Genomic DNA, 43,823 nt, shown 5'->3' with positions numbered 1-43,823 from the left:
CCCCCCCCCCCCCCCCCCCCCCCCCCCCCCCCCCCCCCCCCCCCCCCCCCCCCCCCCCCCCCCCCCCCCCCCCTTTTACACCCACACGCCGGCACACGCGATGTCAAGTTGTGACTGGCTTTTCAGACGTGTGCTCTACCGACCGCCCCCCGGGCGGCCGGCGCGCCGGCCGGCACGGCGCGCGTGACATCCGCCACGTCGCCGGCCGGCGCCGCCGCCATGCCCTCGGCCGCGAGCCCGGCGGACAAACCGGCCCGCACGCCCGCGGCACCCGCTGCCCGAACCTCGGGACGGGCGGCCGCCGCCGCCGCCGCCCGCGCCGCAGGGGGATCCGCCGCCCCCACCGCCTCCGCGGCGACGGTTCCCGAGCCCGCCGCGGTCCCCGAGCCGGCCGCGGTGGCCGAGCCGGCAGCCGCGGCCAGCACCCCTGCCACCACCGGTGGGCGCCGTCAGGCCGCCGCCACCACGGCGGCGAAGGGCAAGGCATCCGCGACCGAGGAGAACGAGAAAGTTACGGACAGCGACGCCGACACTGCCGCAGAGAAGTCGAACGCACCCGCTGCGTCACGAGGCCGCCAGAACACCGGCACCCGCGGGGGGGAACGTCCCGCAGGCGGTCGACGTGGACGCAAGTCAGTGCCAGCATGGGACGACATCGTCTTCGGCGCCCGACGGACCTAGAGCGGCCGGCGGGACCAGGACGAGTACAGTACGCGGCCCGAACAACGCCGCGGACGCCACGCCGCTCTGGATGCAATGACGCCACGAGAGCCGGCTGTGAGTAAACCGTCACATGGTCAGGTGGAACGTCTGACCGCCTAACACAGTTGGAGTAGATGTGACAGGGACTACCACGAAGCCGACGCTGACCAACCTCGATCGTTGCGACCGGTGCGGTGCCCAGGCATACGTGCGGGTGGTGCTGCCGGGCGGCGGAGATCTTCTGTTCTGCCGTCACCACGCCAAGTCGCACGACTCCAAGCTGCGCGAGATGGCGGTCGAGTACCACGACGAGACCGACAAGCTCAGCGTGTCCTGAACCTCGCGTTTCGATAGTCGGAGGGGCATGTCACCGAGGTGTGGCATGCCCCTTCCGCTCGCTGCCGGCGGACCTGCGCCGACCGACCCGCGCGCCGCGGCCCGCACCATCCACTGACGGGCCATCCCGGATCAGTGTGCTCGGCGCCAGTCCGGCGCCGTTGACCTCCATGGGCCTCACCAGGCCATACGGTGGGATCCGTGGCCACCGCGGGGAACGACGTGTCCACTCCCGTGGCACGCGGGCCGGCGCGAGGCCGGTCGGCTCGACTACTACGACGAGTCGTGGTCGGCGCGGTGCCGGGCCTGCGGTCGCGACTGCGGCGCCGCAGGGTGACGGCCAAGGCCAGGGTGCGCCACAGCGCCGTGTTCCGCCGCCTCGACCGTGAGCAGCGCCGGGTGCCTCGCGCGCCGCTGCGGCTGGTTCGCCGGACCGTCGCCAACGCCTGGCGGCATCGGGTCCTGGGCCTCGCCGCCGAGGCCGGGTTCTGGCAGCTGCTGTCGCTGCCGCCGCTGCTGTTGTCGCTGCTCGGCGCGCTCGGCTATGTCGCCGAGTCGATCGGGCACAACGCGCTCGGCACCATCCGCAACAGCATTCTGCGCGGTGCCGGCGACCTGCTCACCGAATCGGTGGTGGACGACGCGGTCCGGCCTACCGTCGACGAGATCCTCTCCCGGGGGCGCCCGGACGTCATCTCCATCGGTTTCGTGCTGTCCCTGTGGACCGGCTCGACGGCGATGGCGACGTTCGTCAACACCATCACGATCGCGTACGGCCAGCGTGATCTCCGCTCGGCGGTGCGCAGCCGGCTCCTCGCCCTCGGTCTGTTCCTGGCGCAGCTGACCAGCGGAGTGATCATTCTGCCGGCACTCGTCCTGGGCCCCGGCGTCATCTCGCGGATCCTCGACGCGGACCGGCACCCGTCCGTGGACCGGCTCCTGACCTCGTTGTTCTGGCCAGTGGTCGGCGCGGTCGCGCTGACGATGCTGACGTCGCTATACCACCTGTCGCTGCCGGTGCGCCGACCGTGGTGGCGGGCGTTGCCCGGGGCGACGCTCGCGCTGGTGTGCTGGCTGGTCGGCAGCTACGTCCTGCGCCTCTACCTGGAGTTCGTGTTCAGTCACGAGCTGGTCTACGGCTCGCTGGGCTCCCCCGTGGCGGCGCTGCTGTTCTTCTACATAACGGCGCTCGCGGTGCTGCTCGGCGCCGAGCTCAACGCCGCTCTCGACGAACGGTCCCGATCCGTCATGGTCGAGGACGCGCCCGAGCCACCAGGGCCACCGGAGCCACCAGGGCCACCGGAGCCGGCGGGATCCGACGGCCGGCCTCCCCGCGGGCACGAGCCCTGAGCGGAACTCCCCGGACCGCGAACGGCCCGCGCGGACCCGGTCAGTAGGTGCAGGAGCCGCTCGTCGACGGGGCCGGCGCGGCCGTGGTCGCCGCAGGCGCGGCGACTGGCCGGGTCCATGCCACGGGGATGCCGACACCGCCGGTGCCGCCCGGCCCGGCGGGTGTCGCGGGAACCGCCGCAAGCGCCCCCGCGGCGCCCGTCGTCTGGCTCACCCGACCGCCGAAGGGTTTCAGGAAGGCACCGAGCTGGGCGGGATCAAGGACCAGGACGCTCTGCCCGGCCCGAGTGCCCCCGGTGGCGGGAACGGTCGCGAAGGTGACCCCGCCCGAGCCGATCGCCTGCATGCGCACCGCGAGCAGCCGCAGGTCGGCGAGGGAGGTCTGGTCGTCCAGGGTGAGTGCGGAGGTGGCGGCGTCGACCACGTTGATCAGCTTGGCGGGGTTGAGCAGGGTGTCGGTCGCGGAGATGCGCCGGAACACGACGCCGAGGAACTGCTGCTGACGGCGGATCCGGTCGATGTCACTCTCCGGAAGTCCGTACCGCTGGCGCACGAACGCCAGCGCCTGCGCGCCGTTCAGCCGGTTCTCGCCCACCTGGCCGGAGAATCCGGAGAAGTGGTCATGCAGGTTGTCGAAGCCGCGGGCCCTGAGCTCGGGCGGCAGCTCCCTGATGCAGACCGTGACGCCGCCCAGCGCGTCCGTCATGCCCTGGAAGCCGACGAAGTCGATCTGCACGTAGTGGTCGACCCTGATCCCGGTCAGTCCCTCGATCGTGGACACGAGCAGGGACGGCCCGCCATAGGAGTAGGCCGCGTTCAGCTTCGACCGCTGCGCGGCGTGCTGGGTGCCGCGGGAGTCCGTGTAGGCCGGGATGCGCACCCACAGGTCCCGGGGAAACGAGATCAGGGTCGTCGAGCCGCTGGCGTCGAGGTGGGCGAGGATCGTCGTGTCCGAGCGCTGGCCCTCGGCCGCGCCGAACGCACCGTTCGTGCCGGCCCGGGAGTCCGAGCCGACGAGCAGGATGTTCTGGGTGCCGCCGCCGGCCTTCGCCGGCCGGTCCACGCCCGCGGAGAAGGTCAGTGGCACGTGCCGGACCCGCCCGTCGTAGTGGCGCAGCACCGCCCAGCCGGTCGTCGCGAGGATCAGCACGACGGCGGCCAGCACGGCGGCGACGGCGGTGAGGCCCCGGCGGACGCCGCCCCGGCGCGGCGCGGCGGGCTCGTCGGCCTCGGGCAGGTCGAGCCGGGTCGGCGGGATGCCCGCCCCGCCGCGGCGCCCCGCCCCCTCCCCCCGCGCGCGGGGATCGGCATAGGGGTCGCCCGCGTACCGGCCGTCGCCATGCCGGCCGTCGCCATTGCGGTCGTCGCCATTGCGGTCGTTGCCATTGCGGTCGTCGGGGGGAGGTGCGTACCGGTCGTCCGCCGGCGGACCGTAGGGGGTGGGCCGGCCCCGCGGGGCGTCCGCGGCGGCTGGGCCGCGGGCCCGGCGGGCTCCCGGGTCGCGGCGCTGCCACTGGCCGGCCGGCCACTGGTCGCCCGCGGACCCGCGGCGTGGATCTCGCCGGGCGCCACCACCGGGCTCTCCACGGTCCGCCCCGGGCGGGCCGTACCGCTCCGGCCGATCCGGAGGCCAGGTCATGGCAGCCTCCCCTCCCTCCACCGGGACGGGATCATCCGTTCCGGTGGCGCCGTCCTGTCGCGGGCACACCGTCCATGGCGAGCCGTCCCGCCGGCGCCGAGGGCCGGGTCACGGCCACACCGCGGCCCGGGACCGGCCCCGCTCGCCGCGGCGCCGGGCCTGGTCCTCGCCGCCACCGCGATCGTTCCCGCCGAGCAGTTCCGGCCAGCGGAGCCGTTCCGGTCAACGGACGAACGGAACAGTCCTGGACAGCCTCTCATCCCAGGCCACTTCGACACGCCGTAGATGCGTCCGGTCTGTGTCGGATGGCCGACGATGCCGGGCACGCGCGGCCGGGCGCCGGCGCCGTCGACGCGAAGCCCGACGGATGGTGACGTTCACGACATCACCGTTCGCACCCAGGGTCCCCGGTTCGGGTATCCCTCGCCGAGGTTCTGGCCGCGGACGATCCGGCGAGCCGGGCCGCCGGGGGCGTCCGCCGCGCGGAAAACCGTACTGCCGACAGTGCAGGAGTCAGCGCCCGGACCGAACCGACGGCGAGACGCGTCCTGAGGACCCCCGTCCACCACCTCACCTCGGCACGCCCGTCAACAGGCCACGACACGAGGTCACGAAACCGGCGTTATCACACTGTCGATACCACCGATCGCGCGTCGTCGTTAACGGATTCGCCGGGATGCGGCCCGAGCCGGACACGAGGCATCGTCGTGGCGCCCGCCGCGCGGAATATTCGCCGGCACGATCGCCGAGATGTCCGCCGATCGTGCCGGCGGACACCAGCCCGGGGACGCACTACCCGTCGAAGCCCGGCCGCCCTACCGTTAACGGTATGAGTGCCCACCCCGACCAAAGCACACCTGAGCCGGCCGCCCCGGGGGCGCCCGAGGGAGCCTCGGCGCAGCGTGACCAGAACGCCGCCGCAGTCGGCGAGGCGGACCTTGTCCGCACCCGCACCGATGTACCCGCCGGCGTCCGTGATTCCGGTGGCACCGAGGTTGATTCGTCTCCCGGGGACGGTGGTACCTCGGCCGGGGACGGGCCCGAACCCGCGGCGACTTCCGCCCGCGAACCCGGCCAGGCCAACCACGATGAGGAACCGCATGCCGCGTTTCGGCGATTTATGGCCACCGGCTGGGCGCCGATTGACGACGCTCTGCCATCCCGCGATGACTGTGCCCCCTACGCGGCGAAACGCCGGGCCTTGTTGGGATCGCGGTTCCCGACGGACGCCCTGGTAGTGCCGAGCGGGGCTCTGCGGGTCCGGGCAAACGACACGGATTATCCGTTCCGTCCGGGAAGTGACTTCTTCTGGTTGACAGGTTGTCATGAACCCGACGCCGTGCTGGTTCTGCTACCGAACGCGGCCGGGGAGCACCCGGCGACCCTCTATGTCCCCGGCCGCTCGGACCGATCCAGCTCGGCGTTCTACGCCGATCGGCGATACGGGGAACTGTGGGTGGGTCCCCGTCCCGGCGTCCCTGAGACGCAGGCCGCCCTGGAGATCGAGTGCCGGCCCCTGACCGAGCTTCCCGAGATGCTGGCCCGGCTGGCACCGGGAAACACCAGGGTGCTGCGCGGAATCGACCCGCTGGTGGACCGATCGGTGCTGCGGTGGACGGCCGGCCGGTCCGGCGACGACCGGGATCAGCAGCTTGCCCAGACGCTTTCCGAGCTGCGCCTGGTCAAGGATGACTTCGAGATCGCCCGCCTGGACGAGGCGGCCGCGGCCACGGCCCGCGGCTTCACCGAGTGCGTGGCAGAAATCGGCCACGCGATCGGGCTGCCCAACGGTGAACGCTGGTTGGAGGGCACCTTCTGGCGGCGGGCCAGGGTGGACGGCAACGACGTCGGATACGGCTCCATCGTCGCCTGCGGACACCACGCCACGACCCTGCACTGGGTGCGCGACGACGGCCCGGTGCGCCCCGGTGAGCTGGCCCTGCTCGACATGGGCGTGGAGGGAAGGTCGCTGTATACGGCGGACGTCACTCGCACGCTACCGATCACCGGCCGGTTCACGGACCTGCAGCGACAGGTCTACGACGTCGTACTGCGGGCGCAGCAGGCGGGCATCGAGGCGGTGCGCCCGGGGGCGTCGTTCCTGGACCCGCACCGTGCCGCGATGCGGGTCATCGCCACCGCGCTCGATGACTGGGGCCTGCTCGCGAACGGCGCGCAGGCCTCGTTGTCCGAGGATCCCCACGCCCCGGGCGCCGGGCTGCACCGGCGATACACCCTGCATTCCACGTCGCACATGCTCGGCCTGGACGTTCACGACTGTGCGCAGGCCCGCGACACGGCCTACCGGGACGCGGCGCTCGAGCCCGGGATGGTGCTGACCGTGGAACCGGGTTTGTACTTCCAGCCCGACGACCTCACCGTTCCCCCGGAGCTGCGGGGCATCGGCGTCCGGATAGAAGACGACATCCTGGTCACCAGGGACGGATGGCGGAACATGTCCGCCGCGCTTCCCCGAAGCCCGGAAGACGTCGAAAACTGGATGGGCAGACATCCGTCGAACTGACGGAACGCACAGAGTCGGCGACAGCCCGCTTCGGCGTGGGTGTCAATCGTTCCTGCCACACCGGCCTGGCCGGTGTGGCAGGAACCCAACCTGGCAAAACCTGATCAGCAGGTCCTCGGGCCGGTGGGCGCGCGACCCGCGGCCGAATACCGCGGGTGCGCCAGGTACTACGGGGTCCACTGCTTCGAGCCTCGACCCGGAAAAATCGTCAAGGCCAGGATCAGTGGGCCTTGTCGTACGCCTCGACGATGTTGGAGGCGATACGGCCACGGTCACTCACCGTGTATCCGTTGCTGCGCGCCCACTCACGAATGTCGGCGGTGCGGTCGGTTCCGCCGGTACGCCGCGAAGCGGCACGCACGCCACGCCGGCCGCCGGCCGCGCGGCCGCCGGAACGCCGGGCCGCGGTCACGAACGGCGCCAGCGACTCACGCAACTTCGTGGCGTTCTTCTCCGACAGGTCGATCTCATACTGCGCACCGTCGAGTCCGAAGCGGACAGTCTCGTCGGCCTCTTCTCCACTGAGATCGTCAATCAACGAGACGATGGTCTTCTGGGCCATGCCACTCTCCTTCAGGTCAGCGGACCGCAGAACTCACGCGTCTAGTATTACCACGAGAACACCGGGAACTGTCACGCCTGGGTTCGACAGACTCGCGGACTAGGGCCGCCGAACACCAAGACAGCGGTCTAGGCGCGCCGGTCACCTGACGGAGTGCGGAACCCAAAGACGGCGTCCAAGCCCGGCATGATAGGAGGCGATCATGTTCTGCGAATCACACCTTCCCCGCCGAAACGCCGACCGCAAGCGGACAGTTGGGCCGCCGTCGGCCGGCCGGCGGCCATGCCCGCTGACCTTGGGACACCGATCGTGTTCGTCTACCGACTCCACGGGCCATTGCCCGGCAATCGGCCGCCATCAGCCGACCGGTGCTTTGGGACGCGGTCGCCGCGAGCGGAACCGACCGGTACGAATGCCAAAGGGGATCGTGGCGGCGGATGAGTACGCCTGATTCCGGCGCCGGCCCTAAGCCTCGGCGCACGGACGAGTACCCACGGACGTGGGTGGTGGACGGTGCCAACGTGATTGGCGCCAAGGCGGACGGCTGGTGGCGTGACCGGCCGGCCGCCGCCCGGCGCCTGGTGACCGCAATAGCGGCATGGCTCGCCGGCTCCGCCGGGGGCACCCGGCCACCGGAGCCAGCCGAACGGCCGGCCCATGTCGTCGTCGTTCTGGAGGGAGCGGCGCGGGCCGGAGTCCCCGAGGGGATCGTCGAGGCACCCCCGGCACCGATCACGGCCGGAGAACCGGAAACCGCCGCCGGGAATCGCGGCGGTGCGGCCATCCCCACGCTCACCGTCTCCCATGCCACCGGGCACGGTGACGACGCCATCGTCGCGGCCGCCGGGGCGGCCGGGCCCCGCCCGCTCGTCATCACCTCGGACCGGGACCTCGTGCGCCGGGTGCGTGCGGTGGGCGCCGACACGCGCGGGGCGCGCTGGCTGTGGGACCACGTCGGGCGCTGAGCCACGCCGCGTGTCCCCGAGCGGCAGCCGGCGGCGCCCGCGGGCCAGCGAGGTCCCATCGGGTCTCCCTGCCCCTCTGGCGGCCCGCCGAACGAAGGCCAGGGAAAAACATCTCGGCATCGGCTCTCCGCCCGCTCCATGGCCCCCTGGGCCGCTTGGCGGGCCTAACCCGGGCGCGGCAACCAGGGACACCGAACCCGGGTGGTGCCGTGGACGGATGAGGACGCGCCGCTTTCGGCGACGTGGGGGCCTTCGTCAGGCTCCGCTCACCCGCGCGGTCGGACCGTCAGAATCAGGGGAACGGCGCCACGCCCCAGGACCGGCCGGCCGGCGCGCATCCGGCACCGTCCCGACCGCGGCCTGGCGACCACTGCTCCCGCCCGGACCAGCGAGCGCCGCGACGCCGCCGGGCAGGGCGTCAGACGGCGACGGACACCGGCCGCCGCGGGGGCGGGCCGGCGGCCAGGCGGGCGGCGTACCGGCCCTGGGCGACGCTGACCTCAAGGGGAATGCCGAAACAGTCCGACAGCCGGGGCGCGGTGAGCACCTCCGCGACCGGCCCGGCCGCCCGCACCTGACCGCCGCGCACCAGCAGGGCGTGGGTGACGCCGACCGGAATCTCCTCGACGTGATGGCTGACGAGAACGGTGACAGGCGCCGCCGGATCGGCCGCGAACCGGGTCAGCCGGCGCAGCAGCGCCTCCCTGGCGCCGAGGTCGAGGCCGGAGGCGGGCTCGTCGAGCAGGAGCAGCTCGGGGTCGGTCATCAGCGACCGCGCGATGAGCACCCGCTTGCGCTCGCCCTCCGACAGGGTGCCGAAGCGCCGGTCGCTCAGTTCGCGGCAGCCGAACTGCGTGAGCAGGGTGGCGGCGCGGGCGAGGTCGACCTCGTCGTACGGCTCGTCGCCGCGGCCGATCACCGACCAGCCCGCGGTGACCACCGCGTCGAGCACCCGCTCGTCCGGCGGCGGCGTCTCCACCAGCGCGGGACTGACGACGCCGACGCGGTAGCGCAGATCGAGGATGTTCACCGTGCCGAGCCGCTGGCCGAACAGATCGACCGCGCCGGAGGTGGGGAACAGCCGCCCCGAGGCGACCTGCAGGAGGGTCGTCTTGCCGGCGCCGTTCGGGCCGAGCACGACCCACCGCTGACCGGGCGACACCTCCCAGGTCACGTCCTGGATCAGGAACGATCCGTCCCGCACGACATTGACGCTGTCGAGGCGCAGCACCGCGTCCGGCATGCCGCCACGTTACGCGACCCGCACCCCGTTGGCGGCGTCAGGTCGCCGCCAACCGGGCCACATCGGCGCCACCGGGGCCCGACCGGGGGATGCCGGCCGGACCCTGGCGCGCGGCCCGGGTGCGCCCGGCCTCATTCCCCGGCGGGCGCGGGCGGCGCGGTGAGCTCGACCTCCGCCCAGACGACCTTTCCGTCGACGACAGGCCGGATGCCGTGCCGCGCGGCGAGCTGGGACACCAGGTCCAGGCCGCGGCCCGCCTCGTCGTCCGCGGCGGCGTGCCGGCGCCGGGGCAGCCGGCCGCCACCGTCGGCGACCTCGACGACGGCCCGTGTCCCGAGGCGACGCAACCGCACCGACAGCGGCGGCCGGCCATGCCGCACGGCGTTGCTGGTCAGCTCCGACAGCACGAGGACGATCGTGTCGACGATCTCCGCGGGCAGTCCGGCGTTCTCCAGCGCCAGCCGGCCCTGCGCCCGCACGGCCCGCAGGCTGGCCGCTCCCTCGACGGCGACGTCGAGCAGGACGGGGCCGGCCATCGACTCGTCGGGCAGACGGGCGAACAGCAGCGCGACGGCGTCGTCGTCGGCCGCCGGGTCGCCGCCCCGCCCCAGGCCCGCGCAGGCCGCGGTGACCAGCGCGTCGAGGCTGCCGCCCCGCCCGTCGCCGCCCCGCCCGTCGCCCGCACGGGCGAGGGCCGCCGCGAGGTCGGAGACGCCGGCGTCGGAGTCCCGGCCGCCGGCACGGACCAGGCCGTCGGTGAACAGCGCGATGAGATAGCCCGGTCCCAGCCGGACCGTGTACTCGGTGGCGGCGCCGGGGGCCGCCACATCCGCGCCGGCCGCCCCCAGCGGCGCGCCGACCGCCATGTACAGCCGCGACACCAGCCCGTCGGGGGCGACGACCACGGGCGGCGGATGTCCGGCGCTGGCGAGCGTCAGCACCCCGGTGTCGAGTTCGGCGATCGCGTAGATGCAGGTCGCGCCCTGCTCGCCGGGCAGGTCGGCGACGACGCTGTCGAGCAGCGCCAGCACGTCGCCCGGCGGGAGGTCGAGGCGGGCACAGGCCCGGGCCGCCGCCCGCAGCTGCGCCATCGCGGCCGTCGCGGCCACTCCCCCGCCACCGGCCTCCCCGATCACCAGGGCGACCCGGCCGGCACCGAGGTCGATGAGGTCGGACCACTCGCCCCCCGCCGCCCCGGCGCCGCCCGCCGGCAGGTAGCGGGCCGCGACCTGCAGGCCGGCGGGCACGGCGGCCCGCGCGCCGCGCAGCGTCTCGTGCAGTCCGGCGGCCTCGCCGCGGACGGATCGGTCCTGGTCGAGCCGGGCCAGGGCGGTGCCGGCGCGCGCCGCGAGCTCGGTGAGGAAGGCGACGTCGTCGGCACCGAACGGGGCCCGGTCCCCGGTCAGGGTCAGGCTGACGACGGCGGCGACGCCGCCCGGGCCCGGCACGGGCAGCACGGCGGTCGTGTGCGCGTCGACCTGGCGCAGCCACCGGGCCACGTCGGCCGGTGGGTCCCAGCCGCCCGCGGCGTGGATCAGTATCCGGCCGACGCCGTCGACCGCCACCTGTCGGAACGGGTTGGCCGGCGCGGCGAGTGCCGCGGCCCAGGCGGCCGCCGGCGGCGCGCTCACCCCCGCTTCCCGCACCGCGCCCGCCCGCGGCGCGTCGGCCACGGCGAAGGGCACGAGGTGCGGCGCGAACCGCCCGTCACCGCTCCCGGCCGGCTCGGCCGCCGGCTGTGCGGGCGGCTCGGTGCCGGCAACCGCGTCAGGTCGCGCGCCCCCGTCGGAGCCGGTGGAGCCGTCGGAGCCGGCGCCCACCTCGGACCCGGCGCCCGCGTCGGCCTGGGCACGGACGCCCGCGCCGCCGCCGGGGCCTCCCCCGCCATCCGTGTTCGCAATGTCACCGTCGGCGATAACACTGGTCTCGGGGCTGACTGCGGCGCCCATCGCGGACAGGGCGGCCGGCGCCGGCACCGCGCCGGGGACGATCGCCGGCGCCCCGGGCGCGCCGGACGGTTCGACGACGAGGTGCAGCGCGCACACATCCGCGACCTCATCGGCGAGCAGACTCACGAAGGCTCGCAGTGCCTGGTGGGGATCGCCGGCGGCCGTGACGGTCGCGGTGGCCCGGGTGAGCAGGTCCAGCCGGGCGTCGGCCCGCTCGCGGGCCACCCGCTGCGCGCGCGCCGCGTTCAGCGCGTCCTCGCCCTCGGCGAGGTCGGCGAGCAGGCGCTCGTGGTCGGTGGCGCGCCCGATCGCGCGGGCGGCCGCCGCGGCGAGGCCGGCCAGGTGGGCGCGCTCCGCGGCGTCGAAGGCACGCGACGCCGGGAAGCCGAAGGTCACCACTCCGAACGGGGAGCCGTCCGCGCCGACGAGGGGCAGCAGCGCCCACGCCTGCTCGCCGGCCGCCGCGACCGTGTCCGCGAGGCCGGTGATCGGCCAGCGGGTGAGCAGCTCCTCCCGGTCGGCCAGAAACAGCGCCCGCCCGCCCCGGACAACCTCGGCGACCGGGTGCACGGCGCCGAGGGCGACGTCCGGCCAGGACGCCGGCCGGCCCGCGCCCGTGCTCGCGCCTTGCGGCACGCGCACGAACCGCAGCTCGTCGCGGTCCGGGTCGACCAGCGCGACGCCCCGCGACAGCGCCCGGGCCGCCTGACCGCCGGTCCCGAGCAGCGCGACGACGACCTCGTCGACCGTGCCCGCGGCGGCCAGCGCGGCCGAGAAGCGACCGCTGGACTCCACCCGGCCGTCCGCCGCCTGGGCCTGGGCCCTGGCCTCCTCGGCGCGCCGCCCGGCGGCGGCCGCCTGCTCGACGACGGCGTCGACCCGCCGCGTGGCCTGCTCGAGCTGCTCGGCGGACTCCTCGGCCTGCCGCCGCGCCGCCTCGACCTGACGCTCGGCCGCCTCCGCGCGATCGTCCGTCTCCTGCGCCCGCGCGTCCGCGGCCTCGGCCCGGTCGACGGCCGCCTGGGCGCGCAGGTCGGCGACCTCCGCCCGCCGCTCGGCGGCCCGGATCCGCCCTTCGGCCGCCTCGACGTCCTCCGTCGCCGATCCGGCGCGCCGCTCGGCGTCCTCGATTCGCGCCTCGGCGGCGCCCGCCCGCGCCTCGGCCGCCTCGATCAACCGCTCCGCGGTACCCGCCCGTTGCTCCGCCGCCCCGATCAACTGCTCGGCGGTACCGGCTCGCTGCTCGGCTGCCTCGACCTGCTGCCCGAGCGCCTCGACCAACTGCTCGGCGGTACCGGCTCGCTGCTCGGCTGCCTCGACCTGCTGCCCGAGGGCCTCGACCAGCCGCTGCGCCGCCTGGGCCCGCTGCTCGACCGCCTCGGCCTGCTGCCCGACCGCCTCGGCCTGCTGCTCCGCCGCCCGCACCCGCTGCTCCGCCGCGTCGCGGCGTTCCTCGGCCGTCCGCGCCCGCGCCTCGGCAGCGTCCGCACGCTGCTCGGCCGTCTCGGCGCGCTGGCCGGAGGCCTGGACCTGCTGCTCCGTCGCGAGCGCCCGCGCCTCGGCGGCGTCCGCGCGGCCGGTCGCCTCGGCCCGGGCGGCGTCGGCGCCGCGCTGTGCGGTGAGATCGCGGACGACGCCCAGCCACTCCGGCGGCCGTCCGTCGCCGGCGCGCGGCGCGTCCCCGCCGGCACCTGCCCCGGTCGCGGCGGGCACGGGCAGCACCCGCGCGGCGACGATCCGCGGGCCGGTCCCGCCGCCGGCCGTGGGCTCAGCGAGCCGAAACTCGGCCTCGAACACCTCGCCGCGTTCCAGCGCCCCGTGCCAGGCCCGGGCGACCCGATCCCGGTCGTCGGGATGTACGCCCGCCAACCAGCCGCTGCCGGTCAGGTCCGCCGGGCGCTGGCCGGTCACCGCCCGCCAGCCAGGCAGGTCGACGTCGAGCCCGCCGTCGGCGCCGGCGTGGAAGACGTCGGTGCCGCCGGCGTCCACGAGCGCGCGGTAGCGGGCCTCGACCCGCACCCGCTCCCGCTCGGCGGCCTGCATCCCGGTGACGTCCAGTGCGACGAAGGCGACGCCCACCGGGCCGAGCTGCGGCTCGCTCACCGGGAACCAGCTGGCCAGCCAGGTGCGCGCGGGCGCGCCGACGGCGCCGGCGACCCCCACCTCCAGGTCGACGACCGGCTCGCCGGTGAGCAGGACCCGGCCGAGCAGGTTGTCGAGCTCCTGGCCGGTGTCACCGAGCACCTCGCTCACCGTCCGGCCGAGATGGTCGCGGGCGGGGCGGCGGTCCAGCCGGGCCAGCGTCTCGTTGACCCGGAGGAACCGGCCGGCGCGGTCGAGCAGCGCGAGGCCGACCGGCGCGCGGGCGAACAGCGCGTCGAGCATCGCGTACGCCGCGGCCGCCGGATCGACCCCGGTGGCGCCGCTCGCCGCCGCGCTGCCCCGGCCCACGCCGGGCTGGCCAGGGCCGGTCGGGCGCTCCGCCGACGCGCGCCGCGGGCCGGTGCCGTCGATGACGTCGCGCACCCCCTCCGCGGGTCCCAGCGGCTCACTACGCGGCACCATCGGCCAGCCGGCGGGCAGCACCGGCACGTCCCGCCCGGCGCCCCGCTCCGACTCCGGGCCCGTCGCGGCTGCCGCCGTGATGGCGGCGGACGCCACCTCGGCGTCGGAGACCGCGCCCGGCGCCGTCGGCAGCCCCACGGGGCCGGACATCGGCACCAGCGCCGCCCTGCCGGGTGCCCCCGCACCGGGCACACCCATGGCCCGGACGGGCCCCACGTGATCCAACTGGGGCCCCCCGAAATCGCTGGACGCAGGCCGGGCGGGGGGCTGCTCGGAGTACGGCGACGTCATGGGAGACGATTGTGGCCGGTGTGACCATGTTGTGCCGAACCGCCCCGCGCCGCCGCCATGTCGGTGCCTGGCAGGACGGGAGCCCAGAACCGCCGCGGACCGGCGTCCGCGCGGGGCGTGGACCGGCCGGCCATCACCTCCGCGGACAGGACGGTGACACGCCCGGTCGAGACCACCACCGGGTCAAGAGTGAGATGAACCACCTCGGGGAGGTCGTCGGCCAGCCGGCCGAGGCGCAACAACAGGTCCTCGAGCGCCGCCACGTCGACCGGGCTCGACCCGTGATAGCCCAGCAGCAGCGGCGCCGCCCGCACCGAGCGCACCAGCCGGGCCGCGTCGACGTCGGTGAGCGGCAGGATGTGGTGGACCCGGTCCCCCAGCAGCTCGGTCGCCGGGCCGGACAGGCCGAAAGACACCAGCGGGCCGTACTGCGGATGCTCCTCCGAGCCGACGACCACGGACACGCCGACCGGCGCCATCCGCTGCACGGCGATCGGCAGATCCGGCCCGAGCTGCTCGCGCAGCGACGTCCAGGCGGCGCGCACCGCCGCCGCGTCGGGCAGGTCGAGCCGCTGGCCTCGCAGGTCCGGCCGGTGCCGGTAGGGCCGGGCCCGGGCCTTGAGCGCGACCGGATAGCCGAGCCCGTCGGCCACCTCGACGGCGCGGCTCGCCGAGGTCACGACCGGGGCCGGCTGCACGGTGATGCCGTAGCAGTCCAGCAGCGCCGCGGCCTGCTCGTCGGGCAGCCGCCCGGACTGGCCGGTGACGAGGGCGCGGGCGTCGCCGCCGCGGACGATGAACGGCGGCACGGTGCCGGACGGCTGGGCTCGCCACTGCGCGTAGCCGACCGCCCGGCGCAGCGCGGACACCGCCGCCTCCGGCGACGGGTAGGCCGGGACGCCGGTCAGCTCGGGCGGCAACGCGACGCCCTGCAGGGCGAGCAGCAGCGGCACCGTGATCCGCTGGGCCGCCTCGGCGACGGCGGCCGACACCGGCAGGGGCGTGGCGGTCGGCAGCCGGACCAACGTGACGATCACCGCGTCCGCCCGGCGCGCCGCCGCCAGCACGGCGGCGGTGAACGCCGCGGGATCGCCGCCGCCGGGCAGCAGCACCTCCTCGGCGACGAGCCCGGCGGCGTCCGCGGCGTGCGCGGTGAGCCGGACCAGCGCCCGCGAGTCGCCGACGACCGCGACCCGGCCACCTGTCGGCGGCGGCTGGGAGGTGAGCAGCAGCGCCACGTCGAACGCCTGGGAGATGCGGTCCACCCCGATCACCCCGGCCTGGCGCAACAGCGCGTCGTCGAGGGCCGAGCGTCCGGAGTAGACCGTCACGACCGGCTTGCGGCGGCCGAGCTGGCGGGCGAGCCGGGCGAACTTGCGCGGATTGCCGAACGTCTCCAGATGCATGATCACCGCGTCGGTGTCGGCGTCCTGCTCCCAGTACTGGAGCAGGTCGTTGCCGCTCACGTCGGCGCGGTCCCCGGCGGAGACGAACACCGACAGCCCCACCCCGCGCGCGGCGGCGGCCTCCAGAATCGCGCCGCCGAACGGTCCGGACTGCGAGTAGCAGCCGATCCGCCCGGCCGGCGGCATCCACGGCACCATGGAGGCGTTGAGCCCCACCGCCGGGTTCTGCAGGCCCATGCTCGCCGGGCCGACGACCCGCATGCCGTCGGCCCGGGCCTCGGCGGCCAGGGCGTCGTCGGCGGCGTCGTCGCGCTGGTCGGTGAGCACGACCAGACCCCAAACCCCGGCCCGCCCGCACGCGGCGACGACGGCCGGCACCCGCGCCGGCGGCACGCACACCACGGCGAGGTCCACCGGCCGGGGCACCTCCTCGATGCCGGCGTACGCGCGGATGGAGGCCACCGCGGTGCCCGCCGCGGCCGCCCCCGGGTTGACCGGGTACACCGGGCCGTCGAAGCCACCGGCGAGCAGGTGGCGCAGCACCGCGTTGCCGACCGAGTCGGCGCGGCGGCCGGCGCCGATGACGGCGATCGCCCGCGGGTGCAGCAGCCGGCCGATCGAGGCGGCCTCGGCGCGGTGCTCGCGGGCTCGCATCACCTCGACCGAGCGCTCCGTGGGCGTGATCGCGAACGACAGCCGCACGGCGCCGGAGTCCCAGGCCCGCGACACGGTGTAGCCGGCCTCGAGGAAGACCCGGATCATCTGGCGGTTCTCACCGAGGACGTCCGCGTCGAAGCGTCGGATCCCGCGGTCCCAGGCGGCGGCGGCCAGATGCTCGAGCAGGATCGAGCCGAGCCCGCGACCCTGCTGGGCGTCCTCCACCAGGAAGGCGACCTCGGCCTGGGTCGGCAGCGCCGTATCCTCCACCGCTGTGCTGCCCTCCCAGTGCGCCACCGCGACCAGGTCGTCGCCGATCATCGCGACGAGGGCACCGCGCCGCTGCTGATCGACGACCGTCATCCGGTGGATGTCCTCGTCGGTCAGGGCACCGCGGGCGGTGAAGAAGCGGAAGTAGATCGACTGGGCGGACAGCCGGCTCCAGAACACCCGCAGCAGCGGGCCGTCCGTGGGCAGAATGGGCCGGACGTGGGCGGTGCCGCCGTCCGCGAGGATGACATCGGCCTCCCACTCGGCCGGATACCTGCTGGCCGGACGCGTGGGCGCGGACCGGTCCCGGCTCGGATCGCGCTCGGCGTTCACCGCGGCGCGCTCACCGGTCCACTGTCGGGTCCAGGCCGTGCAGCGGGAGCACTGCCCGCCGGGTCTCGGCGACCGCCCGGTCCAGGGGGTTGTCGGGGTCGCCCTCGCCGGCGTCCCAGGGGCGGTAGCGCACGCTGACACCGTCGCCGAGGGTGCGTGGCATGCCGACGGTACCGCCGATGGAGACCTCGCCGGTCGCCGCCCGCACCCGCTGCGGGGCCGCGGCCCGCCACTGCGGCGGCAGCTCGGTGCCGGGTTCCAGGGTGTGGTGGGCGGCGACGGCCAGCAGCTGGGTCCACGCCCGCGGGACCACGGCGTCCAGCGCGTAGCCACCGCCGCCGCAGGCCAGCCAGCGGCCGTCGCACAGCTCGTGGGACAGCGCGTGCAGCGCCTCGTAGGACGCCCGCTGCCCGTCGACCGACATCCGCAGGTCGGCCAGCGGATCCAGGAGGTGGGTGTCGCAGCCGTGCTGGGTCACGAGGACCTGCGGGCGGAAGGCGCGCAGCAGGACCGGGACGACGCCCGAGTAGGCCCGCAACCAGCCGGCGTCATCGGTGCCGGGAGGTAACGCGACGTTGACGGAGGTGCCGCGCGCGTTCGGTGATCCGCACTCGTCGGCGTAACCCGTGCCGGGGAACAGGGAGCGGCCGCACTGGTGCAGCGAGATCGTCAGCACCCGCGGGTCATCGTAGAACGCGGCCTGCACGCCGTCACCGTGGTGGACGTCGATGTCGACGTAGGCGACGCGGGTCGCGCCGGCCGACAGCAGCCAGGCGATCGCGATCGCCGGGTCGTTGTAGATGCAGAAGCCGCTGGCCATCCCCGCCATCGCGTGGTGCAGGCCGCCGGCGAGCGACACCGCGTGCCGGGGCGGCCCCGACCAGACCGCCCGGGCCGCCTCGATCGTCCCGCCAGTGATCAGTGCCGCGGCCTCGTGCATCCGGGTGAAGATCGGATTGTCGCTGGTACCGAGGCCGAACAGGGCGGCCATCCGGGCCCGGGCGGGATCGGGCGCGGCTCGCACCGCGCTGAGGTAGATCGGGTCGTGGACGAGCTCGATCAGCTCGTCCGCGGCCAGGCTGGGCGTCGCCATCCGCAGCCCGGGCGCGTCGAGGACGCCCAGCTGGCTGGCGAGGTCCATGGTCAGGCCAAGCCGGACCGGATGCATCGGATGCTGCGGGCCGAAGTCGTAGTGCGCCATCGCCGGGTCCCAGGCCAGCACGGTGGGTTCGGCGGCGGGCTCGTCGGGTGCGGGCGGCGCGGGTTCGGCCACCGCGGCCGGGCCGACGCGGGCAGCCCGCTCGGGCCCACTCGTTCTGGCCGGATCCCGCGGGCCGGCGGGACGGCCGGCATGGCTGCCCCGCGTGGCGTCGCCCACCCGCCGCGTCCCGACGGGGCGCTGCGTCTCATCCGGCACTGTCACCTCACCCGGCACTGTCACCTCTTGACGGTAGCCCGAAGTGATACCCACGGGCAGCCCCAGCAATGAACACCGCCGATCACCGCACCCCCGAGGTTGACCATCATCCCGCCCGAAATGCCCTAGGGTCAGTCTCCGTGGCAGCAGACGGAACCGCACAGCGGCCTCTCGGGCCGGGCGTCGTGGGCGGCGCCCCGACGACCGGCGCACCCCGGACGCGCCCCGGCACGCCGCTGTGGCAGCCCTCCGCCGGGCGCGTCCAGCGGGCCGCGGTGACGGCATACCGCGGCTGGCTCGCCGCCGAGCGAGGCGTGTACCTCGACGACGACGCCGCGCTGTGGCAGTGGTCGGTCACCGAGATCGAGGCCTTCTGGGAGTCGATCTGGGAGTTCTGCGCGGTCGAGGGCGAACGCGGCGGCGGCCCGGCCCTCACCGAGCGTGTGATGCCGGGCGCCTCCTGGTTCCCCGGCGCGCGGGTCAACTACGCCGAGAACGCGTTGACCCGCCGCGGCCCCGCGCCCGCCGTGATCGGCGTGCGGGAGGACGGCGCCACCGTCGTCGTGTCCTGGGACGAGCTGCGCCGGCAGGTGGGCCGCGCCGCCGCCGGGCTGCGCGCCCTCGGCGTCACCGAGGGCGACCACGTCTGCGCGGTGCTGCCGAACACCGTGTACGCCGTCGTGGCGATGCTCGCCACCGCGAGCATCGGGGCGGTCTGGTCGTCCTGCTCCCCCGAACTCGGCGCGCACGCCCTGTCGTCACGTTTCGCGCAGATCGCGCCGAAGGTCCTCATCGGCGTCGACGGCTACACCTACGGCGGCCGCGGGTACGACACCCTGGCCGCGCTCGCCGGGCTCGCCGCGGACCTGCCCGAGCTCGCGGCGACGGTGATCGTGCCGTACCTGTCGCCGGACGCCTTCGCCCGCGCCCGGGAGGCCGGCCTGCCGGGTCTGCTCACCTGGGACGAGCTGATGGCCACCGAGGACACCGGGGCGGCGTTCACCCGGGTCGCCTTCGACGCGCCGCTGTGGATCCTGTACTCATCCGGCACCACCGGCCCGCCCAAGCCGATCGTCCACGGGCACGGCGGCGTTCTGCTGGAGCATCTCAAGGCGCTGGCACTGCACCTCGACCTCGGCCCCGACGACCGGTTCTGCTGGTACACCACCACCGGCTGGATGATGTGGAACTACCTCGTCTCCGGCCTGCTCGTCGGCGCCACGGTGGTGCTCTACGACGGCGCCCCCGGTTACCCGACGCTCGGCACCCAGTTCGGGCTCGCCGAGGCGCTGGAGGTGACCTGCCTCGGCACCTCCGCCGCCTACCTGACCTCCTGCCGAGACGCGGGGCTCGTTCCCCGGGAGGAGGCCGACCTGTCCCTGGTCCGCACGCTCGGGTCCACCGGGTCGCCGCTGCCCGCCGCCACCTGCGCGTGGGTGTACGAGGCCGTCGGCTCCGACGTGTTCCTCTCGTCGATCAGCGGCGGCACGGACGTGTGCACGGCGCTCGTCGCGGGGCTGCCGACCGGGCCGGTGCGGGCCGGTGAGATCGGCTCCCGGGCGCTGGGGTGCGCCGTCGCCGCCTTCGACGCCGAGGGCAAGGAGGTCGTCGACGAGGTCGGTGAGCTCGTCGTCACGGAACCGATGCCGTCAATGCCGCTGTCCTTCTGGGGTGATCCGGACGGCAGCCGGCTGCGGGAGAGCTACTTCTCGACCTACCCCCGCATCTGGCGCCACGGCGACTGGATCCGGATCACCGAGGACGGGGCCGTCGTCGTCGAGGGTCGCTCCGACGCGACGCTCAACCGCCTCGGTGTGCGGATCGGCACGGGGGAGCTCTACAGCGTCGTCGAGCAGCTGCCCGAGGTGCGCGACAGCGTCGCGGTGGACGTCTCGGACGCCGCCGGCGGCGGGGGGCTGCTGCTGTTCGTCGCGCTCACCGAACCGGGTCTGACGGAGGAGCTGGTGGCGCGGATCCGCGAGACGCTTCGTACGGAACTCAGCCCACGGCACATCCCGGACAAGATCATCGAAATCGCCGAGGTGCCGCGGACCCTCACCGGCAAGAAGCTGGAGGTGCCGATCAAGCGGCTGCTCACCGGCGCCGCGCTCGACGACGTGGTGAGCCTGGACGCGGTGGCGAACCCGGCGGCACTGGTGGCGTTCGCGGCCGCGGCGGAACGGATCCGCACGCCGGACGTAGACGACGAAGCCGGATCTTCGCTGTCGACCAGCGAAGATCCGGCTCTTTGATCACGCGGCGGCGCCGTCACCGGCGCGCCGCGCTCCCACCTGGGTGCCACCCGAGACCGCACACGTGCCCGCCTCGTCGGCGGGGTCGAGACCGCCGGGGGTCAGTCGAGGAACTCCCGAAGGCGTCCGGCGACCGCGGGCTTGCGCAGCTCGCGCAGCGTGTCGCGCTCGATCTGGCGGATCCGCTCCCGGGTCAGCCCGAGCCGGTTACCCACCTCGGCGAGGGTGTGCTGCTTGCCGTCGGCGAGGCCGAACCGCAGCCGCATCACCTCCCGCTCCCGCGGGTTGAGCCCACCGAGAACGTTCTCGATCTCGTCCTGCATGGCGCCGTAGGAGGCGGCGTCCGCCGGCGAGGTCGCGTCCGAGTCCTCGATGAAGTCACCGAGCACGGAGTCACCGTCGTCACCGACGGAGGTCTCCAGGCTGACCGTGTCCTGCGCGTAACGGCGCAGCTCGACGACCTGCTCGATCGGCATGTCCAGCTCGAGCGCGAGCTCCTCGTCGGTCGGCTCACGACCGAGCGTGGAGACGAGCTGGCGCTGCAGCCGGGTGATCTTGTTGATCTGCTCGACCACGTGCACCGGGATGCGGATGGTCCGCGCCTGGTCGGCGAGCGCCCGGCCGATGGCCTGACGGATCCACCAGGTCGCGTAGGTCGAGAACTTGTATCCCTTCGCGTAGTCGAACTTCTCCACCGCGCGAATGAGACCGAGGTTGCCCTCCTGGACCAGGTCCAGCAGGGTCATCCCGCGGCCGCTGTACTTCTTCGCGACGGAGACGACCAGGCGCAGGTTCGCCGACACCAGCTGCTGCTTGGCGGCGTGACCGTCCTTGACGAGCAGACCGAGGTCCCGCCGGAGGTCGGCGGGCAGGTCGGGGACGGCCTCCAGCTTGTGCTCGGCGAACAGGCCGGCCTCGACCCGCTTGGAGAGCTCGACTTCCTGGGCGGCGTTGAGCAGCGGCACCTTGCCGATCTCGCGCAGGTACATGCGCACGAGGTCGGCGGTGCCGGCGTGCTCGGCGGTGGAGCGACTGACGGCGGTGGCGTCGTCGGTCCTCTCGCCTTCCTCCTCCTCGAGGAGTTCGACGCCGGCGGCGTTGAGCCGCGCGATGAGCGCGGGCAGCAACTCGAGGCCGATGTCGGCGGCCTCGAGCGCGTCCCGAAGCTCGGCGCGGCTGATCTCGCCGTCCTTGCGGCCACGGGCGATGACCTCGGCGACGGCGCTCACATCGAGCTCGTCGCCGTCGTCAGGGACCGCGGCCAGCGAGCGGCTGGAGGTACGGGCAGTGGAAGCGGGCCGGCGAGAGCGGCGCGTGCTACGCGGGCGGTTCTCGTCGGCGCGCTCGGCAAGTTCCAGGGCAGGCAGCGTCATCAGTGGCAAATCCGATGGTCGGTGCGGGTGGGACGTCTGTTTCCGTGCACATGGGAGGCAACGAACGAAGTCGCGGAACCATTCCCCGTGCAGGCGCACCCGGACATCAGCGATCGCCGGGCCTACCGGCAGTGTAGACCCAAGCCCTCGAGCCGCTGAACTCGCTGTCGCGAAGACTACCTGTCAGATCCCGTCGTGTGGCGCGTTCAGCGAACTATCTTGACCTTCTCGCGTGGCGAGACGGCGTCCGACGACCACGGCCATCAGCTGTGAGTGTCAGATCGCCTACCAAGCGTAAGAGTCTGTCGTCGACTGCCATCCGCGCCACATTGTCGGACCACTACCGCCATCGGGCCGGGGCCCGCCGCATGCCCGCCGAGAGGTGCCGGGCAGCCCCCGAACGGCGATACCTGAACGGCCACCACCCGCCCCGACGCGACCGTACGTGTCCGATCAGTGGCCGACGGCTGCCCACCCGCGGGCCAGCCGCAGCGGCGGGGTGACTCCGGGACACACGCACCGTTAGGAAGGCCACACCCGGCACGGCCTTCCCGCGCGCGAGCGAGGACGCCGCTACTCTCACACGATGCCCGTCCCCAGCCTCCCCGCAGAGCTGGCGGCGCTTCGCGAGACCGCGGTCTCGGTGCTGCGCGGCAACGACCTCGGCGACATCACCCGCCCCTCGCCGACGCTGTACCCCCATCAGTGGCTGTGGGACTCCTGCTTCATCGCCATCGGGCTGCGCCACCTCGACCCGCAGCGGGCCGCGGCCGAGATCCTCTCGCTGCTGCGCGGGCAGTGGCCCAGCGGCATGATCCCGCATGTGATCTTCGCGGAGACCACGGACTTCTATCACGCCGGGCCGCAGCGCTGGCGGTGCGATCGGGTGACGACGACGGCCGGTGGCGCGCAGAGCACGGGCGTCACGCAGCCGCCGATGATCGCCGAGGCGGCGGTGCGGGTCGGCGAGATGATGACGGACTCGGCGCGCGCCGCGTTCTACCGCCAGCTGTATCCCGGCCTGCTGCGCTTCCACCAGTGGCTCTACACCGAGCGCGACCCGGACGACGACGGCCTCGTCTCCCTGGTCCACTCCTGGGAGTCGGGCATGGACAACACCCCGACCTGGATGGAGATCACCCGCCCGGCCGCGCCGCTGGCGGTGCGGGCGCTGCGGCGGATCAACGGCGACGACGCGCTCGACGCGCTGCGCCGCGACTCCAAGGAGGTGCCGCCGGACGAGCGGCTCACCTCCGGCGACCTGTTCACGCTCTACCGGATCGTGCGCGAGCTGCGCGGGGCGCACTACGACTTCCGCGAGATCCGGCGCACCATCGTCCCGCTCGTGCAGGACGTCGCGTTCAACGCGATCCTCATCCGCGCGAACGAGCACCTGACCGCCATCGCCGCCGAGATCGGCGAGGTCATCCCGGCCGGGCTGCGCCGGTCGATGCGCCGCTCCCGGGAGGCGATCGGCCAGCTCGTCGTCGACGGCGTCTACTACAGCCGCGACTTCCGCACCCGCACCCTGCTGCGCCACGAGACGATCGCCGGCCTGCTGCCGCTCTACGCGGGCGTCGTGCCCGAGGACCGGGTCGACGGCATGGTCAAGACGCTCACCTCGCCGCGCTACTGCGCCCGCTTCGGCGTCGCGAGCGTCCCGCTGGACGACCCGGCCTTCCTGCCCCGCTGCTACTGGCAGGGCCCGGTCTGGGTGAACATGAACTGGCTGATCGCCGACGGCCTGGAGCGCTACGGCCGCCTCGACGCCGCCGACGACCTGCGCCGCAACACCGTCGACGTGATCGCCGCCTCCGGCGCGATGTACGAGTACTACTCCCCGCTCGACGGCTCCGGCGCGGGCAGCAACCGCTTCTCCTGGACGGCCGCCCTCCTGCTCGACCTGCTCGCCACCGCCCGCTGACCCCCGCTCAGAGGCGATCAGCTGGGAGCAGGGCGAACGCGTCGAATCTCCGGCTCAGCGGAGTGATGGCCCGGAAGTGACGCTCGTCGGTCGTCAGGATCTCGTTCGTGTCGTAGCGGTCCGCCAGTACGGCGTTGAACGCGTCGGTGATTCCGATCTTCAGATCACGGTGCCGCGCGACCAGGCTCCGCGCGGAGCGGACATCGTCGGCGTCGACCTCGGCGATCTCGTAGGCACCGCCGGTCAGGTCATCGATCGCCGCCAACTCCTGGGCGACTCCGACCTTGGCCAACACCATGTAGTCGATCTCGGCAATGACGAAGGGAGAGATCACCGGCGGCTCCATGACCGCACGCAGGATGCTCTGAATCGCGCCGCACAACGGGTGTCGGGCGGCCGTCCCGGCAAGGTAGCCCGACGTGTCGACGATCAGGCGTCCCACAGCCCGTCCTCCAGCCCCGCGGCTCCGAACCCGGCGGACAGATGATCGTCCACATCATCGGCGAACGACGGGTCCACATCGAACCGTGGGGGATTCGGCCGGGGGCGCTCGGGCTCCTCCGCCAACAGCCTGTTGATCGCATCCCGGATGAGATCCGCCTCGCTGCGATGCTGCCTGTGGGCGGCGGCCGACAGCCGCCGCTTGGCGTCCAGCGACAGGTACACGGTCGTCCGCGTCATCGCCATGCCATATATGGTAGTCCTCACCCCACGCGACGCGGCTCTTGATGTCGAGACGCTTGACTTCGATATGATAGTCACCACACGTGAAGGCTATATCGACATCGGCGGGATGGGCGTGGCGTACACCGGTAAGATCACAAGCGCGGAGTCGCTGGGGCGCATCCTGGCGCAGGCGCGAATGCTGTCAGGGATGAGCCAGCGTGAGCTCGCGCGCCAGCTGGGCACGACGCAGAAGTACATCTGGGAGCTGGAGGCCGGCAAGCCATCGATCCTGATGGACCGACTCTTCGCCGCCATGCGCGCGACCGGCATGGAACTGAGCGCCACCGTCACCCCCCCGGACGAACGCGGTCAGGACTGACAGCCGCGGTTCGCGGCCCCACCGGGACGCCACCCGCTTCGCCACCACCTGTCCCGACTCACGACTGGCGAAGGCCGACCTTTGCCTGCCGGAGTACACCCCCAGCCCTCGAGAGGCGACCGTCCACCTCTCGAGGGCCTTGCGTTTAAGGAAATGACGCGCAGTGCTAGCTGCAGCCGCTGGTGGAGCCGCACTGCTCGCAGACGTAGCAGCTGCCGGCCGGGCGCATCGTCACGCCGCAGGTGAAGCAGAGCGGGGCGTCCACCACGGTCTGCGCGACGAGCGTCTCGCCGGGGGGCGCCAGGCGTAGCTCGCGGGCGACCTGCGCCGGGCCGAGACCAACCGCCACGCCGTTGCTCCGCGGCGCGGGTGCCGCCGGTGACGCGGACCGCTCGCCGCCCGCCGCCGGTGCTTCCTCGGCTGGCGCCGACACCGGGGCCGCCGGCACGTCCACCGCGGCGGTGGTGTCGGCGGGCGAGGCGTACTGGCTGGCGACGGCACGGGTGCGCTCGGCCGCGGAGGAGATGCCGAGCTCGGCGCGGTGGTCGGCGTCGAGGTAGTCGAGGGCGAGCCGGCGGAACAGGTAGTCCATGATCGACTGTGCGATCCGGACGTCCGGGTCGTCGGTCATGCCGGCGGGCTCGAAGCGCATGTTGATGAACTTGCTGACATACGCCTCCAGCGGCACCCCGTACTGCAGGCCGATGGAGATGGCGATGGCGAAGGCATCCATGACGCCGGCCAGGGTCGAGCCCTGCTTCGACATCTTGATGAAGACCTCGCCGAGACCATCGTCCGGGTAGGAGCCGGCGGTCAGGTAGCCCTCGGCGCCACCGACGGTGAACGACACCGTCTGCGACGGGCGGGTCTTCGGCAGTCGCCGGCGGACCGGACGGTACTCCACCTCCACCTCCGCCAGCGCCGCCACGGCGACCGGGGCGACCGGGGCGGACGGGGCGGACGGGGCGGACGCCGACGCGGCCGCGGCCGCCCGCGCGTCCGCGGCCTGCTTCGCGCCCCTGACGTCGGTCAGCGGCTGGCCGACCTTGCAGTTGTCCCGGTAGATGGCCAGCGCCTTCAGGCCGAGCTGCCAGCCCGCCAGGTAGATCTCCTCGACGTCCTCGACGGTCGCCGTGGCCGGCATGTTCACCGTCTTCGAGATCGCGCCGGACAGGAACGGCTGCACCGCGGCCATCATCCGCACGTGGCCCATCGGCGAGATCGCCCGCTCGCCGATCGCGCAGTCGAACACCTCGTAGTGCTCCGGGCGCAGGCCGGGAGCGTCGATGACGTGGCCGTGCTCGGCGATGTACTCGACGATCGCCTCCATCGTCTCCTCCGGGTAGCCGAGCGCGCGCAGCGCCGCCGGGACCGTCTGGTTCACGATCTTCATGCTGGCGCCGCCGACCAGCTTCTTCATCTTCACCAGGGCGAGGTCCGGCTCGATGCCGGTGGTGTCGCAGTCCATCGCGAGGCCGATGGTGCCGGTGGGGGCGAGCAGGCTGACCTGGGCGTTGCGCCAGCCGTGCTTCTCGCCGACGGCCTGCGCCTTCGACCATTCCTTCGAGGCGGCGGCCAGGACGCGGGCGTCCTCGGCGTCCACGGTGCGCACCTCGTCGTTCGCGGCGGCGTGCTTGCGCACGACCCGGCGGTGGGCGTCGGCGTTGCGCGCGAAGCCCTCGTAGGCGCCGACGATGCCGGCGAGTTCGGCGGAACGGCGGTAGGCGGTGCCGCTCATCAGCGAAGTGATCGCCGCGGCGAGTGCCCGGCCGCCATCCGAGTCGTAGGCGCGGGCGCTGGCCATGAGCAGGGCGCCGAGGTTGGCGTAGCCGATGCCGAGCTGCCGGTAGGCGCGGGTGATCCGGGTGATCTCCGGGGTCGGGAAGTCCGCGAAGCAGATCGAGATGTCCATCGCGGTGATGATCAGTTCGACGGCGGCGACGAATGCGTCGGCGTCGAACGTCCGGTCCGGGCGCAGGAACTTCAGCAGGTTCAGCGACGCCAGGTTGCAGCTGGAGTTGTCCAGGTGCACGTACTCGCTGCACGGATTGGAGGCGCTGATCCGCCCGCTCTCCGGGCAGGTGTGCCAGTCGTTGATCGTGCCGTCGTACTGGATGCCGGGGTCGGCGCAGGCCCAGGCGGCCTCGGCGATCGTGCGGAACAGGCCCTTGGCGTCGATCGTCTCGATCGCCCGGCCGTCGAGGCGGGCGCGCAGGTCGAAGCCGGTGCCGTCGACGACGGCGGTCATGAACTCGTCGGTGACGCGCACGGAGTTGTTGGCGTTCTGGTACTGCACGGAGGCGATGTCGCGGCCACCGAGGTCCATGTCGAACCCGGCGTCACGCAGGGCGCGGATCTTCTCCTCCTCCCGCGACTTCGTCTCGACGAACTCGACGATGTCCGGGTGGTCGACGTCGAGGACGACCATCTTGGCGGCCCGGCGGGTGGCACCGCCGGACTTGATCGTGCCCGCGGACGCGTCGGCGCCGCGCATGAAGCTGACGGGCCCGGACGCGGTGCCGCCGGAGGACAGCAGCTCCTTGGACGACCGGATCCGCGACAGGTTGAGCCCGGCCCCGGACCCACCCTTGAAGATCAGCCCTTCCTCGCGATACCAGTTGAGAATCGACTCCATGGTGTCATCAACTGAAAGAATGAAACACGCGCTCACCTGCTGAGGGGCGGGGGTTCCGACGTTGAACCAGACCGGGGAGTTGAAGCTGAAGACCTGGTGGAGCAGCATCCAGGTCAGCTCGTGCTCGAAGGCCTCGGCGTCGGCGTCGCTGGCGAAGTAGCCGTGCTCGCGGCCGGCGGCGACGTAGGTCAGCACCACCCGGTCGATGAGCTGGCGCAGCGAGGACTCCCGGGCCGGCGTGCCCGGCGCGCCGCGGAAGTACTTGCTGGTCACGATGTTCGAGGCGTTGACCGACCAGAAGTCGGGGAACTCGACACCGCGCTGCTCGAAGTTGACCGAGCCATCCCGCCAGTTGGTCATGACGACGTCCCGGGTCTCCCAGGTGACCTCGTCGTAGGGGTGGACCCCGGCGGTCGTGCGCGAGCGGCGGATCTTCAGCCCGGTCGCCGTCCTGGCCCCCGACCTGCCCGCCTTGGTACCGCGACTTTCGGTCATGACGCTCCTCGTCCTGTCAGTATCTCTCGTCGTCCTGCGTCTGCGCGTCGTCCTGCGTCTGCGCGTCGTGCTGTGCCTGCGCGTCGTGCTGTGTCTCTGCGCCGTGCCGTGCCTGCGCGTGGTGCCGTGTCATGTCGGTGGGGCGCAGCGTTCCCGGCCGTGGGCGAGCGCATGGTCAGGGCTTCGCCCGTGTGCGCCGGCGGAGCGCGGCGCGCGCCCGCGCACACCGCGGCCAGGCCGCACCGGCGGCGGACGCGCGGTACCGGCGGCGCTCGCCGGTCGGGCAGGGCACCCCGGTGATCAGAGGAACCGGCCGGCGAGACGGTGGGGCTCGACGGGAAACGGCGGGCCGGATGCCGGGTGGGGCGTGGCCTGTGGCCCTCGCCGGGCTGTCAGGGGTGGCGCGCCGGCGTGGCGCCAGGCGCGCCGAGCGCCCTGGCCGCACCGTGCTCTCCCGCGACGAGCCCGTCCCGGCCGAGGCCGCCTTCCACGACGTTCAGCTGGCTGGTGCCGGCGCGTCGGCGGGCGGCGGAGTCGGCACCGTCCGCCGCGCGGCCGCCGCGGGCGGGGGCGGGCTCGCCGTCGAGCTCCCCGTCCGGCGGCACCGCGGCAGGTCCGGCGCGTTCCAACGCACCCGTCGCCGAGCTCGGGCCGTCGTCGTCACCGCGGCGGCCGGCGTTCCTGGCCGCTTCCGCGCCGCGGCGGGCGCCGGAGGTCTCGGACCGCAGCGCCGTGATGGCGCTCTCGAAGTCGGCGAGCGACTCGAAGGCGAGGTACACCGAGGCGAACCGGAGATAGGCCACCTCGTCGAGCTCGCGAAGCGGGCCGAGGATCGCCCGGCCGATCGCCTCCGCGGGAATCTCCGCCGAGCCGGCGGACCGCACCGCGTCCTCGACCTGCTGCGCGAGCAGGGCGAGATGATCGTCGCGCACCGGGCGGCCCTGGCATGCCTTGCGCACGCCGGCGATGACCTTCGCGCGGCTGAAGGGCTCGGTCACACCGCTGCGCTTGAGTACCCGCAGCGACGCCTCCTCCATCGTGGTGAACCGGCGGCCGCATGAGAGGCAGGAGCGCCGGCGCCGGATCGCTGAGCCTTCCTCGGCCTCTCGGCTGTCGACGACACGGCTGTCCGGATGCCGGCAGAACGGGCACCGCACGCGAGACGCCTCCTTCACCGAGCCGGCCGACAGCCCTTCCGCACCGTCCCGACGTCGGCGCACCGGGACGGACCGCGGGCCCCACCGCCGCACCGATCCGGTGGGACCTGTGGACGAGCGGCCCTCGTTCTGTGGAAGACCTGTGGATCCACCTGTGGATGACTTACACCTACGTAAGCACCAGATGTTGTGTCCAACTTAGCGCACGACCCCATGGATGGGAAAACCGACCCCCCGCATGCCACACGAGGACATCAGCCCGCGGGGGCCCGACGACCCTGGGCGAAGCCGCCTCAACCGCCCGCACCCGGCCCGATGCGGAGGCGTCACCGCGGCGACCATCGACCACCCGCCGTCGCGACCGCCGGTGTCCGATCAGGCGGCTCCCGACATACCCCCGCCGGGCCTCACCCATCCAGTAAGAGGAACTGGCCGGGGGTGAGCTGGGCGGAGGACAGATCGTTGATCCGCATCAGCCGATCGACCACCACGCGCGTGTCGGCGTCCGGCTCGAGCACGGCGGCGATCTCCCACAGCGACTCCCCCGCCACGACCAGGTGGCCGCGTGGCGGCTCGTCCGACCACGCCAGCGAGGCCCGTGGCACCACCACCGCCAGCATGGCCGCGATGAGCATCGCCGCGGCCATGGTGACCACCACCCGACCACGCCTGGTCAGCCGAAGAGGCGCCGGCTCCCGTCGCACTCGCGACCGCGACGGAACCCCGCTGGCCGGCCCGCGACCAGGCGCCGGCATCGGATCCCGCCCGTGCGGCGCCGCGGTGCCGTCCGACCTCGCACCGTCCCGGCGCGCCACGGGCCCGCGCGACGCCGCACCGCCCCGCGGCCCCTGGCAGCTCGGCGACGACACCCGACCAGGCGCCGCCCTCGCCTCGCGGGACCGGGAATGGGACGGGAACAGACCGGCGTTGGCGGGCACCGATCGAGGACCGGGACGGCCAGCCGGCGCTCCCGCGGACCGCCCGGCGACCCGTTCCCGGACCACGGCCAGGTCGATGACCTGCGCCGAGCAGCTGGGACTCACGACATCCTCCCGTGGCGAGCGGGCCGGGACCACCAGGCGGGCGAACCCCAGTTCGATCGAACTCCTGGTCGATTGTCGCACCCGGCGCGGATCTGGCAAGAGGACACGCTCGAACAAGCGTTTGAGATTCCGCGACCGTCCGGTTACCGTCAAGACGATCAGGTGTGCACCGGGTGGATTCTCCGGGTCGCGGACGGACGCACGCCGTGGGGGTGTCGGGATCGCGGGCGATCCCGACCGCGACGCGGCGCTCACCCGTCGGACGTGGGGTGACCAGCTGGTGACCACGTACGCGACGAGTAGGTACGTGACGAACGACGTACGCGACGAACGACGTACGCGACGAGGAGAGCGGTAGCGATGACCACCCAAGGCAGGGGTACACGCCGGGGCGGGGCCCGCGGCAACGTGCGGGCCTTTCCCGAAAACCCCGCGGACGCGGCCGGACTGACCCCCCGGCAGCGCAAGGTGCTCGAGGTCATCCGGGCCGCCGTGGAGCGGCGCGGATACCCGCCAAGCGTCCGCGAGATCGGTGAGGCGGTCGGCCTGACCAGCACGAGCAGCGTGGCGCACCAGCTCAAGGTGCTGGAGGAGAAGGGCTACCTGCGGCGGGATCCGAACCGTCCGCGGGCGATGGAGGTGCTCAGCCCGGACCGCCCGCGCCGCCGCGCCCAGGCGGCGCCGGCCGCGGTGGTTCCCGCGTTCGGCGGTGAGGCCGCCGCGGCGCCCGGCGGCGAGGCGTCAGCGGCCTACGTGCCGGTGCTCGGGCGGATCGCGGCCGGCGGCCCGATCCTCGCCGAGCAGGCGATCGAGGATGTCTTCCCGCTGCCCAAGGAGATCGTCGGCGAGGGCACGCTGTTCCTGCTGCGCGTGGTCGGCGAGTCGATGATGGGCGCCGCGATCTGTGACGGCGACTGGGTGGTGGTCCGCCAGCAGCCGGTCGCGGACAACGGCGAGATCGTCGCCGCGATGATCGAGGGTGAGGCGACGGTGAAGCGCCTACGCGTCCGCGACGGGAAGATCTGGCTGCACCCGGAGAACCCTGCCTTCAACGACATCCCGGGCGAGGAGGCGACGATCCTCGGCCGGATCGTCGCCGTGCTGCGCAGGGTCTGACCACGCGACGGCCGGCCGCGCGTGGCGGCCGGCCGATCCGTGGTCTGCCCGATCCGCTGGGCGATCCGCGGTCCGACGAACTCAGGCCGATCCGGGCGTGCTTCGGCCGGGTCAGAGCGGAGCCGGTCAGGCGTCCGGACCCGGCGCGGCGTGGGTCAGGCCCGGAAGGCGTCGAGATCGGCGGCGAGTGCCGGCGACACCCGCGCGGTGAGGCGGGTTCCGTCTGCCGTGTGCTCCTGCCCGAGTACCTCGCCGTGGGCGTGGACCCGCGAGACGAGCTCACCCCGGGTATAGGGGACGAGCACCGTCAACTCGACGTCCGGGTGCGGAACCCGCAGGCACAGCGCGTCAACGAGCGCGCCGAGCCCCTCCCCCGTCCGGGCCGAGACGAACACCGCCTCGGGCGCCAGCTGGCGAAGCTCCGCGACGACGGTGGGAGCGACCGCGTCGACCTTGTTGACGACGATCAGTTCGGACACGCCGCCCGCGTCGATGTCGTTGAGGACCTCGCGGACGGCGGAGATCTGCGCGGCCGGGTCGGGCGCGGAGCCGTCGACGACGTGCAGCAGGAGATCCGCGTCGGCGACCTCCTCGAGCGTCGAGCGGAACGCCTCGACGATCTGGTGGGGAAGATGGCGTACGAAACCCACCGTGTCGGTCAGGGTGAACGCGCGGCCGTCCGGCAGGGTCGCCCGGCGCACCGTCGGGTCGAGGGTGGCGAACAGCGCGTCCTCCACCAGGACGCCGGCGCCGGTGAGCCGGTTGAGCAGCGAGGACTTGCCGGCGTTGGTGTAGCCGGCGATCGCCACCGCGGGCACCTCGCCGCGCCGCCGCGCCGCGCGCTTGGTCTCCCGCACGGTGGACATCCCGGCGAGTTCACGGCGCAGCCGGGCCATCCGGGCGCGCAGCCTGCGCCGATCGGTCTCGATCTTCGTCTCACCGGGGCCGCGGGTACCGATGGGAGCGCGCCCGCCACCACTGGCCGCGGCGCGCGACATCGACTCACCCCAACCACGCAGCCGGGGCAGCATGTACTGGAGCTGGGCCAGCTCGACCTGCGCCTTACCCTCTCGGGAGGTCGCGTGCTGGGCGAAGATGTCCAGGATGAGAGCCGTCCGGTCGATGACCTTGACTTTGACGATCTCCTCCAGCTGGCGCAGCTGGCCGGGGGTGAGCTCGCCGTCGCAGATCACCGTGTCGGCGCCGGTCGCGGCGACGACCTCGGCGAGTTGACGGGCCTTGCCGGAACCGACGTAGGTCGCCGCGTCCGGCCGGTCGCGGCGCTGCACGAGCGCGTCGAGGACGACCGAGCCGGCGGTGGTGGACAGCGCGGCGAGCTCCGCCATCGATGCCTCGGCCGCCCGCAGCGAGCCCGAGGTCCACACGCCGATCAGTACCACCCGCTCCAACCGCAGCTGGCGGTACTCGACCTCGGTGACGTCGTCCAGCTCGGTGGCAAGGCCCGGTACTCGACGCAGGGCCGCTCGGTCCGCCAGATCGAGCTCGTCGCCGGATTCGGCGAAAAAGCCCGAAAGATTGCCCGAATCGTCATCGGTGAGTTCAATGAGGGATCTGTCGAGGGTGGACGCGTCCAGGGCGTCGGCAGGAAGTGTCATACCATCCGTTCTCAACGCGGCCCGCTGCCGCGGCATTCCGCGCCGGTTCATTTAGCCAGGTCACACGCCTTCTCGGTGACCCGGGGGCGATCCCGCCATCGAAGGGGCCGGCCCGGGCCAGCCCGGCCGCACCGCTTCGGTGTTCCCCGGCGGAATCGTCCCGTCGCCTGCCAGGGTCCCACGCCCCAACGAGGATCGCGAACGGTTTAGCCGCCTCGTTCCGGCGATCCCGCCCGTCGTGGTGACTCCGCCGCACCCGGCGCCATCCCCGCGGGGATCATGACGCGCTCACGGCCGCGCCACGTGACCGGGCACGGCAGGCGATCCGGGAGATCAGCCGACGGGCGTAGCGTGGGCGCGGTGTATCGCGAGCGCCGGGCCGCCCGCCTGCCGGCGACGATCTGGTTCGCGGGCGCGAGTGGGCTGGAAGCGGGCCCGATGGTGCGACGGATCCTGCCGGACGGCTGCGTCGACGTCATCTGGAGCTCCGACGGGCGGCTGATCGTCGCCGGGCCGGACACGGTCGCGAAGCTGGCCCACTGGGTGCCGGGTGTGCGCCATGTCGGCGTGCGCTTCGACCCCGGGCACGCGCCGGCCCATCTGGGCGTCGACGCCGGCGAGCTGCGCGACGCCCGCCCGCAGCTCGCCGACCTGTGGGGCGGCGGCCCCGCGCGCCGCCTCACGCACCGGCTCGCGGCGAGCGGCGAGCGGGCCGCCCAGGCGTTGGAGGACGCGCTGGCCGCCCGTCCCCGTCACCGGGAGCTCGCGGATCCGCTGGTGCCGGCGATCGTCGCGGCGATCGGCGGCCGATCGTCGATGGCCGGCGTCGCCGCCGCGACCGGGCTCAGCGAGCGCCAGCTGCTGCGCCGCTCGCGCCGGGCGTTCGGCTACGGCCCGAAGACGCTGGCGCGCATCCTGCGGTTGCAGGACGCCCTGCGGGCGGCGCGCGACGGCGGCGATCTGGCCACGGTCGCGCTCGAGGCCGGCTACACCGACCAGGCGCATCTCGCCCGTGACACGCGCGCGCTGACCGGGGTGACGCTCACCGATCTGCTGCGCCCGTCCGGCGGAGGTCAGGACACCGCGGCGGGCGGTGTCGGGACGTCGGCGGCCGCCGCCAGCGCGGCGAACAGGTCGACGTGGTTGCCGTCGGGGTCCAGGACCGTCGCGTAGCGCTGGCCCCAGAAGGCGTCCCAGGGCGGCAGGTGGCCGCGGTGGCCGGCGGTGAGCAGCTCGGCGTACCGGGCGTCGACCTCGGCCGGATCGTCGCAGGCGAAGGCGAGAGTCAGCCGGCCGGCGCCGGCGGACGGCGTCCAGTCCGGGTCGAAGGAGCGGATGGTGCCCTCGGTGTCGAAGGCGAGGCGCAGCCCGCCGGGAAGGGCGACCTCGACGTGCGGCTCGGTGTCGGCGCCGGGCGGCGGATCCAGGCCGAGCACGCGGTAGAAGGCCAGGCTGCGGGCCATGTCGGTGACGATCAGGCCGATCAGGTTGAAGGTCGGTGCTGGCATGGCCGCAGCCTAGGACCGCTCGTGGTGGGTGGTCTTGTCAAAAACGGACGTCGACGCCGGCGTCGAGGACCTCGGCGGCGTCGGCCACTCCGGCGGCGTCCGTCGGCACCCGCGGACCGCGCGCCGCGAGCGCCGCCGGGCGCACCACGCCGTCGAACACCAGCTCGGCCGGACCGCGCAGCAGCACCGTGTCCGACCGCCAGATGACCACCAGGCCCCCGCCGGGGACGTCGACCGCGACCTCGACCGCGGACCCGGCGGCCGCGGCGGCGACCACCGGCCCGAGACCGGATACGGCAGCGGAGCCGGACCGGGGCGCGGCGAGAGGAGCGTCGGGACGCAGTCCCTGCCGGCGAGCCCAGGCGACGGCGACCGCGCAGGCACCGGTGCCGCAGGAGGAGGTCTCGCCGACCCCGCGCTCGTACACGCGCATGGCCACGCCGCCCGGCCGGTCGACGACGATCTCGACGTTCACGCCGTCCGGGAAGTCGACCGGGGAGAACGTGGGGGGGCGGGTCAGGTCGAGGCGAGCCAGGGCGGCGGCGTCGAGGTCGTCGGCGAAGCAGACCGCGTGCGGGTTGCCCATCGAGACGGGCGCCGCGGTGAACGAGCGCCCGGCGACGGTGACCGGCGCCCCGGCACTCGCGCCGGGCCGCGGGACGCCCATGTCGACGGTGACGTCGCCCACCGCCGGCACGTCCACCAGCCGCAGCCCGGCCCGGGTGGCGATCGGGAAGCGCCCGGGCTGGGCGTAGCCCGCCGCGACCAGGTAGCGGGCGAACACCCGGGCGCCGTTGCCGCACATCTCGGCGATCGACCCGTCGGCGTTGCGGTAGTCCATGAACCAGCGGGCTGTCCCGGCGCCGGCGGGCGCGGCGGCCTCGGGCGCGGCGGCCGCGAGCACCACCCGCAGCACGCCGTCGGCGCCGATGCCGGTGCGGCGGTCGCACAGCGCGCGGACGAGTTCCGGGGTCAGCTCGAGGTCGCCGTCCGGATCGGGCAGCACCACGAAGTCGTTGCCCGTGCCATGACCCTTGACGAAGCGCAGCTCCCGATCGTCCCGCACGCGCTCATCGTACGGGCGGCGTCAGCCGGCGGCCGCCTGGACCCAGGGCCGAAGACGATCATCGGACCAGGCCGGGGGTTTGTACCAGCGGTCGGGACGGCCGCGGCCGAGCGCGATCAGCCGGGCGTCCTCGACCGGCACCGGCGGGCAGAACACCGGCCCGATCGCCCGGTCGCAGTCGAGGTCGAGCACCCGGCCGGCGAGCTTGGCGGTGTCCACCCCGTCGGCGACGACGGTCAGGCGCCGCTGGTGGGCGAGGCGGACGATCGCCGCCACCACCGCCTCGCCCTCCAGGTCGCGCATGGTCGCGCGCAGGAACGCCCCGTCGAGCTTGACCAGATCGAGCGGCAACAGGTCCAGCATGGTCAGCGAGCCGTACCAGGTGCCGAACGACTCCACGGCGATCGCCACGCCCAGCGCGCGCAACCGGTCGAGCAGCGGCGGCACGACCGGTGCGGCCAGGACCAGGGCGCGTTCGCTGAACTCCAGCCCGAGGGCGCCGACCGGCAGCAGGCGGCCGGACAGCAGCCGGTCGATCTCGGCGACGAACGAGGGGCTGGTCAGCTGGCGCCCGTCGACGTTCACCCACAGGCGGGGCGGGCGGATCGGCGTGCCGACGGCCATCCGGTGCCAGGTGCGGGCCTCGGTGACCGCCATCCGCAGCACCCACTGGTCGACCTGGTGGACGAGGCCGGCGGCGGCCGCGATCGGCATGAACTCGGCCGGGCCGAGCACCCCGCGCTCGGGATGCTGCCAGCGCGGATGCGCCTCCATGCCGGGTACCGACCCGTTGTGCAGGTCCACCTCGGGCTGGAAGTGCAGCCGCAGGGACCCGTCGTCGAAGGCGGCGTAGAGGGCGGGAACGAGGGTGAGGTCGGGCGGGCTGTCACCAGCGGCGGGCGGCGCGGTCACATCGATCTCTCCAGACGCCGAGCGGGACCGACCATCGGCGCGCCGGTGCCGGCGGCGCCGCGGCCTGGCGCCGACCGTGGCCCCGGCGATCGGCCGAGGACCGGTCACCCGTCAGAGGGAACCCACCAGCCGTAGCGCCTGGGTGACGTCCGGTTGGCGAAGCCAGACTATCCGCTCATCTCGCCGAAACCAGGATCTTTGCCGCCGCGCGAAGCGGCGGGTCGCGGTAATTGTTGCCAGCTTGGCCTGATCGGCGGACTCCATTGCGCCGTCAAGCCACGCGAGCAGCTGAGCATACCCAAGCGCACGGGATGCCGTACGACCATCCCGGAGGCCTTTGTCCGACAACTGTCGCACTTCGTCCGGAAAACCCGTCTGCCACATTCTCTCCACCCGTTGCTCGATGCGGATGTCGAGATCGTCGCGGTCGACGCCGATCTGGATGACGTCGTACACGTAGTGATGCTCGGGCAGGGTCGCCTCGAAGGTCCCGGTCAGATCGACGACCTCCAGGGCGCGCACGAGGCGACGGCCGTTGGTCGGCAGGATCGCCGCGGCGGCGCGCGGCGCGCGGCGGGCGAGCTCCTCGTGCAGGGCCGGCGCGCCGCGGCGGGCGAGCTCCTCCTCCCAGCGGGCCCGCACGGCTGGATCGGTGCCGGGAAAGGTCAGGTCGTCGAGGGCGGCCCGCAGGTACAGCCCCGAGCCGCCGACGAGCACAGGCACCCGGCCCACGGCGAGCAGCCCGTCGATCACCCGCCGGGCGTCGTGCTGGTAGCTCGCGACGTCGGCGGCACGGGTCACCTCCCAGGCGTCCAGCAGGTGGTGGGGCACCCCCCGGCGCTCGTCGAGCGGAACCTTGGCGGTGCCGATGTCCATGCCGCGGTAGAGCTGCATCGAGTCGGCGTTGACGACCTCGCCGCCGAGCGCGAGGGCGAGGGCGATGCCCAGATCACTCTTGCCCGCCGCCGTCGGCCCGACCACGGCCACCACCGGCCCGGGCAGTCCGCGGCCGCTCATGCCGGTGGCGCGCCGCCCTCGGCGGGACGGCGGGTCCAGGTGGCGACCAGGTAGCCGACGCCGTAGGGCGCGTCGTCGTACGTCACGTCGCCCTGCCAGGAGACGTGCGGCGCGCCGCACGGGGTCGTGGCCCGCAGCGCCCCCGCGAGGACCTGCCAGGATGCCCGACCGGCCGCGAGCAGGTCGGTGGCCAGCCCCGGGTCGAGGTCGAGCAGGCCGGCCGGGTCGGCGCCGGCCAGCGCGGCGGCCGCGGCGGCGTCGAAGGCCGCGGCCCGCTCGTCGAGACCGCCGGGCGCCTTCAGCGTGCGCCGGGCCGACCCGTCGCCCATCACCAGCAGCCCGAGCCGCTCCCCCGGCCCGCTCGACGCGGCCAGCCCGGCACCGAGATCCGCCGCCTCACGCGGCGAGTGGGCGGCCGGTACGCCGAGCGCCGAGCGCTCGCCCGCCCACCCGGCGGCGGCGAGCAGCCAGGCGCCCACCGTCAGGGACAGCGGCAGCTCGGGCGGCCCTGGCCGCGCCGCCGCGGCGGTGGGCGGCCCGAGCGGGACGGTCAGATCCACCCCGAAGCCGGCGAGCGTTCCCGTCGCCGTCGGTCCGTACCGGGTCTCGGCCGGCGCCTCGCCCACGACCACGATCCGGTCCGGGCACGCGGCGACCAGGCGGCGCACGGCGTCCACCGCGACGGCGCGGGCGGCCACGGGCTCCCCGCGCCCCACCTCCGGCAGGAGCAGTGGCGGATGCGGGCAGACCGCCGCGGCGACGAAGGTCATCGGGGGGTGCTCAGCGCGACCACCGGACCGGCCTCGGCCGCCGGCTCGGGCGGGCGCAGCGACGGCATGCCGAGCGCGACCGCGGGCCGCTGCTCGGGCCCCGCGTCGGCGGCGCGGCGGGCGTGCTCCCAGGCGTCGCCCGCGCGGGTGCGCCGATGCGACAGCAGCGGGCCGTCGGCCGTCAGGTGATGCGGCGCGCCCCGGGTCACCACCGTCTCCACCACGTCCCCGGGACGAGGACGTCCCCCCGCACCACCGTCGCCACCGGCACCGGCGTGGAAGTGGACCAGCCGGCCGTCGCGGGCCCGCCCGGTCATCCGACCGGTGGCGTCGTCCTTGCGGCCCTCGCCCTCCGCGACCAGCAGCTCGACCCGACGCCCGACCAGCTCGCGGTTCTGCTCCCAGGAGATGTCGTCCTGGAGGGCGACGAGGCGGGCGTAGCGCTCGGCGACGGTCGCGCGGTCGATCTGGCCGTCCATCGTGGCCGCCGGCGTACCCGGCCGCGGCGAGTACTGGAAGGTGAACGCGCCGGAGAAGCGGGCCTGGCGGACGACGTCTAGGGTGTCGGCGAAGTCGGCCTCGGTCTCGCCGGGGAAGCCGACGATGATGTCGGTGGTGATGGCGGCGTCCGGCATCGCGGCCCGCACCCGATCGATGATGCCGAGGTACCGCTCCTGGCGGTAGGAGCGCCGCATCCGGCGCAGCACCGCGTCCGAACCGGACTGCAGCGGCATGTGCAGCTGGTGGCAGACGTTCGAGGTCGCCGCCATGGCGTCGATGACGTCGTCGGTGAAGTCGCGGGGGTGCGGCGAGGTGAAGCGCACCCGCTCCAGGCCCTCGACGCGGCCACAGGCGGCGAGCAGGCGGGCGAACGCGCCCGGGTCGCCCAGCGAGCGGCCGTAGGAGTTCACGTTCTGGCCGAGCAGGGTGATCTCCAGCGCGCCCTCCGCGACCAGCGCCTCGACCTCGGCGAGCACGTCGCCGGGGCGCCGGTCGCGCTCGCGGCCGCGCAGGCTCGGCACGATGCAGAAGGTGCAGGTGTTGTCGCAGCCGACGCTGATGCTGACCCAGGCGGCGTGGTGGCTCGCCCGGCGGGTCGGCAGGGAGCTCGGGAAGACCTCGAGCGCCTCGGCTATCTCGAGCTGCGCGGCGGCGTTGTGCCGGGCGCGCTCGAGCAGTACCGGCAGCCGGTGCAGGTTGTGCGTGCCGAACACGACGTCGACCCACGGCGCCCGGTCGAGGATCGTCGACCGGTCCTTCTGCGCGAGGCAGCCGCCGACGGCGATCTGCATGCCGGGATGGCTCTTCTTGACCGGGACGAGCTGGCCGAGGTTGCCGTACAGCCGGTTGTCGGCGTTCTCCCGCACCGCGCAGGTGTTGAACACCACGACGTCCGCCTCGGCACCGGGGCCGACCGGAACGTAGCCGGCGGACTCGAGTAGACCGGAGAGCCGTTCGGAGTCATGAACGTTCATCTGGCATCCGAACGTGCGTACCTCGTAGCTGCGGCCCTTCACGCTCCCCAGCCTACGGCGTGGCGTGGACCGGCCGGTCGCGGTGGACGGACACCCTTCCGCCGCCGCGCCCCGGCGCCGGCTCCGTCATCCTCCCGCCGCCCCCACCCATCCCAGGTTCCCATGTCAGCAGATATACAGATTGGCAGTTGAATGACACCAGTCGCGCTACTATGCGCCGAGTGGCCGGCGACCTGGGACGCGCCGGGCACGGCGCCGGACAAGACTTCCCCGCGACCTGTCGGGCCGGCGACTGCCTCGCGCGCCTGGCGGCGTCGGCGCCGCTCCGCCGGAATGATCGGCCCATCGCCCCGCTGTTTCGCGATCGTGTCGGAGGTCGGCGTGCCCCTGGTGACCCTTGAAGGTGTCAGCAAGTCCTTCGGCGACCATCGAGTACTCACCGAGATCGACCTCGCCGTCGACGCGGGCGAGGTGGTCGTCGTCATCGGGCCGTCCGGCTCGGGCAAGTCGACGCTGTGCCGCTGCGTCAACCGGCTCGAGACGATCGACGAGGGACGCATCCTCTTCGAGGACAGACCGATTCCGGCCGAAGGCCGGGAACTCGCCCATATGCGATCCCGGGTCGGCATGGTCTTCCAGTCCTTCAACCTGTTCGCCCATCGCACGATCCTCGACAATGTGACCCTGGGTCCGGTGAAGGTACTGGGGCAGAAACGGGCGGCGGCCGAGGCCCGGGCTCGGGAACTCCTGGAGCGCGTGGGCATCGCGGACAAGGCGGACAGCCTGCCGCGACAGCTTTCCGGCGGCCAGCAGCAGCGGGCCGCGATCGCCCGCGCGCTCGCCATGGATCCGGTCCTGATGCTTTTCGACGAGCCGACCTCGGCACTGGACCCGGAGATGATTTCCGAGGTCCTCGACGTGATGCGCTCGCTGGCCTCGTCGGGAATGACGATGATCGTGGTGACGCACGAAATGGGCTTCGCGCGTTCCGCCGCGGACCGGGTCGCCTTCATGGCGGACGGCCGGATTCTCGAGATCGCCCCGCCCGCCACCTTTTTCGACGCCCCCCAGACGGATCGCGCCAGGGACTTCCTGGCCCGGATCCTGCGGCACTGACCATGCCCGCGCAGGCGCCGACGGTCCGGGCGGCACACCCACGGCACGCCCCACCAGCACAGGCGGGTGATCCGACGCGACCGCGGCCTGGCCGGACCGATCCGCGCCGGCGGGGGCGTGCCACGACATCCGTCCTCATCCCCGGGACCACCGGCCGCGCCAGGGCCGCGTCTACCGACAACAGCGGAACCACCAAGACCACCATCGGCGCCACCGGGACAGCGTCACCGTCATCCGACCCGTGCTCCGGTCCCCTTACGCGGAGCGCACCGAGAGGAATGTTCATGCGCGTACCGTTTACCCGCAGCCGGCTGCAGCCCGCCGGAGCTCGCCCCCACTCGCCCGCGGCTGCCGGCCGGGCGGTCCCCTCCGCGCGTTCCGGCGGCACCCGGCTCGGCAGCGGCGCCAGGCGCGACGCGCGCCGGCGCGGGGGCGCGCTGATGCTCGGCGTGGCGATGCTCGCCGCGCTGGGGCTGACCGCCTGCGGCAGCAGCGACGACGGCGACTCGGCGACTCCCAGCGACTCGGCGAGCTTCGCCCCGGGCACGACAATGGCCCGCCTACACGACGCAGGAAAGATCACCATTGGGACGAAGTTCGACCAGAACTACTTCGGTCTGAAGAACCTCAGCGGCAAGCCCGAGGGCTTCGACGTCGAGATCGCCAAGATCATCACAGACGGGCTGGGAATCCCGCGTGATCACGTGAACTTCGTTGAGACCGTCTCGGCCAACCGCGAGCCTTTCATCCAGCAGGGCCGCGTCGACATGGTGGTGGCCACATACACCATCAACGACAAGCGCAAGAAGGCTGTCGACTTCGCCGGGCCGTACTTCATCGCCGGGCAGTCGATCATGGTGGCGAAGAACAACACGACCATCACCGGCAAGGACTCGCTGGCCGGCAAGAAGGTATGTTCGGTCAGCGGTTCCACCCCGGCCGAGAACATCCGCAAGGTGGCCCCCGCCGCGCAGCTGGTGTTGTTCGACGGCTATAGCAAGTGCGCCGACGCCCTGAAGAACGGCCAGGTGGACGCGGTCACCACCGACAGCGTGATCCTCCTCGGCATCATCGACAAGGACCCGGAGGCCTTCAAGCTGGTCGGTGGCACGTTCACCCGCGAGCCTTACGGCATCGGTATCCACAAGGGTGACACCGCTTTCCGGACGTTCATCAACGACACCCTGGAAGCCGCGTACAAGGACGGCCGTTGGGCGAAGGCGTTCTCCTCCACCGTCGGCAAGGTGGTGCCGAACACGCCGACGCCGCCGCCGGTCGACCGCTACACCTCCTGACCGGCCAGGGGCGCGCGGGTCGGGTCCGGCCCGCACGCCCCGGCCGCCGGCCCCGCGCAGCCGTTGCCCTGGACGGTGCCCAGCGGCCGTAACCCCGGACAAGGGAGCACCGCGATCGACGCCGTTCTCGACAACCTCGACATCTTCGCCGAAGGCTTCCGCCGCACGGTCGCGCTGAGCGTGCTGGCCGCGGTCGCGGCGCTCCTGGTCGGCACCGCGCTGGCGGCGATGCGGGTCTCGCCCGTCCCGCCGCTGCGCTGGTTCGGCACCGCTTACGTGCAGACCGTGCGCAATACGCCACTGACCGTCATGTTCTTCTTCGTCGTCTTCGTCCTGCCGCAGGTCGGCGTCGTGTTCTCGTACTTCGTGTTCGCGGTGGTCGCGCTGTCGATCTACCATGCGGCACTCGTCTGCGAGGCGGTGCGGTCGGGCATCAACGGGGTCGACGTCGGCCAGGCGGAGGCCGCCCGGGCGCTCGGGCTGACCTTCTCGCAGAACCTGCGGCTGATCGTGCTGCCGCAGGCGTTCCGCAACGTGCTCCAGCCCCTCGGCAGTGTGCTGAGCGCGCTGATCCGCAACACGTCCATCGCGGCCGCCTTCGGCGTCCAGGAGCTGACCGGCGTCGTCCAGCGGCTGACCACGGCCAACCCGGACTCGGTGATCGCCGTGCTGCTCGGGGGCATGGTCGGCTACCTGATCCTCACCCTGGCGTTGGCGGGCGCGCTGGCGCTGGCCGAGCGGCGGGCGGTGACGATCCGGTGAGCAGCACACCGATCGTGCTCGCCGATCCGCCGGGGCCGCGGGGACGGCGGCGAATTCTGATCGCCAGCTTCGTCGCGATCCTGGCCCTGGCCGGCCTGGTCACGCTCGCGGCGCTGCGACTGGCACACCGGGGCCAGTTCGACAGCGAGCTGTGGAGCGTGTTCGTCGACCACCCGGACCTGCGCACCCTGCTGTGGCACGGCCTGCTCGCCACGCTGCGGGCGGCGCTCACGGCGATGGCCTTCGCCGTGGCGGTCGGCATCGCGCTGGCGGTGGGCCGGATGTCGGCCAGGCGGGTGGTCCGAATTCCGGCGACCGGCCTGGTGGAGCTGTTCCGCAGCGTGCCGGTCCTCATGCTGATGCTGTTCGCCTACCTGGGCCTGCCAGCCCTCGGCTGGAAGCTGTCCGCCTTCTGGGCGGTCGTCCTCGGCCTGACCGCCTACAACGGCGCGGTGCTCAGCGAGATCTTCCGGGCGGGCATCGGATCGATCGACCGAGGCCAGTCGGAGGCGGCGGCCGCGCTGGGCCTGCGGCCGGGGCAGACCTTCCGGCTCGTCCTGTTTCCCCAGGCGGTGCGGCGGATGAGCCCGGCCCTGGTGAGCCAGCTCGTCACCCTGCTGAAGGACACCTCGCTGGGTTTCGTGATCGCCTACAGCGAGCTGCTGCGGTCCGGGCGCGGGGCCGTCGAGTTCCTCGGCAGCCGCTACGCGGTGCCCGTCTACACCGCCGTCGCGGTGCTGTACATAGCCACGAACGGCGCACTGTCGTTTCTCGCGCACTGGCTGGAGGGCCGGCAGAACCGCCGCCTCGGCAACGGACGGGCCGCACCGGGCGCGGCCGAGGCCACGGCGGCGGAGACCGGGACGGCACCGACGCCGCCCTGACCTGACGGGCCTGGGGCCCTGACGGGCCTAGCCCTGTCTTCCGCACGTTCGTGTGGTGAGACAGCTACGTGGTTGATTGTTCGGATCGGGTCGGGTTGATCGGGATCCGTGGTGGCGGGTCTGGGACTGTTCGTGGCTGTGTCGGTTGTGGCG

Annotated in this window: 33 protein-coding genes; 13 read left to right on the top strand and 20 right to left on the bottom strand. The window is 73.5% G+C overall.

All coding sequences use genetic code 11. The annotated features are described in order from the left end of the window. Positions 1-122: 122 nt before the first annotated feature. Positions 123-425 carry a hypothetical protein gene (locus AC6EXY_RS26945; RefSeq protein ID WP_499842427.1) on the bottom strand — a complete coding sequence of 101 codons (303 nt, stop codon included), beginning with the start codon at positions 423-425 and terminating at the stop codon, positions 123-125. A 413-nt stretch (positions 426-838) separates the two neighbouring features. Here AC6EXY_RS26945 and AC6EXY_RS26940 point away from each other — a divergent pair, with 413 nt between their 5' ends. Next, on the top strand, positions 839-1,039 hold the full coding sequence (locus AC6EXY_RS26940) for a DUF7455 domain-containing protein (protein ID WP_009742431.1): 201 nt from the start codon (positions 839-841) through the stop codon (positions 1,037-1,039). A gap of 200 nt (positions 1,040-1,239) precedes the next feature. Beyond that, positions 1,240-2,388 (top strand): YihY/virulence factor BrkB family protein, encoded by a 1,149-nt coding sequence (locus AC6EXY_RS26935; protein WP_243407673.1) that lies wholly within the window; start codon positions 1,240-1,242, stop codon positions 2,386-2,388. A gap of 40 nt (positions 2,389-2,428) precedes the next feature. Here AC6EXY_RS26935 and AC6EXY_RS26930 read toward each other — a convergent pair whose 3' ends face one another. Next, the gene (locus AC6EXY_RS26930; RefSeq protein ID WP_499818408.1) at positions 2,429-4,027 is read right to left on the bottom strand and encodes an LCP family protein; all 1,599 of its coding nucleotides are present in this window, start codon (positions 4,025-4,027) and stop codon (positions 2,429-2,431) included. Between the two features lie 1,120 nt (positions 4,028-5,147). Here AC6EXY_RS26930 and AC6EXY_RS26925 point away from each other — a divergent pair. Then, positions 5,148-6,551, top strand: a complete 1,404-nt coding sequence (locus AC6EXY_RS26925) for an aminopeptidase P family protein (protein WP_101832594.1) — start codon at positions 5,148-5,150, stop codon at positions 6,549-6,551. Positions 6,552-6,771: 220 nt separating this feature from the next. Here the strand turns inward: AC6EXY_RS26925 and AC6EXY_RS26920 are convergent, their stop codons facing one another. After that, positions 6,772-7,113: a histone-like nucleoid-structuring protein Lsr2 gene (locus AC6EXY_RS26920; RefSeq protein WP_011437876.1), complete on the bottom strand. Its 342-nt coding sequence runs from the start codon at positions 7,111-7,113 to the stop codon at positions 6,772-6,774. Positions 7,114-7,634: 521 nt separating this feature from the next. On the opposite strand from AC6EXY_RS26920, the gene AC6EXY_RS26915 reads away from it, so the two are divergent. Next, positions 7,635-8,078: a hypothetical protein gene (locus AC6EXY_RS26915; protein WP_243407675.1), complete on the top strand. Its 444-nt coding sequence runs from the start codon at positions 7,635-7,637 to the stop codon at positions 8,076-8,078. Between the two features lie 418 nt (positions 8,079-8,496). On the opposite strand, the gene AC6EXY_RS26910 is transcribed toward AC6EXY_RS26915, so the two are convergent. The 4 genes from AC6EXY_RS26910 to AC6EXY_RS26895 form a co-directional block, all read right to left on the bottom strand. Continuing rightward, positions 8,497-9,321 carry an ABC transporter ATP-binding protein gene (locus AC6EXY_RS26910; RefSeq protein ID WP_101832596.1) on the bottom strand — a complete coding sequence of 275 codons (825 nt, stop codon included), beginning with the start codon at positions 9,319-9,321 and terminating at the stop codon, positions 8,497-8,499. Between the two features lie 131 nt (positions 9,322-9,452). After that, positions 9,453-13,985 carry a SpoIIE family protein phosphatase gene (locus AC6EXY_RS26905; RefSeq protein WP_243407676.1) on the bottom strand — a complete coding sequence of 1,511 codons (4,533 nt, stop codon included), beginning with the start codon at positions 13,983-13,985 and terminating at the stop codon, positions 9,453-9,455. Between the two features lie 137 nt (positions 13,986-14,122). Further along, positions 14,123-16,792: a bifunctional acetate--CoA ligase family protein/GNAT family N-acetyltransferase gene (locus tag AC6EXY_RS26900; RefSeq protein ID WP_101832598.1), complete on the bottom strand. Its 2,670-nt coding sequence runs from the start codon at positions 16,790-16,792 to the stop codon at positions 14,123-14,125. A 10-nt stretch (positions 16,793-16,802) separates the two neighbouring features. Next, positions 16,803-18,170, bottom strand: coding sequence for an acetoin utilization protein AcuC (locus AC6EXY_RS26895; RefSeq protein ID WP_499842426.1), 1,368 nt, complete (start codon positions 18,168-18,170; stop codon positions 16,803-16,805). 224 nt (positions 18,171-18,394) lie between these two features. On the opposite strand from AC6EXY_RS26895, the gene AC6EXY_RS26890 reads away from it, so the two are divergent. Beyond that, entirely contained in the window at positions 18,395-20,461 is a 2,067-nt protein-coding gene (locus AC6EXY_RS26890; RefSeq protein ID WP_243407691.1) for an acetoacetate--CoA ligase, read from the top strand. Positions 20,462-20,562: 101 nt separating this feature from the next. Here AC6EXY_RS26890 and AC6EXY_RS26885 read toward each other — a convergent pair whose 3' ends face one another. Beyond that, the gene (locus tag AC6EXY_RS26885; RefSeq protein WP_101832600.1) at positions 20,563-21,834 is read right to left on the bottom strand and encodes an RNA polymerase sigma factor; all 1,272 of its coding nucleotides are present in this window, start codon (positions 21,832-21,834) and stop codon (positions 20,563-20,565) included. Positions 21,835-22,420: 586 nt separating this feature from the next. Here AC6EXY_RS26885 and AC6EXY_RS26880 point away from each other — a divergent pair. Continuing rightward, positions 22,421-23,758, top strand: coding sequence for an amylo-alpha-1,6-glucosidase (locus tag AC6EXY_RS26880; RefSeq protein WP_101832601.1), 1,338 nt, complete (start codon positions 22,421-22,423; stop codon positions 23,756-23,758). Positions 23,759-23,765: 7 nt separating this feature from the next. On the opposite strand, the gene AC6EXY_RS26875 is transcribed toward AC6EXY_RS26880, so the two are convergent. Then, a complete protein-coding gene (locus tag AC6EXY_RS26875; RefSeq protein WP_101832602.1) occupies positions 23,766-24,200 on the bottom strand; it encodes a PIN domain-containing protein in 435 nt (144 codons plus the stop codon). Further along, positions 24,188-24,445: a ribbon-helix-helix domain-containing protein gene (locus AC6EXY_RS26870; RefSeq protein ID WP_101832603.1), complete on the bottom strand. Its 258-nt coding sequence runs from the start codon at positions 24,443-24,445 to the stop codon at positions 24,188-24,190. Before AC6EXY_RS26870 ends, AC6EXY_RS26875 begins: the two co-directional genes overlap by 13 nt. Before the next feature lie 7 nt (positions 24,446-24,452). Here AC6EXY_RS26870 and AC6EXY_RS26865 point away from each other — a divergent pair, with 7 nt between their 5' ends. Continuing rightward, entirely contained in the window at positions 24,453-24,803 is a 351-nt protein-coding gene (locus AC6EXY_RS26865; protein ID WP_243407678.1) for a helix-turn-helix domain-containing protein, read from the top strand. A 166-nt stretch (positions 24,804-24,969) separates the two neighbouring features. Here AC6EXY_RS26865 and AC6EXY_RS26860 read toward each other — a convergent pair whose 3' ends face one another. The 3 genes from AC6EXY_RS26860 to AC6EXY_RS26850 all read right to left on the bottom strand — a co-directional run bounded on the left by AC6EXY_RS26860 (position 24,970) and on the right by AC6EXY_RS26850 (position 29,749). Further along, positions 24,970-27,933 (bottom strand): vitamin B12-dependent ribonucleotide reductase, encoded by a 2,964-nt coding sequence (locus tag AC6EXY_RS26860; RefSeq protein ID WP_499818409.1) that lies wholly within the window; start codon positions 27,931-27,933, stop codon positions 24,970-24,972. A 392-nt stretch (positions 27,934-28,325) separates the two neighbouring features. After that, positions 28,326-29,090 carry a transcriptional regulator NrdR gene (gene nrdR, locus AC6EXY_RS26855; protein ID WP_101832605.1) on the bottom strand — a complete coding sequence of 255 codons (765 nt, stop codon included), beginning with the start codon at positions 29,088-29,090 and terminating at the stop codon, positions 28,326-28,328. A 407-nt stretch (positions 29,091-29,497) separates the two neighbouring features. Continuing rightward, the gene (locus tag AC6EXY_RS26850) at positions 29,498-29,749 is read right to left on the bottom strand and encodes a LysM peptidoglycan-binding domain-containing protein (RefSeq protein WP_243407679.1); all 252 of its coding nucleotides are present in this window, start codon (positions 29,747-29,749) and stop codon (positions 29,498-29,500) included. 744 nt (positions 29,750-30,493) lie between these two features. Here AC6EXY_RS26850 and lexA point away from each other — a divergent pair. After that, positions 30,494-31,249 carry a transcriptional repressor LexA gene (lexA, locus tag AC6EXY_RS26845; protein WP_101832607.1) on the top strand — a complete coding sequence of 252 codons (756 nt, stop codon included), beginning with the start codon at positions 30,494-30,496 and terminating at the stop codon, positions 31,247-31,249. A 155-nt stretch (positions 31,250-31,404) separates the two neighbouring features. On the opposite strand, the gene hflX is transcribed toward lexA, so the two are convergent. Next, on the bottom strand, positions 31,405-32,865 hold the full coding sequence (gene hflX, locus AC6EXY_RS26840) for a GTPase HflX (RefSeq protein ID WP_101832608.1): 1,461 nt from the start codon (positions 32,863-32,865) through the stop codon (positions 31,405-31,407). 351 nt (positions 32,866-33,216) lie between these two features. Here hflX and AC6EXY_RS26835 point away from each other — a divergent pair, with 351 nt between their 5' ends. Continuing rightward, complete coding sequence (locus AC6EXY_RS26835; RefSeq protein WP_243407681.1) at positions 33,217-34,038, top strand: AraC family transcriptional regulator; 822 nt, start codon at positions 33,217-33,219, stop codon at positions 34,036-34,038. Here AC6EXY_RS26835 and AC6EXY_RS26830 read toward each other — a convergent pair. The 6 genes from AC6EXY_RS26830 to miaB all read right to left on the bottom strand — a co-directional run bounded on the left by AC6EXY_RS26830 (position 33,939) and on the right by miaB (position 39,613). Beyond that, the gene (locus tag AC6EXY_RS26830) at positions 33,939-34,373 is read right to left on the bottom strand and encodes a VOC family protein (protein ID WP_101832610.1); all 435 of its coding nucleotides are present in this window, start codon (positions 34,371-34,373) and stop codon (positions 33,939-33,941) included. The genes AC6EXY_RS26835 and AC6EXY_RS26830 overlap by 100 nt on opposite strands. A 37-nt stretch (positions 34,374-34,410) precedes the next feature. Continuing rightward, entirely contained in the window at positions 34,411-35,439 is a 1,029-nt protein-coding gene (dapF, locus tag AC6EXY_RS26825) for a diaminopimelate epimerase (protein ID WP_101832611.1), read from the bottom strand. Between the two features lie 21 nt (positions 35,440-35,460). Next, positions 35,461-36,351: an EAL domain-containing protein gene (locus tag AC6EXY_RS26820; protein WP_499818411.1), complete on the bottom strand. Its 891-nt coding sequence runs from the start codon at positions 36,349-36,351 to the stop codon at positions 35,461-35,463. 111 nt (positions 36,352-36,462) lie between these two features. Continuing rightward, positions 36,463-37,368: a tRNA (adenosine(37)-N6)-dimethylallyltransferase MiaA gene (miaA, locus tag AC6EXY_RS26815; protein WP_101832613.1), complete on the bottom strand. Its 906-nt coding sequence runs from the start codon at positions 37,366-37,368 to the stop codon at positions 36,463-36,465. Further along, the gene (locus tag AC6EXY_RS26810; protein ID WP_101832614.1) at positions 37,365-38,138 is read right to left on the bottom strand and encodes a class III extradiol ring-cleavage dioxygenase family protein; all 774 of its coding nucleotides are present in this window, start codon (positions 38,136-38,138) and stop codon (positions 37,365-37,367) included. The genes miaA and AC6EXY_RS26810 overlap by 4 nt, the downstream gene beginning before the upstream one ends. Then, a complete protein-coding gene (miaB, locus tag AC6EXY_RS26805) occupies positions 38,135-39,613 on the bottom strand; it encodes a tRNA (N6-isopentenyl adenosine(37)-C2)-methylthiotransferase MiaB (protein ID WP_243407682.1) in 1,479 nt (492 codons plus the stop codon). Before miaB ends, AC6EXY_RS26810 begins: the two co-directional genes overlap by 4 nt. Positions 39,614-39,994: 381 nt before the next feature. On the opposite strand from miaB, the gene AC6EXY_RS26800 reads away from it, so the two are divergent. The 4 genes from AC6EXY_RS26800 to AC6EXY_RS26785 all read left to right on the top strand — a co-directional run bounded on the left by AC6EXY_RS26800 (position 39,995) and on the right by AC6EXY_RS26785 (position 43,670). After that, complete coding sequence (locus tag AC6EXY_RS26800; protein ID WP_101832655.1) at positions 39,995-40,729, top strand: amino acid ABC transporter ATP-binding protein; 735 nt, start codon at positions 39,995-39,997, stop codon at positions 40,727-40,729. 440 nt (positions 40,730-41,169) lie between these two features. Next, positions 41,170-42,024 (top strand): glutamate ABC transporter substrate-binding protein, encoded by an 855-nt coding sequence (locus tag AC6EXY_RS26795; protein WP_499818412.1) that lies wholly within the window; start codon positions 41,170-41,172, stop codon positions 42,022-42,024. 141 nt (positions 42,025-42,165) lie between these two features. Then, positions 42,166-42,786, top strand: a complete 621-nt coding sequence (locus AC6EXY_RS26790; RefSeq protein ID WP_243407692.1) for an amino acid ABC transporter permease — start codon at positions 42,166-42,168, stop codon at positions 42,784-42,786. Then, the gene (locus tag AC6EXY_RS26785) at positions 42,783-43,670 is read left to right on the top strand and encodes an amino acid ABC transporter permease (RefSeq protein ID WP_101832616.1); all 888 of its coding nucleotides are present in this window, start codon (positions 42,783-42,785) and stop codon (positions 43,668-43,670) included. The genes AC6EXY_RS26790 and AC6EXY_RS26785 overlap by 4 nt, the downstream gene beginning before the upstream one ends. Positions 43,671-43,823 lie beyond the last annotated feature (153 nt).

This window comes from Frankia sp. RB5 (assembly GCF_059816245.1).
This window is presented reverse-complemented; position numbering and strand designations above follow the sequence as displayed.

Bases quoted from the DNA above. Each gene is read 5' to 3' on its own strand.
- AC6EXY_RS26930 (WP_499818408.1), bottom strand. From the start codon at position 4,027: ATGACCTGGCCTCCGGATCGGCCGGAGCGGTACGGCCCGCCCGGGGCG.
- AC6EXY_RS26925 (WP_101832594.1), top strand. From the start codon at position 5,148: ATGGCCACCGGCTGGGCGCCGATTGACGACGCTCTGCCATCCCGCGAT.
- AC6EXY_RS26920 (WP_011437876.1), bottom strand. From the start codon at position 7,113: ATGGCCCAGAAGACCATCGTCTCGTTGATTGACGATCTCAGTGGAGAA.
- AC6EXY_RS26910 (WP_101832596.1), bottom strand. From the start codon at position 9,321: ATGCCGGACGCGGTGCTGCGCCTCGACAGCGTCAATGTCGTGCGGGAC.
- AC6EXY_RS26905 (WP_243407676.1), bottom strand. From the start codon at position 13,985: ATGTCCGGCCCCGTGGGGCTGCCGACGGCGCCGGGCGCGGTCTCCGAC.
- AC6EXY_RS26885 (WP_101832600.1), bottom strand. From the start codon at position 21,834: ATGACGCTGCCTGCCCTGGAACTTGCCGAGCGCGCCGACGAGAACCGC.
- AC6EXY_RS26880 (WP_101832601.1), top strand. From the start codon at position 22,421: ATGCCCGTCCCCAGCCTCCCCGCAGAGCTGGCGGCGCTTCGCGAGACC.
- AC6EXY_RS26870 (WP_101832603.1), bottom strand. From the start codon at position 24,445: ATGGCGATGACGCGGACGACCGTGTACCTGTCGCTGGACGCCAAGCGG.
- AC6EXY_RS26865 (WP_243407678.1), top strand. From the start codon at position 24,453: ATGGTAGTCCTCACCCCACGCGACGCGGCTCTTGATGTCGAGACGCTT.
- AC6EXY_RS26860 (WP_499818409.1), bottom strand. From the start codon at position 27,933: ATGACCGAAAGTCGCGGTACCAAGGCGGGCAGGTCGGGGGCCAGGACG.
- lexA (WP_101832607.1), top strand. From the start codon at position 30,494: ATGACCACCCAAGGCAGGGGTACACGCCGGGGCGGGGCCCGCGGCAAC.
- hflX (WP_101832608.1), bottom strand. From the start codon at position 32,865: ATGACACTTCCTGCCGACGCCCTGGACGCGTCCACCCTCGACAGATCC.
- AC6EXY_RS26830 (WP_101832610.1), bottom strand. From the start codon at position 34,373: ATGCCAGCACCGACCTTCAACCTGATCGGCCTGATCGTCACCGACATG.
- miaA (WP_101832613.1), bottom strand. From the start codon at position 37,368: ATGAGCGGCCGCGGACTGCCCGGGCCGGTGGTGGCCGTGGTCGGGCCG.
- AC6EXY_RS26810 (WP_101832614.1), bottom strand. From the start codon at position 38,138: ATGACCTTCGTCGCCGCGGCGGTCTGCCCGCATCCGCCACTGCTCCTG.
- miaB (WP_243407682.1), bottom strand. From the start codon at position 39,613: ATGAACGTTCATGACTCCGAACGGCTCTCCGGTCTACTCGAGTCCGCC.
- AC6EXY_RS26795 (WP_499818412.1), top strand. From the start codon at position 41,170: ATGCTCGGCGTGGCGATGCTCGCCGCGCTGGGGCTGACCGCCTGCGGC.